37 protein-coding genes and 3 tRNA genes are annotated in these 40,437 nt (G+C 69.8%); 18 read left to right on the top strand and 22 right to left on the bottom strand.

Features of this window, described 5'->3' with window-relative positions; genetic code table 11:
- Positions 1–126 precede the first annotated feature (126 nt).
- From DJ73_RS08380 to DJ73_RS08355, 6 genes are all read left to right on the top strand, one after another.
- Positions 127–202 (top strand) — tRNA-Cys (locus DJ73_RS08380).
- A gap of 263 nt (positions 203–465) precedes the next feature.
- Positions 466–1,251 carry a cobalt-precorrin-7 (C(5))-methyltransferase gene (locus tag DJ73_RS08375; RefSeq protein ID WP_094526549.1) on the top strand — a complete coding sequence of 262 codons (786 nt, stop codon included), beginning with the start codon at positions 466–468 and terminating at the stop codon, positions 1,249–1,251.
- Between the two features lie 101 nt (positions 1,252–1,352).
- Positions 1,353–2,201: a hypothetical protein gene (locus DJ73_RS08370; protein ID WP_094557764.1), complete on the top strand. Its 849-nt coding sequence runs from the start codon at positions 1,353–1,355 to the stop codon at positions 2,199–2,201.
- Between the two features lie 136 nt (positions 2,202–2,337).
- On the top strand, positions 2,338–2,547 hold the full coding sequence (locus DJ73_RS08365; RefSeq protein ID WP_094522880.1) for a hypothetical protein: 210 nt from the start codon (positions 2,338–2,340) through the stop codon (positions 2,545–2,547).
- Positions 2,548–2,680: 133 nt separating this feature from the next.
- Positions 2,681–3,295 (top strand): VOC family protein, encoded by a 615-nt coding sequence (locus tag DJ73_RS08360; protein WP_094557761.1) that lies wholly within the window; start codon positions 2,681–2,683, stop codon positions 3,293–3,295.
- Positions 3,292–4,041, top strand: a complete 750-nt coding sequence (locus DJ73_RS08355) for an alpha/beta hydrolase (RefSeq protein ID WP_094522884.1) — start codon at positions 3,292–3,294, stop codon at positions 4,039–4,041. The genes DJ73_RS08360 and DJ73_RS08355 overlap by 4 nt, the downstream gene beginning before the upstream one ends.
- Before the next feature lie 58 nt (positions 4,042–4,099).
- On the opposite strand, the gene DJ73_RS08350 is transcribed toward DJ73_RS08355, so the two are convergent.
- Genes DJ73_RS08350 through DJ73_RS08335 form a run of 4 tightly spaced genes read right to left on the bottom strand, consistent with a single transcriptional unit; the run spans position 4,100 to position 12,027 of the window.
- Positions 4,100–6,163, bottom strand: a complete 2,064-nt coding sequence (locus DJ73_RS08350) for a SpoVR family protein (RefSeq protein ID WP_094526544.1) — start codon at positions 6,161–6,163, stop codon at positions 4,100–4,102.
- Entirely contained in the window at positions 6,160–7,536 is a 1,377-nt protein-coding gene (locus DJ73_RS08345; protein ID WP_094522888.1) for a DUF444 family protein, read from the bottom strand. The genes DJ73_RS08350 and DJ73_RS08345 overlap by 4 nt, the downstream gene beginning before the upstream one ends.
- A complete protein-coding gene (locus DJ73_RS08340; protein WP_094557760.1) occupies positions 7,527–9,950 on the bottom strand; it encodes a kinase anchor protein in 2,424 nt (807 codons plus the stop codon). The genes DJ73_RS08345 and DJ73_RS08340 overlap by 10 nt, the downstream gene beginning before the upstream one ends.
- Before the next feature lies 1 nt (position 9,951).
- Complete coding sequence (locus DJ73_RS08335) at positions 9,952–12,027, bottom strand: PrkA family serine protein kinase (RefSeq protein ID WP_094522892.1); 2,076 nt, start codon at positions 12,025–12,027, stop codon at positions 9,952–9,954.
- Positions 12,028–12,580: 553 nt separating this feature from the next.
- On the opposite strand from DJ73_RS08335, the gene DJ73_RS08330 reads away from it, so the two are divergent.
- Positions 12,581–13,303, top strand: coding sequence for a DUF1028 domain-containing protein (locus DJ73_RS08330; protein WP_094522894.1), 723 nt, complete (start codon positions 12,581–12,583; stop codon positions 13,301–13,303).
- Between the two features lie 26 nt (positions 13,304–13,329).
- Here the strand turns inward: DJ73_RS08330 and DJ73_RS08325 are convergent, their stop codons facing one another.
- Both DJ73_RS08325 and DJ73_RS08320 read right to left on the bottom strand, forming a co-directional pair.
- Positions 13,330–14,175: an endonuclease/exonuclease/phosphatase family protein gene (locus DJ73_RS08325; protein ID WP_094522896.1), complete on the bottom strand. Its 846-nt coding sequence runs from the start codon at positions 14,173–14,175 to the stop codon at positions 13,330–13,332.
- Between the two features lie 75 nt (positions 14,176–14,250).
- Complete coding sequence (locus tag DJ73_RS08320; RefSeq protein WP_094522898.1) at positions 14,251–14,733, bottom strand: RNA-binding protein; 483 nt, start codon at positions 14,731–14,733, stop codon at positions 14,251–14,253.
- A 238-nt stretch (positions 14,734–14,971) separates the two neighbouring features.
- On the opposite strand from DJ73_RS08320, the gene DJ73_RS08315 reads away from it, so the two are divergent.
- The 3 genes from DJ73_RS08315 to DJ73_RS08305 all read left to right on the top strand — a co-directional run bounded on the left by DJ73_RS08315 (position 14,972) and on the right by DJ73_RS08305 (position 16,456).
- Positions 14,972–15,571 (top strand): 2Fe-2S iron-sulfur cluster-binding protein, encoded by a 600-nt coding sequence (locus DJ73_RS08315; RefSeq protein WP_094522900.1) that lies wholly within the window; start codon positions 14,972–14,974, stop codon positions 15,569–15,571.
- A 107-nt stretch (positions 15,572–15,678) separates the two neighbouring features.
- Positions 15,679–16,002, top strand: coding sequence for a hypothetical protein (locus DJ73_RS08310; RefSeq protein WP_094522902.1), 324 nt, complete (start codon positions 15,679–15,681; stop codon positions 16,000–16,002).
- Positions 16,003–16,129: 127 nt separating this feature from the next.
- The gene (locus tag DJ73_RS08305) at positions 16,130–16,456 is read left to right on the top strand and encodes a NifU family protein (RefSeq protein WP_094522904.1); all 327 of its coding nucleotides are present in this window, start codon (positions 16,130–16,132) and stop codon (positions 16,454–16,456) included.
- Positions 16,457–16,491: 35 nt separating this feature from the next.
- Here DJ73_RS08305 and DJ73_RS08300 read toward each other — a convergent pair whose 3' ends face one another.
- The 3 genes from DJ73_RS08300 to DJ73_RS08290 all read right to left on the bottom strand — a co-directional run bounded on the left by DJ73_RS08300 (position 16,492) and on the right by DJ73_RS08290 (position 22,422).
- On the bottom strand, positions 16,492–20,382 hold the full coding sequence (locus DJ73_RS08300) for a glycoside hydrolase family 97 catalytic domain-containing protein (protein WP_176451104.1): 3,891 nt from the start codon (positions 20,380–20,382) through the stop codon (positions 16,492–16,494).
- A 142-nt stretch (positions 20,383–20,524) separates the two neighbouring features.
- A complete protein-coding gene (locus tag DJ73_RS08295; protein WP_094557758.1) occupies positions 20,525–21,979 on the bottom strand; it encodes a DUF402 domain-containing protein in 1,455 nt (484 codons plus the stop codon).
- Complete coding sequence (locus DJ73_RS08290) at positions 21,976–22,422, bottom strand: hypothetical protein (protein ID WP_094557757.1); 447 nt, start codon at positions 22,420–22,422, stop codon at positions 21,976–21,978. Before DJ73_RS08290 ends, DJ73_RS08295 begins: the two co-directional genes overlap by 4 nt.
- Positions 22,423–22,549: 127 nt before the next feature.
- On the opposite strand from DJ73_RS08290, the gene DJ73_RS08285 reads away from it, so the two are divergent.
- Positions 22,550–23,560, top strand: coding sequence for a PrsW family intramembrane metalloprotease (locus DJ73_RS08285; protein WP_094524084.1), 1,011 nt, complete (start codon positions 22,550–22,552; stop codon positions 23,558–23,560).
- Positions 23,561–23,582: 22 nt separating this feature from the next.
- Here the strand turns inward: DJ73_RS08285 and DJ73_RS08280 are convergent, their stop codons facing one another.
- From DJ73_RS08280 to DJ73_RS20595, 3 genes are all read right to left on the bottom strand, one after another.
- Complete coding sequence (locus tag DJ73_RS08280) at positions 23,583–24,563, bottom strand: ROK family protein (protein ID WP_094557756.1); 981 nt, start codon at positions 24,561–24,563, stop codon at positions 23,583–23,585.
- Between the two features lie 123 nt (positions 24,564–24,686).
- Positions 24,687–25,145, bottom strand: coding sequence for a universal stress protein (locus DJ73_RS08275; RefSeq protein WP_094524082.1), 459 nt, complete (start codon positions 25,143–25,145; stop codon positions 24,687–24,689).
- A gap of 66 nt (positions 25,146–25,211) precedes the next feature.
- On the bottom strand, positions 25,212–26,150 hold the full coding sequence (locus DJ73_RS20595; RefSeq protein ID WP_217900433.1) for a hypothetical protein: 939 nt from the start codon (positions 26,148–26,150) through the stop codon (positions 25,212–25,214).
- Between the two features lie 143 nt (positions 26,151–26,293).
- On the opposite strand from DJ73_RS20595, the gene DJ73_RS08265 reads away from it, so the two are divergent.
- Both DJ73_RS08265 and DJ73_RS08260 read left to right on the top strand, forming a co-directional pair.
- Complete coding sequence (locus tag DJ73_RS08265) at positions 26,294–28,627, top strand: hypothetical protein (protein WP_094524080.1); 2,334 nt, start codon at positions 26,294–26,296, stop codon at positions 28,625–28,627.
- 56 nt (positions 28,628–28,683) lie between these two features.
- Entirely contained in the window at positions 28,684–29,277 is a 594-nt protein-coding gene (locus DJ73_RS08260; RefSeq protein WP_094524079.1) for a histidine phosphatase family protein, read from the top strand.
- Between the two features lie 21 nt (positions 29,278–29,298).
- Here DJ73_RS08260 and DJ73_RS08255 read toward each other — a convergent pair whose 3' ends face one another.
- Both DJ73_RS08255 and DJ73_RS08250 read right to left on the bottom strand, forming a co-directional pair.
- Positions 29,299–29,682 (bottom strand): DUF5611 family protein, encoded by a 384-nt coding sequence (locus DJ73_RS08255; protein WP_094557755.1) that lies wholly within the window; start codon positions 29,680–29,682, stop codon positions 29,299–29,301.
- 80 nt (positions 29,683–29,762) lie between these two features.
- Positions 29,763–30,863 (bottom strand): hypothetical protein, encoded by a 1,101-nt coding sequence (locus DJ73_RS08250; RefSeq protein ID WP_094557754.1) that lies wholly within the window; start codon positions 30,861–30,863, stop codon positions 29,763–29,765.
- Positions 30,864–31,029: 166 nt separating this feature from the next.
- Between DJ73_RS08250 and DJ73_RS08245 the strand changes: the two genes are divergently transcribed.
- A complete protein-coding gene (locus tag DJ73_RS08245) occupies positions 31,030–31,344 on the top strand; it encodes a 2Fe-2S iron-sulfur cluster-binding protein (RefSeq protein ID WP_094524076.1) in 315 nt (104 codons plus the stop codon).
- Positions 31,345–31,545: 201 nt separating this feature from the next.
- Here the strand turns inward: DJ73_RS08245 and DJ73_RS08240 are convergent, their stop codons facing one another.
- Positions 31,546–31,740 (bottom strand): cold-shock protein, encoded by a 195-nt coding sequence (locus DJ73_RS08240; RefSeq protein ID WP_004048101.1) that lies wholly within the window; start codon positions 31,738–31,740, stop codon positions 31,546–31,548.
- A gap of 187 nt (positions 31,741–31,927) precedes the next feature.
- Between DJ73_RS08240 and DJ73_RS08235 the strand changes: the two genes are divergently transcribed.
- Together DJ73_RS08235 and DJ73_RS08230 are read left to right on the top strand one after the other, a co-directional pair.
- Positions 31,928–32,467: a hypothetical protein gene (locus DJ73_RS08235; RefSeq protein WP_176451103.1), complete on the top strand. Its 540-nt coding sequence runs from the start codon at positions 31,928–31,930 to the stop codon at positions 32,465–32,467.
- A 65-nt stretch (positions 32,468–32,532) separates the two neighbouring features.
- Complete coding sequence (locus DJ73_RS08230) at positions 32,533–32,883, top strand: zinc ribbon domain-containing protein (protein WP_394338323.1); 351 nt, start codon at positions 32,533–32,535, stop codon at positions 32,881–32,883.
- Here the strand turns inward: DJ73_RS08230 and DJ73_RS08225 are convergent.
- Both DJ73_RS08225 and DJ73_RS08220 read right to left on the bottom strand, forming a co-directional pair.
- Entirely contained in the window at positions 32,880–33,374 is a 495-nt protein-coding gene (locus DJ73_RS08225) for a DoxX family membrane protein (RefSeq protein ID WP_394338278.1), read from the bottom strand. The two genes, DJ73_RS08230 and DJ73_RS08225, sit on opposite strands and share 4 nt — an antisense overlap.
- 368 nt (positions 33,375–33,742) lie before the next feature.
- Positions 33,743–33,816: transfer RNA gene (locus tag DJ73_RS08220), tRNA-Phe, on the bottom strand.
- Between the two features lie 282 nt (positions 33,817–34,098).
- Between DJ73_RS08220 and DJ73_RS20250 the strand changes: the two genes are divergently transcribed.
- Positions 34,099–35,058, top strand: coding sequence for a hypothetical protein (locus DJ73_RS20250; RefSeq protein WP_094557752.1), 960 nt, complete (start codon positions 34,099–34,101; stop codon positions 35,056–35,058).
- Positions 35,059–35,111: 53 nt separating this feature from the next.
- Here the strand turns inward: DJ73_RS20250 and DJ73_RS08210 are convergent, their stop codons facing one another.
- Positions 35,112–36,260, bottom strand: coding sequence for a group I intron-associated PD-(D/E)XK endonuclease (locus DJ73_RS08210; protein ID WP_141212927.1), 1,149 nt, complete (start codon positions 36,258–36,260; stop codon positions 35,112–35,114).
- Between the two features lie 114 nt (positions 36,261–36,374).
- Between DJ73_RS08210 and DJ73_RS08205 the strand changes: the two genes are divergently transcribed.
- Positions 36,375–36,578, top strand: coding sequence for a hypothetical protein (locus DJ73_RS08205; protein WP_094557762.1), 204 nt, complete (start codon positions 36,375–36,377; stop codon positions 36,576–36,578).
- Positions 36,579–36,582: 4 nt separating this feature from the next.
- Here the strand turns inward: DJ73_RS08205 and DJ73_RS08200 are convergent.
- The 4 genes from DJ73_RS08200 to nucS all read right to left on the bottom strand — a co-directional run bounded on the left by DJ73_RS08200 (position 36,583) and on the right by nucS (position 40,324).
- A tRNA-Pro gene (locus tag DJ73_RS08200) sits at positions 36,583–36,653 on the bottom strand.
- A gap of 92 nt (positions 36,654–36,745) precedes the next feature.
- Complete coding sequence (locus DJ73_RS08195) at positions 36,746–38,800, bottom strand: DEAD/DEAH box helicase (RefSeq protein ID WP_094557750.1); 2,055 nt, start codon at positions 38,798–38,800, stop codon at positions 36,746–36,748.
- Between the two features lie 124 nt (positions 38,801–38,924).
- On the bottom strand, positions 38,925–39,455 hold the full coding sequence (locus DJ73_RS08190) for a 50S ribosomal protein L16 (protein ID WP_094524631.1): 531 nt from the start codon (positions 39,453–39,455) through the stop codon (positions 38,925–38,927).
- Positions 39,456–39,541: 86 nt separating this feature from the next.
- Positions 39,542–40,324 (bottom strand): endonuclease NucS, encoded by a 783-nt coding sequence (gene nucS / locus DJ73_RS08185; RefSeq protein ID WP_094557749.1) that lies wholly within the window; start codon positions 40,322–40,324, stop codon positions 39,542–39,544.
- Positions 40,325–40,437 lie beyond the last annotated feature (113 nt).

Here is a 40,437-nt window from a genome sequence, read left to right as displayed (position 1 = left end):
TTGCCCCACACGATTTTTTTGGAGACGCGTAGCGCGAGCGGTCGGCAGAGTTGACCGTGGTACGACCCCGGCAACCGCCGTGCGACCGCTAGGCTTAAACGCTCGACAGCGGTACTTCCGATTAGCGCCAAGGTGGCAGAGTCTGGTCAGACGCAGCGGCCTGCAGAGCCGCCCAACGCCGGTTCAAATCCGGCCCTTGGCTCTCATTTTTTCGTTGAGCGGTGGGTGCGGGCGGCCTCGTCGAGCGTCGTCCGCGGTGTGTCTCACGGCGAGCCGAAGCGCGGTCGCCAAAGCGGAGTGACGCCGGCTCCCGATCCGAACGTATAGGCGGATCGGTGACCTCCGGGCCGACGTGGACGCTCCGACACGTCTCAGACGCGTCGACGGCTCGGGGAAACGCGCGTGTACGCGGACTACCGGGAGGGGTATCGGACGCGGAGGCGCGGCGATCGAACGGGGTGTACCGTGAGCGACGACGCGTCGTACGACCTCGACGCCGGGCCGGATCCGGCGGACTACGCGGCGTCAACACCGGAACCCCCGTCCGAGACCGGTGGACGCGTGGTCCGTGCCGTCGGCATCGGCCCCGGGAGCCCGGAGTATCTCGTTCCACGGGCCGAGCGGGCGCTCCGGGAGGCCGATGTCGCCGTCGGCTTCGAGACCGTCGTCGACCTCGTTCGCGGTCGTACCGACGCCGACTGGTTGACGTGCGGTTACGCCGACGAGGCGGCCGCACTGGAGGCGTTCGCCGAGCGGGTGGCCGGCGGGGAGCGGGGAGTGGCGGTGCTGATGGGCGATCCGAACCACTCGGGGTACCAGTTCGTCGGCAAGGTCGAGCGCGCCCTCGACGAGGCGGCGGACGACTCCGTCGGTCTCCGCGTCGTTCCGGGGATCTCCTCACTTCAGGTCGCGGCGAGTCGGGCCCGGACGCCGGTGGAGGACGCGACGTTCGTCACGCTCCACAAGAGCGGCGGCCTCGACGACGACCTCGCTCGGCTTCGCCGAGACGCCGGCGATCGACATCTGCTCGTGCTCCCTCGTCCGTTCGACTGGATGCCCGGTGACATCGCTCGCGATCTACTCGACAACGGATGTGACCGATCCGACGGCGCGCTCGTCTGCGAGCGGCTCACCCGCGACGACGAGGCGATTACCCGGACGACCGTCGGCGAGCTCGCACGCCACGCCGGGGGTACCGACCGGTCGGACACGCCGTTCTCGGACCTGTCCGTGCTCGTCGTCCGCCGGTAACGTCGGGGCGGAGCGGTGGCGCGGTTCGACCGTTCCGATGGCTCGGCTTAGTAACCGTTATACACCGGGTGACCTATGCTGAAACCATGCAACGACGCGCTGTGGCCGTGTACGTCGCGCTCTTCGTGCTGATCGCGGGGGGAGCGGGAGTCCTCACTGCGACGGCCGATAGCCCCGAGATCGGCTTCGACAACCCCGATTTCGAGGTCTCGCAGAATGATCGGATCGAAGTGGACGGCGAGGAGTGGACCGTCGCCGAGATCACCGAGGTCGAGTCGGGCGGCGGCGGTGGTCACGGTGGCGGGGGCGGCGCTGAGACCTCGATCGTGGCGACGCTCGAGCGCAACGTCACGGCGGACCAGTCCGAGACCTGGGCGAACGAGTCGACGGTTCAACTCGACGACCGGGAGTGGCGCGTGGAGATCACGGGGGACGACCCCAACAGCTTCACGATCGTGGAGGTTCCCGATCGGCAGGCCATCCTCGAAAACGATCCGCAGGCCGACAACGAGACGGTCCAGCGTGACGACGGCGAGTACGTCGTCGTCACCGAGGACGGCGAGTCGACGCTCGTCCCGGCCGGAGAGTACTTCCCGGCCCCCGAGGAGCGGGCGTACGCCACGGGCGACTCCCTCGAGTACGGCGACCAGAGCGTGACCGTCGACAACGTCACGGCGGATCAAGCGGTGCTCGCCTGGGAGGCGACGGAGACCGAGAGCATCGAGATCGAGCAGCACTCGCGGGTCACGATCGGCGAGACGGAGTTCGTCGCGCACTTCGCCGACGCCTCGACGCTGCAGCTGTCGAGCGACATCGAGGGGTACGAGGCGCAGGTCGCTCAGATCGACCAGTTCCAGCAGTACAGCAGCGGACTGACGCGCGTGCTCGTCCTCGCGTTCCTCTCATCCCTGCTCCTGCTCGGCGCGGCGTTCATCCCCTCGCGGTACTGATCCGACCGCGCGCGACTTCGGCTCCGCTCTTCGTTTCGTTCTCGTCTCTCGCCTCGGGGACGCCGGTCGCTTCGCGTCTCCCGCGGAGCGAGACCGCGACCGACACGGTATCCGTCCCGCGCTCGTTATGCGGGATATGAGTTCCACCCGAGGGAAGGTGCGACAGCTCGCTCCGCACTGGGCCGCGATGTTCCTGCTGATGATCGCCGCGCTGTCGCTCGTCGAGCGAGTCGTCGGTCCGATCGGACTCCTGCCCTCGGTGGTACTTGTGGTCGCCGTCGCGGTCGGCTACCCGTCCGTCGTCAGGGCGCTCGGCGTCGCACCGCCGGTCTGGCGGCGTTCCTGACTCGCCTCGTCGTGGAAGTCGCCGGCGATCGCCGACCTCGCGGACTCCGGCGTCGTACCGCGATAACACTGATGTCAGTCGATCACCCGGGGGTCCCTTTCCTTTTTATACGTGTTCGTCGCCTACGACCGGTATGAGCGACGAAAGCGCGGCTCCGGTCACGACGGAGCTTCCGGACGCACCGTTCCACACCAGCGGCACCGACCACATCACGGTCTGGGGAAGCAACGAGGCCGACACGATCGCGTTCTACCGCGACCTGCTCGGGATGCCCCTCGTCCTCCGCCAGCCGAACCTCGACGACCCGTCGCAGACGCACCTGTTCTTCGACACCGGGGACGGCCGCATCCTGACGTTCTTCGTGAGCGACGACCGCCCCTCGGCCCGCGGTCAGCGCGCCGGTACGGGCGCGGTCCACCACCTCTGTTTCAGCGTCGAGCCCGACGAGTACGAGGATATCATGGCGGCGCTAGCGGAGGCCGGCAAGGGGTACAACGTGTTCGACCGCGGGATTTTCCACTCCATTTACACCCAAGACAACAACGGACTGGTCATCGAGCTCTCCGCCGACAAGTACGAGATCCCCGACGACCGCAAGGGCGAGGTGCTCGCGACCGCTCAGCGTCTCCGCGAGGAGGACGGCGCCGACTTCGCACATGACCGCCACATGAAGGGCGCCTTGGAGGAGCTCGGCCTGCCGGTGATAAAGCACGACCTGCCCGACGCGGACGCAGGCGTCGGCGTATGAGCGGTCGGACGCCGTACGCCGGCGACGACCCGCACGGCGACGAGGAGCTGGTGACGACCGGGACGCCGGTCAGTGAGGCCGACGCCGCCGTCGTCCTCGTTCACGGTCGCGGCGCGACCGCGCGGAGCATCGTCGGCTTCGGCGAGGAGGTCGCCGGCGACGGCGACGTCGCGCTGTCGCCGGCGGCGAAACCGCCGGCTGTCAGAGAGACCACCGGTCTCTCACTACTCGCCCCCCAGGCCGCCTCCAACACCTGGTACCCGAACTCCTTCCTCGCGCCCGTCGCGGACAACGAGCCCGGTCGGAGCTCCGGGCTCCGCGCCGTCGGCCGCGCGGTCGAGACGGCGACGGACGCGGGAGTCTCGCCCGAGCGCGTCCTCGTCGCCGGGTTCTCGCAGGGCGCCTGCCTCGCGAGCGAGTTCGTCGCGCGGAACCCGACCCGGTACGGCGGGCTCGCGGTGCTGAGCGGCGGGCTGATCGGCGAGTCGGTCGACGTCGACGACTACGTCTCCCACGCCGCGGCCGCGGTCGACGGGGACGCCGCCCAGTCGCTCGGCGGGACCCCGGCGTTCCTCGGTTGCAGCGATGTCGACCCGCACATCCCGGAGGCGCGCGTCCACGAGACGACCGCGGTGTTGGAGGCGCTCGGCGCCGACGTCGACGAACGGATCTACGAGGGGATGGGCCACGGGATCAACGAGGACGAGACGGACGCCGTCGCCGCGCTGGTCTCGTCGCTGTCGTGAGGCCGGGATCGCCGCTGTCGTGCGGCCGAACGCGTCGCGTCGCGGGACGCGCCGCCCCTCACGCCAGCCAGTCGTCCGGCTTGGTGTCGTAGTCGACCTCACCGGCTTCGATTCGCTCGCGGATCTCCGGGTCGAGGTCGTGTTCGGTCACCTCGCCGCCGTCGTACTGGAAGCGCACGCCGATCTCCTCGCCCTCCGGCTCGGTGCCCCGGCGCTTCGCCCGGCGTATCGCCTCGTCGGAGTACTCGACGCGTATCGTCGCGAGGTTCACCGGGCGACCCCACAGTTCGAAGACGCGCTTCAACGTCTCTTTCGCGGACTCCTCGTCGAGCGCGACCCCGTTGAACCGGTGGCCGAGCAGGAGCTCGCCCCGGTTCCGGAAGTTACCGTCGAGTACGACGACCGTCGGCTTCCCGAAGTTCGTGAACTGCAGGAGGAGCTTCCGGCGGACGTCGTCCGCGTCGACGCTGGCGACGCGGTGCTCCTCGGCCGCCCGGCTGTACTCGTACGTGAAGTAGTTCCCCTCGCGGACGAACTCGTCGGTGAGGAACGCGTCGATGAACGTCACGTCGTTGTGGCTCTCCCGCACCTCCAGCATCCGGTCCCAGCCGGCGGTCCGGTCGACGTCGGCGAGCGCCTCGTCGACGGTCGCGTACCGGTCGACCTCGAACATGTACCGGGCGCGCTCCGCCAGCGTCTCCCGCGAGACGTTGCGCAGCGCGCCGCGGTGCTCCGGCCGCGAGAGGACGTAGTGTCGCTCGGCGAGCCCCTCGCGAGTGAGGAGCTTCCACGGGTACCGCTCGATGTCCGGGCCGGTTCCGGGACCGACCTCGCCGTCGTCGGTCCGGGCGGAGATCGCCCGGTCGACTGCCTCGGCGTCGACCCGCGGGTCGCCGTCGGCGGCGAGGTCGGCCAGTTCGTCGAGCGTCGCGGGTCCGGCGCCGGCGATCGCGGGGTGAGGTTCGAGCGCCTCGGCGACCTCGTCGAGGTCGATCCGCGAGTGGAAGTTCTCCGGCGTCACCCCCTCGACCCGGAGCAGTCTGTCGATCACGTCGCGACGAGCGGTCCGCAGCTCGACGTGGGTCCACAGCTCGAAGCCGAGCTTGTAGGGGTTGAGTCCGGGCGAGCCGAGCACCCGCGCCATGTGGTCCGCGTAGGTGAGGAACTCGTCGGGGCCGGCGAACCCCTCGCCGCCCATCATGACGGACTCCCAGTAGGTCGCCCATCCCTCGTTCATCACCTTCGTCGACTTCTGTCCCGCGAAGTAGTACGCCTCTTCGCGGATCGCGTCGATGACGGTCGTCTCCCACGGATCGCGGTCGACCGCCTTCCCGCTCTCGGAGTCGTACCGCTTCCCGTAGTCGCGAAGGAACGCGAGCACGTCCGGGCGCGGCTCCTCCGGCTCGACGCCCTCGCCGTGTGTCTCAAGCCACTCGTCGTCGAACACGTCGCGGCGCACCTCCTCGGAGAGGTCCAGCTCCGCGATCTGCTCTTCGACCGCCGCGAGCGGGTCGTCGTCGGGGTCGTTCACGTCCTCGGCGACTCCCGGGTCCTCGACCGACCGGGCGGCGTCGACCGGGCTGTGCTGGTCGATCGTGTCCTCGAGCGCGCTCACGGCGTCGACGAGGCGCTCGACCTCGTCGCGGTCGACGTCTGGCCGGTCGGCGATCGCGGCGATCCGGTCCGCGTTGCGCTCCAGCCGCGCCGCGGCGTTCGGCCCGCCCTCGCCGCGGTCGGCGTACAGCCCGAACCAGCCGTTGTTCGCGAAGAAGTCGGCGTGGGCCTCGACGTGCGTGATGACGGCCTTCTGGTCGGCGATCGAGTTCGACTCCTGGAGGAACGCGTGGCTCGGGTCGTCGTTGTTGACGATCTCGAACGCCTTCCCGAGCCCGTGGCGGTCCTTCTTGCGCTGTCGCTCGTAGTTCATCCCCCAGCGCCAGTGCGGGTAGCGCCGCTGGAAGCCGCCGTAGGCGATCAGCTCGTTCATCTCGTCGTGGCCGACCACCCAGTACCGGACCGGGTACGGCTCCAACCCGAGGCGCTCCGCGAGCTCGCGGGCCTCCGCGGCGGGCTCGTCGAGGGACGCCGCCTCCCGTTTCGCCTCGACGCGCTCGTCTCTCATCGGCGCTCACCCCCTCGGCCGGCGGTCGCGCCGCGGTCGCCCGTCGCGTCGTCAGACGACTCGGTGCTGAGGATCTCGTAGATGGCGTCGGTGACGTCGGCCGGTTCCGACACGCGAGCGACCGCGACGTTGTCGGTGTCGCCGAGGGCGCTCTCCACCTCGTCGGCGTGGCGCGCGTTCGGCGCGGCGCCGCCGGGCTGAGTCTCCACGTACGCGTGGAGGTTGGCGTCGATCGACTCCATCAGCGGGATCACCGAGTCGGTCGTGTCGCTGCCGGAGTTCTCCGAGTCGCCGGCCGCGAAGACGTAGCGGTTCCACTCGCTGTACGGGTACTCCTTTAAGATCTCCGCGACGAGCTCGTAGGCGCTGGAGATCCGGGTGCCGCCGCCGGACTGGATCCCGAAGAACTCATCGCGGTCGACCTCCCAGGCCTCCGCGTCGTGGACCACGTACCGGAACTCCGCGGCGTCGTACTTCCCCGTCAGGTACCAGTCCATCGGGGTGAACACGCGCTCGACCAGCTCGCGTTTCGTCTCGCGCATCGAGCCGGAGGCGTCCCGCACGTTGACGACGACGACGTTGCGCTCGCGCTTCTCGACCACCTCCGGGTGCCGGAACCGCTCGTCCTCCCGGCGGAAGGGGACGCTGTCGAGCCCATCCCGACGGATCCGGTGGCCCACGGGTTCGCGATCGATCTCGTCGTCGAGCGCGTCGAAGCTCTCCCAGCGGTCGAGCGCCGTCACGGGCTCGCCGCGCTCCTCGGCGAGGGTCGCCGCGGCGTCGGCGATCCACGCCCGCGACACGGGGATCCCCTTGTCGCGCGCCCAGGCGAAGGCGTCGTCCACGTCGGCGCCGGCGACGCGGAGCCCCTCGCGGACGTACTCCTCGTCGAAGTCGGTCGCGAGGTGGCGCTTCAACCCGCGCTTGAAGAACTCGTCGACGTCGAGGGTGCCGCGCGGGCCGGCGCGCGCGGTGTCGGTGAAGTCGCCCTCCACCTCCTCGACGACGCGCTTCCCCTTCGGCTCGAGGTCGAGCCCGAGCTCCTCGTCGAGCTCGCGCGCGAACTCCTCGGGGTCCATCTCGTAGTACTCGTGCTCGCCGCCCTCCTCACCGGGGTCGCCCTCCTCGTCGCCGTCGTCCGGGTCGGGGTCGACCGGCTGGCCGGGCTGCGGCTGGCCGTCTCCGCCCTGCCCGACGCCGCCGGCCTCCCGCCTGTCGTACTCGAACTCCGGGAGGTCGACGATCTTCACCGGGATCTTGACCCGGTCGGGCCCGGAGCGCCCGAGGTTGCCGTGGCTGATGAACTGCGCGAGGTCCTCGCGGCGCTGTTCGCCGACCTCGCGGAAGCGCTCGCGGTCGTCGGTCAGTCCCACGTGGCACCACCTCCGTTCCCGTCGCCGCGGTCGCGGCCGCTCCGGCGGTTCGCATCGTCCCCGCCGTCCGCGGCGAGGTCGGCCCACTCGTCGCGCGCGTCGCGCATCACCGCCCGGCTGGTCAGCTCGGCCGACGCGGGGCTGTACCCGCAGTCGACGAGCCGCTCGATCGTCGCCGCCTTCACGCGCTCCGTCTCGGTGTCGGCCGGCGGATCGGCCCACTCGGCCGGGTCGAGCTCCGGGAAGCGCCGCTTCACGTCGGCCAGGTCGTTCGCGTCCAGCACCTCCCGCAGCTCGGGGATCTCGCCGAGCTCGACGTCGTCGACGCTGAACTCGTCGCCGCGGTTCCGCCACGCGTAGCGGGTGAGCGCCCGGATCACGCGCTGCCTGCGGAACTCGGCGACATCCCGGGTCGGGTCGGTGCCGTAGTAGTCGTCCTCGTCGAACCGCCCGAGCGTCTCCGTCTCGAACACCTTCATCGCGAGGGCGTCGGGCTCCTCGGGACCCCGCTCCGTCTCCACCGGCTCGTCGGCGTCCCAGGCGTACACGTGCTCCACGTACTCCGCGACAGTCTCCTCCGAGACGGTCGCCTCCGCCAGCGCGGCGTCGACCACGTCCTCGCGCTGGTGCTCGCGGACGCGCTCGACGACCGGCGTCTTCCGGCTCTCGAACTCCGCGACCTCCGACCGGGAGAACAGCGGCGCCGCCGAGAGCCCGTCGGCCATCGCGTCGAGCACGTCCGTCGGCGTGACGACGCGCTCGACCGGCAGCTCCGGGTGGCTCCGGTCGGCGTCCGCCCCCAGCAGGTCGGCGACGATGTCGCGGGTGTACGTCACCGGGATCCCGTTTCGGCCGTCGCCCCCGCCGAAGTCGACGTCGTCGATCGTCAGCTGTTCGCCGTCGCCGTCGCCCGCCTCCCGTCGGATGTCTCCGGTCTCGTACAGCTCCGCCTTTTCGATCAGTCCGAAGTCGGGCGGGAGGTCCTCCGTATCGAGGCGGGTGGCGACCGCGTACAGCGCCGCCGCCCCGACCGCGTGGGGGGCGAGCTCGCGCTCGGTGACGGTCCCGTCGTCGTCGCGGACGTCGATCGTCAGCGCCGCGGCCCCGGGCTCGTCCGCCGGATCGCGAGCGGGATCGCCGCGTCCGTCCCGCTCCGACTCCTCTACTCCGTCGACGGTCGGCACGCCTCGCACTCCCCCGACCTCGCGGCGCAGCAGCTCCGCCTCCAGCCGCCGGTTCGTCAGGTAGCGGAACTCGTGGCGGGTGAGCCGACGCTTCAGCGCCTTCAGGGGGTCGGCGCCCTCGCGGTCGGCGTGGCGGTCGAGCTCGGCGTCGAGGTCCGGGTTCGAGATGACGATAAGCTGGGTGTCCAGGTCCATCCCGATCCCCTTGTCGAGTTTCACGCGACGCTCGTCGGGGACGTTGAGCAGCCGCCGGAGCAGGTCGGCGTGCTGGCTGGCGTCCTCGACGACCGTGGCGACGCCGTTCCCCTGCGAGAGCACGCCGTCGTAGCTGAACGCCTGCGGGTTCTTGCGCCCGCGCGAGTCGAGCTCGCGGAGCATGCCGCCCATCCACGAGCCGACGAGCCGCTCTTTCGGCGTCCCGTCGTCCTCGGCGTGGAGCACCCCGATCCCCTCGCCGACGTCGACGACGTAGCTCGTCACGCGGAGGTGGTCGCGGTCGGTGATAGCCGAGAACAGGTCCCGGCGCCCCTCGTCGCGGTACGCCGACTCCAGGTGGTCGTACGCCTCGCGGCTGAACGGGTCGAGGTCGACGTCGGCCGCGATCGGGTAGGCGTCCTCGTCGACGGCCTCGGCGATCGACTCGCGGACGTCCTCCGGGAACACGGAGAGCGGGTGCGCCTGCACCGGGCTGCGGTACCACGCGGCGGTGTCGCCGCCGTCGCCGTACGAGAGCCCGCTCCCGCCGCCGATTCCGCTCCCCGCGCCGGTGATGTTCCACTCCACGGTGTAGCGACGCCCGGCCTCCGTCTTCGAGAACTCTCGGAGCCCGTTCACGAGACAGCGCTTGAACTCCGACTTCCCGGTCGCGGTGGGGCCGTCGATCCAGACGATGGTCTCGTCGTTGCCGCGGCCCGCCGCGGCGGCCCGGAGGTCGTCGACGAACGCGTTGAGCGCGGCGGTGTTGCCGAGGACGGCGTGCTCGCCGTCGTTGAACGGGTCGTCGAAGAAGCGGTACCGCTCCAGTCGCTCGCCGCGCTCGCGGACCTCGCGGGTGCCCTCGGACTCGATCGCCGCGAGGACGTAGCGAGCCCCGGAGGCGGCGGCGACGGGGTTCTCCAAAACTCGGTCGACGTACTCGTCGAGGCTCATCGGCGGGTCGTACGCGCCTCGCAGGGTCTCGTCGGCCGCCCGGACGAACCCCTCGCCGTCGGATCGGTCGCGGTCGTTCATCTCATCCCCCGCCGTCCTCGATCTCCGAGCGGGCGACGGCGGCGCCCGCGTACTCTAACACTTCCGCCGCGCCGTCCTCGGAGTAGCCCCGGTCGACGAGTGCGTCGACCCAGGCGCTGCGCTCCTCGTCGTCGAGGTCGGTCGCCGAGACCAGCGCGGAGAAGTTGATGTTGTGCTTCTTGTCCTCCCATAGCTTGCGCTCCAGGGCGCGCCGGAGGCGGTCGTTCTCCTGCGGGTCGAAGCCGCGCCCCTCGCGGGCCCGCCGGGACACCCAGTTCGACACCTCCTGCCGGAAGTCGTCCTTCCGGTCCGAGGGGACGTCGAGCTGCTCTTCGACCGCCCGCATGAACGTCTCGTCGGGCTCCGTCTCCCGGCCGGTGAGCTCGTCGTCGACGGTGGCGTCGTCGATGTACGCCATCACGTGGTCCATGTACTTCTCGCCCTGTCGGCGGAGCTCGTCGACGTCGTACGCCAGCGCGTGCCGGACGTCCTCGATGGCGCGCTCGCGGTACTCCTCGCGGACGGTCTCGAGGAGGCGCTCGTAGCGGTCGAGGTCCTCGGCCGCGATGGAGCCGTGGCCGCCGAGGTTCGCCTCGAAGTGGTCGAAGACGGACAGCGGCGAGAGGTAGCCGCGGTCGCGGTGGGTGGCGTCCATGATCGCCTCGGCGATCTCGTCGCCGATGAACCGGGCGGAGACGCCGTCCATCCCCTCGCTCACGTCGGCCTCCTCGGCGGCGTCCTCGCGGAGCTTCCGTCCGTCGATCTCCTCGTCCTCCAGCTCGCCGTTGTACACCTTCGCCTTGTCGAGGAGGCTCACCGTCTCGTCGGTGGGCTCCTCTAACCGGGTGAGCACGCCGAAGAGGCCGGCCATTTCCAGCGCGTGCGGCTCGACGTGGACGTTCGGCACGTCGGCGTTGGCGAGCATCTTCTCGTAGATCTTCGCCTCGCTGTCGTACTCCAGCACGTACGGGTAGTCGATCCGCTTGGTGCGGTCGTTGAACGCCTCCATCTTCTCGTCGCCCGTCTTCTCGCGGTACTCCGGCATGTTCGTCCGGCCGACGATCACTTGGTCGATGTCGATCCGCGGGTTGTTCTTCGGCTTGATCGTCGACTCCTGGGAGGCGTGCAGGAAGTCGTAGAGGAACTCCCGCTGCAGCTTGAGCAGCTCCTCGCCGGAGAACAGCCCGCGGTTGGCGTTACAGAACGCCCCGGCGTAGTCGAACGCGCGCGGGTCGGACTCGCCGTAGACGGCCAGCTTCGCGTAGTTGACGTCGCCGGTGAGCTCCGTCTCGTCCTGGTTCTTCTTGTCTTTCGGCTCGAACGTCTCGATGCACTCCCGGCGGTTCTCGTCGGCGACGAGCCGGACGACCTCGACGTGCTCGTCGAGCACGCGCTGGAGGTCGTCGTCGTAGTGCGCGAGCAGCTCGTTCAGGTAGAACTCCGATGCCGGATCCGGGTGCTGGTCGTTCCGGAGGGTGTACGGAGCGTCGAGCCGCTCGTTGAGGTCCTCGATCACCGCCTCGCGCTGCGGGCGCGGGAGGAGCACGAGCGGGTCTTGGTTCATCGGCGAGCGCACCGTGTCGTCGCCCGGATCCTGGTCGTCGATCACCGAGCAGAGGTCGACCCATTGGAAGGTGTACATCCGGCCGGCCTCCTCGTGGGTGTACGCCTCGAAGTACCGGCGCGTGAGGTAGTCGAAGTGGGACTTCCCGGAGCCGACCGGGCCCAAGAGGAGCTTGATCCGCTTCTCGGGGCCGAGCCCCCGAGCGCCGGACTTCACCTTGTTGACGAACTCGTGGATCGCCTCGTGGACCTCGCGACCGTAGAAGACGTTCTCGCCGTCGTGGAGCGGGTCGTCGGCGGCGAGCGAGTACTCGACCACGCCGCGTTCCTCGTCGTACCGCGTACCGTAGTGGTCGAACATGTCGGCGACGCGCTGGTGCGCGTTCCGCGCGATGCGCGGCTCTTCGTACAGCGCGTCGAGGTACCAGTCGAACGAGCGGGGTTCCCGAAGGTCGTCCGGGACGTTCGTCCGGTACTCCTCGCTGAGCCGTTCGAGCGTGTGTCGTTCTGACATTGTATCACGTTTCTCGGACGGGCGAGGACCTCGCGGCCGGACCGGGAGTCCGGGTTCGGCCGGCGGTCGCGACCCGGCCGTCGGGCCGGATCCGCCGCGCGGACGCGCGGCTCTCCGTGCCGGAACGACGGCTCGTCGAGCCGCGAACGCCGCTGTCGTCGAGGGGGACCCGCCGCGGGTCACCGTTTCGCCCGTAACCGAGGCTATATGTATGGGAGGGATTCACACTCATAAGTGTGTCGGCGGTTCACACGTGACACGCGCCCGGGGACCCGCCCGCGGCTTGCGGTTTTCGCGTCCGTGAGGCGGCCGGAATCGGCACGCAGCGGACATAAAACGGGGGTGTGGACGATCGGAGGCTGAAAGCGGTCGCGACTGGAGGTCGAACCGAGTCCGCCGTCGGAGACCGGTTGCGGCCCGACCGACGTCCGAACCGGTTCGGTCTGGTACCGGTTCGGCCTGATACCGGTTCGGCCTGGTACCGGTTCGGCCGGGAACCGGAAACGTCGCCCCCGGTGCGCAGTCTTTTGCCGGTCGCCGCCTCACGCCCGGTGTGACGTTCAGTATCTGCGTTCGCGAGCGGTACACCGACGACGACGGCGACGACCAGGTCCGCTACGGCGTGGCGGTGACCACCCGACTGCCGGGGGTCGGCACGCTGTGTCCGTTCGCGTCCGCGGACGGCGCGGTGGCGACGCAGTCGCTCGTCAACGTCGAGCTCGGCCGGAAGGGGATCGAGTACCTCGGCGACGGGCTCGCCGTCGACGACGCCTTGGAGGCCCTGTTGAACGCCGACGAGGGGAAACCGGAGCGTCAGCTCCACGGCGTCGACGCCGACGGGACCTTCGCGTTCTCCGGCGACGAGTGCCGCGACTGGTACGGGCACGTCGAGGGGGAGAACTACACCGTCGCCGGCAACCTCCTCACGGGCGAGGACGTGGTCGACGACACCGCGGCCGCATATGAGTCCGACGCCCACGGCGACGCCCCGCTCGCGGAGCGGCTGATCGACGCGCTCGCGGCGGGCCACGCGGCCGGCGGCGACAAGCGGGAGGACTTAGAGGTCCAGTCCGCGGCGCTCCTCGTCAGTAACACCGAGGAGGCGGTCGACGACCCGTACTACAACGACCTCCGCGTCGACGCGAGCGAGACGCCGGTGGCCGACCTCCGCGAGACGTACGAGACGGCGAAGCGCGGCTACGAGACGGTCTTGGAGAAGTACGCCGACGAGATGGACGAGGGCGACGCCGACGGCGACGGAGACGGCGACGAGTAGCCCTCGCGAGAGGCGCTCTCCGCCCCCTACAGCGACAGCCGCGTCAGAATCGGCAGGTGGTCCGAGGGGTACCGACCGCGGTCGTCGCGGTCGGCGAGCGTGGCGAACGCCGCGACGTCGAACGCCGGCGAAACGAGCGCGTGGTCGATCCGACGACCGTCTATCAGCCGCGCGAAGTCGGTGAGGCTCGTCTCCGGGCCGTGTCGGAGGTCGGCGACCGCGGCGGCGTCGCGGAGCGCGGGCGGGTCGTCGCTCGGGGTCTCATGGCCTCGGGAGTCCGCCTTCGGGTCGTCGCCGAGAAGTATCCGATGCGGGTCGGACCCCGGCGTGCAGTTGAGGTCGCCGACGAGAACGGTCGGGCTCGATCCGCCGGGTTCGTCGGCGGCTCGCTCGCCCATCTCGGGGAGTCGCTCGCGGAGCAGCCGCGCCGACTCGCGCCGCGCCTCCGCGCTCACGTGGTCGAAGTGCGTGTTGACGACGAGCGGTTCCGCGGTCCCGTCGACGGCGCGGACCCGCGCCCACGTCGCGATCCGCGGGTGGGCGGCGCCCCAGTCGGTGGACGGCCCGCTCGGCGTCTCGGAGAGCCAGAATGTGCCGTCGGCGACGACTTCCCAGCGGTCGGACCGGACCGCTATCGGACACCCCTCGCCCTCGCCGCTCGCCGACCGCCCCCGTCCGACGAACTCGTAGCTCGGGAGCCGATCGCGGAGGTCCCGCCGCTGCTCCGGAAGCGGCTCCTGAAACGCGGCGACGTCCGGGCGGTGGAAGCGGACGAGTCGCGCGACTGCGTCGCGGCGGTCGTGCCAGGCGTCGTGGTGGTCGCCGCGGTTGGCGTAGCGGACGTTGTAGCTCAGTACCCGAATCGCGGTCATAGTCGGGAGAATCGTGGGCGAGGCGATTAAAAGGGAGGGAACGCGACGCCGCTCGGTCCGCCGACCGAACCGCGCCTACGCCGAGAACTCGTACAGCTCGTCGCCGACGTGGTGGATCGACTCGACGACCTTCCCGCTGTCCCCGACCATCTCGTCGCCGTCGACCATCGCGCGGCCGACCGCGAGCACCTTCTCGTGCGTCTCCTCGGCGATCACGACGAGGTCGCCCTCGCGGATCTCCGAGTCGGCCTCGACGATGCCGGGTCGCATGACGTCCGCGCCGTCGGAGACGAACGAAATCGCGCCCGCGTCGACCGTGACGATCCCGGTCTTCGGCTCGTAGTCGTTCGCGCCCCGGACGGTGAGGAACGGCTCGTCGTCGTCGACGTAGAAGACGGCCGGCTCGCCGTCGACCAGGACGAGTTCGTAGTTCGCGTCCACGAACTCGACGAACTCGAACGTGTCCCCGTCGATGTCGACGCCGAGGTGGTCGGCGACCGCCTCGCGGATCGCCGCGATGTCGTCGCTCCGGAGGTGGTGCCGCGATTTCACTTTCATGGGCGTCCCGTCGACCGCTCGGCCGATAAATGGTCCGCTCCGCGGCGTGAGTGGGGGCGTACCCCCGCTCAGCGTCCCGCAATCTTCCCGGGCGCGCCGCGGATCTCCCGCCGAGCGCGGTGATATTCACCGCGCGCGCCGCGATCCCCCCGCCGGTCATGCCGATCCCCGCCCTCGGGGCTCTCATGCGGTTGGACCGATCAAAACGGCCTTAAGCAACCTCTTCATATCAGTTCGTATGCTCAACCCGCTCATCGCGAACGTCGCGAACACGCCCGCGATCGTTCTCGGGGTGATCGCGACGCTGACCGTCGTCCTCGTCACCAGCCTGAAGGGGACGGGGTGGGACCCCACGACCGACATCTCGGACGAGATACTCGAACGCCGCGCGTCCGCGGTCCCCGAGACGGACTTCCCGGAGCCCGGTAACCGCGCCGTCGGCGGCGGCGGTGGCGGCGGCGCCATCCCCGCGGGCGGCGCCGAGGGCGAGGAGGGCGAACTGGAGGACGGCAGCGCCGTCAGCGCCGGCCCCGCCGACGTAGAGGAGGTCGAGCAGTTCGAGGTCGAGTTCGTCAAGCAGGGGGAGACGGTCGAGCTCTCGAACGACCAGCCCATCTTGGACCAGGGCGAAGACGAGGGGTGGGACCTCCCGTACGCCTGCCGACAGGGCCAGTGCGTCTCCTGTGCCGGGCACATCACCGACGGCCCCTCGGAGGACTTCGTCGAGCACGACAACCAGCAGATGCTCGAGGAGGCCGAGATCGACGACGGCTACACCCTGACCTGCGTGGCGTACCCCCGCGACTCCTTCAGCATCGAGACGGGCGAGGCACCGTAGTCCGTCCGGCGGACCGCGATCGCCGTCCCAGATCGAGCACACGCGTTTTCTCCCTCTTCTCCGCCCGCTCGCGACACCCTTTTTCCCGTCTCGGCCGAACGACTGGTATGGCAGTCACCACGGTCCTCGGCGGCGGCGCCGCGCTCCTCGTCGCGGCCGCGGCCGCGCTCGTCTACCGCGACGCCGCGCGCGTCGGGGTGGACCTCGGCTCGCCGCCGCTGTGGGCCGGCCTCCTCGTCGTCACCTCCGGTGCCGCCCTGACCACCTTCCTGCTCGTCCCCGACGCGCCCCTCCCGGGGGTGCTCGTCTTGGCCGCGCTCGGGCCGCTCCTCTATCTCCTCGAACGCGACGACTCCATGCACGGCGACGATCCCGCCGACCCGACCCGCCTCCCGAGCGAGTCGGAGCGCGCGGACGACTCCGAGGAGTGACTGCGGCGTAACTGGGAACGGTTTCGATATCCCTTCCCGAGGGATCGACGGTGACACAGTTCGTTTCGTCGGTTCGAACCGCTCGGAAACCGCAAGCTTCCATAGGCTCGGGTGTTAACTCTCGCCAATGAGCGACGAGAGCCTCGCGGACCGAGTCGAAGAGTGGATGGTCGGACAGATGCCGATCATCCAGATGCACGGCGGAACGAGCGTCGTGCGCGAGGCGGACCCCGAGAGCGGCGAGGTCGTCGTCGAACTCGGCGGCACCTGCTCCGGCTGCGGCATCTCGAACATCACGGCCGACAACATCCGCCGCGACCTGATCATGGACTTCGACGAGGTGGACAACGTGACGGTGCGGACCGCTTCCTCCGGCGATCAGGGCGCCTCCACCGTCGAGGGCGGTCGCGGCGGCGAGCTGAAACACGAGACCGAGTCCGCGAACCACTTCTGAAACGGATCGGTCCGCGGCTCTCTCCGTTCGCTACCTCACAGCGACGTGAACGGCAGCGTCGCGAGCGAGTCGGGACCGTAGTCGAGCGCGTCGGCTTGGGACGTTCCCTCCGGCGTCGCCAGGTCGATCACTCGCGGCGCGTTGTCGACTGCGCCGTCGCGCGCGCCGCCGAAGACGAACGCCTCGGGATCAATCGACACCGCTCGCAAGCTTCCTCGGTCTTCTGACCCGACGATCGGCAGCACCTCCCAGTCCGAGAGGTCGGCGCCGCCGACCACCGACTTCGGTATCGAGACCACTGCCGTGTTCGACTCGAAGCTGGCGAACACCTCCGGCGTGCCGAGGCCCTGTCCGTCGGCGTCGGTGATCCCTCTGCCGAAGCCGCTCGCGTCGACCCGGTACTGCCACGGATCGGCGAACTGAGCCGTGAGGTCGAGGTCGCCGAGCGCACTCGTTCGTCCGCCGTTCGCCTCGGGATCGCGGAGGTATACGAGGAAGTAATGCGGCGAGAAGTCGCCGCCGAACGTGTCGTACAGATTCTCGACCTCAAAGGCGAACCGGTACTCGTCCTCCGTCTCCAAGACGCGGAACGAACGCAGGTCAAACGCGCCCTCCTCGAAATCATCGCCGGTGGGATAGACGTACTCGCCGGGCCCGTTGTCGTCGCCCTGCGGATCGCTGATCTCGGCGACGATATCGCCGGGTGCGACGGTGACGCTCCCCGATGCCAGCTCGTCCCCACCGTCCGGCTCTCGGACGACGATATCGAACGTGCCGATCCGCGAGATCCGGAAGCCGATCTCGACCGTCTCGTCCGTCGCGTTCGGCGGGAGCCGGACGTTGCCGAGCGCCTCCACCTCGTCGTCGACGAGTATCTCGACGTTCGTCCCGCCGACGAAGCCGGCGTCGTTGGAGCCGGTCGCGGTGATGAACGCTTCGTTGAGGTCGGCCTCGTCCGCGATATCGACGGTCAAGTCCTGCTCCGGCCGCTCGTACTCGGGGAGCCGGTTGATCTCGGCTCCCCGCGCCGGGCGTAGCCTGACGGCCGTTCCGCCGCTCGGGGCCGTCGACGCGAGCAGCGTCGTCTCGGGGTCGACGACCGCCTCGTCGATCCGGACGCCCGTCGGGTCGGCGTCGACGCCGGCACCGAGCGCGTCGGAGTGGATCTCGGCGACGTACTTCGGACCGCTTCGACCGTTGCCGTTCCCGCGTCCGTTGCCGTTCTCGCGGCCGGGCGCCTCGCCCGACTTCCCGGGAGCGAGGAACTCCAGCGGGACGTCCACGGCTCGGCCGTCGCCGTTCGTCATGACGCCGACGTACCACTCCTCGTCCGCCCGGCGCGCGATCGCGAGGTAGTCCCCGATCGCGGAGCCGACGACGCGGGTCTCGTCCCAGCCGGCCGCCGGGACCGACTCGATGAACCCGAACTCCGGTTCGGCGTCGAAGTTCTCCGCGTCGGGGGTGTACCCCTCGTACTCGGCCGGAATCGGGGAGGAGGCCCCCGGCTCGGTGACCGCGACGGCGTTGAGGTTGAAGCCGCCCACGTCGCCGGTGAACCCCTCTTCCCCCTCGGCGTAGTCGAGCTCGATCGCGATCTCGTTGTCGCCCGCGTCGAGCTCGACTTCGGTCGCGAACAGGTCCCAGTCGTCCCAGTAGTCGGTGAAGTCGGGCTCGATCGTCTCGGTCTCCCCGTTGACGCGCAGAGTCGCCCGCGGCGCGCCGGCGTCGACGACGCGTCCCGCGTTCTCCTCGGGCGCGCTCGCGTACCGGAGGCGGAGGTCGTACGTCCCGGCCGCGGGGACGTCGCTGACCGTGAACGAGACCGACGACCCGCTCGGGGCGCGGTTCGGGTCGACGGCGACGAAGTTGGTCCCGAACGCGTTCCGCCACGAGTCGTCGGTGACGAGGCCGTCGATAGCGCCGGCGGCGGCCTGGAGCGCCTCGCCGACCGCGAACGTCTCGTCGACGTACCCCTCGATCCGGTCGGCGGCCATCTGGAGCCCGCTGAGGTACGTCGGGTACATCGCGAGCTGCTTCGCGCGGGTGGTCTGGATCTGGTCGCCGCGGTCGTCGCCGAAGGTGAGATCGAAGATGCCCGGCTGGAAGCTCACCGGACCGGCGAGGTTCCGCGTGAACGGGAGCGTGACGTGGTGATCGCGGCCGACGTTCGAGCCGAGCTGGCCGAAGCCGTCGTACTCTTGGGCCTTGACGACCTCGCGGTTCGCCACGTTCGGGTAGGTGCGGATCTCGCCGGTCGGCTTGATCCCCTCGTGGATCTCCAGCAGCTGGCGGCCCGCGGCGGCCTCGCGGATCACCAGCCGGTGATGGTTCACCGCGAGCTGGTTGTGCTGGTTGTGCGTCGGCTCGGAGCCGTCGCCGTCGATGCCGAGCCCCGGGTCGGAGACGTAGCCGTTCTTGATCGAGTTGATGCCGACCTCGTCGTACCCCGCGAAGACGTCCTCGTCGAGGATCGCCCCCTCGTAGTTCGGGAGGTTCCCGGCGGTCTCGTTGTGGATCGTCATCTCGACGGGCTCCGGAAGCGACGCGCCGAAGTCGGTCACCTCCCGCACGTCGAAGTCCGGGTACGAGTCGTCGACGCCGAACCCGAAGCCGGAGCCGTCGCCCGGATAGGTGCTCCATCCCTCGTTCCATCCCTCGACGAGCACGCTGTCGATCCCGTTCTCGCTCGCGAACCGCATGTACCGCTTCATCCGCTCGGTCCGGGCGCCGTGCGTGTAGGCGGCCGGGTTCCCGCCCCCGGCCGCGATCGCCTCGTCGGTCCTGTACTCCCAGTTGGCCGACCCGGCGATCATCGTCCACCAGATGCCGACGTACTTGCGCGGCTCGATCCAGTCGGTGTCGGGCTCCCCGCCGGCGGTCGGGAGCGCCGACTCGTCGAGCGGGTCGGAGAGCAGGGGGACGAGCTGCGACTCGATCAGTCCGCCCGGTCGCTCGACGACCTGCATCGTCCGCCAGGGCGTCGCCGCGGGCAGTTCGAGCGAGGCCTTCGTCCCGTCGGGGAGGGGCGTCAGCGCCGTGGCGAACTCGGTCCCCCCGTCGTCGTCGCGGGGCGCGAGCGTCGCCGCGGCGTAGTCGTTGAGGTTCGCCTCGTGGACGCTCAGGTAGGCGTCGCCGGCGTCGACGGTCAGGGGCGTGTGCGCGCCGGTCCGGATCGGCGTCCCGGTCGGCCGCGTCTCGCGGGTCCCGCCCGGAATCTCCGAGAGCGGCGTCTCGGCGTACTCCTGCTCGAACCGCGGGTTCGTCACCTCGTTTCGGATCCACCACGCGTCGTAGTCGTCCGCGAACGCGACGCCGGTGTTCTCCGACTCGACCACCGCCCGCTCGGCGTTGCTCGCGAATCCCTCGCCGAGGACGACCCGGAGCCCGAGCCCGTCGTCGAAGACGCGGACCTGCAGGGTGGCGGCTCGGCCGTCCACCGCCCCGTCCGCGCCGGGGCCGTTGCCGCCCTCCGCGTCCCCGTCCGTGAGCCCGATGTGCAGGGCGTTGTACTCCGCGGATACCTCCTCGAACGCGCCCCACACCGGCTCCCACCGCTCGGTGGCCGCCTCGCGCTCGGTGCCCGTGACGGTCAGGGGGACGGCTCCCCCGTCGGCCGCGCTCGACGCGCCGAACGAGGCCTGATTCCGGAAGTCGAACCCGAGCGGCGACGGCTCGACGTACGTCGTCCCGCCGCGAGCGACCTCGTAGGTCGGGACGCCGTCGGCGACGTCGACGGTCACCGCGATCGATCCGTCCGGCGACTCGACCGTCTGGACCGGTCCGTCGGCGTCGTTCGCGACCGCCTCGGCGTCCGCGGCGGGCACCTCTCGCGAGTACGCGGCCGCGGCCACCAGCGCCCCCACGCCGCCGAGAAATCCGCGACGGCTCGTCTTTCCAAATTTGTGCTGTGATTCTTTTTCGCGCATTGTGATCTCGCCATGAACGCGATGTTTGTTAATGATATTGTAACGAACGAGAGGTGTTTCATCCGTACGCATTCGAGTAAAAAATACGCGAACCAACGCGTTCGGACCCGGCGTCGAGTCGAGGGCGGCGACGGCTCGTCGGCTACAGGGCGTTCTCTAACGCGGACGCGACGCTCCGCGCCTTCTCCGCCAGCGGCTCCGGCACGTCACCGGCCGCCTCCGCCTCCCGCAGCTCGTCGTCGTCGACGCGCTCGACCCGACCGCCCGGGTGCTTCACCACGTCGACGTGGAGGTCAACGTAGCGGGCGGCGTCGGGGAACACCTCGACCGGGGTGCAGACGTTGACGTAGGTGCCGCGAACCGTCCCGTCGCGCCCGCGGTACGTGGTCGGGTACCACCACCGGCCCTCCTTCAGGCTCGTCTCGGCGACGTCGCCCGCCTCGCGAGGGGTGCCGAGCCCGTCGTAGCTGCCGCCCCCGGTCATCTCGCGCTCGACCGCGACCGACCCGTCGGCGTCGACTCCGGTCACCGTCGCCTCGCCGAGGGTGATCAGCCTCCCGTCCGGCTTCCCGTGTTCGAGCCGGAGTGCGTCGCCCTCGCTCGGACCGAACGCGTCGGTCACGACGCCGAACGGGAACTCGGCGTCCGGGTCCGGATCGCAGAGCGCCTCCGCGAGGTCGACGCCGGCCGAGGCGTCGGCCGACCCCGCCTTCACCCGGTGGTGTCCCGGCATCGTCGACGTCGCCTCGCGGCGCCGGTCGTCGAGCGCGAACCGGCTCTCGCGGCCGAACCACACCCAGACGCCCGCGTTCGGCAACGCGATCGGCTCGTCGCGGAGGAGGCCGGGGTCGTCGAGGACGCCGATCCCGCCGGCGGCGTCGACCGCCTCGTCGAGCCCCTCCGCGGCCGCGACGGCGCGCTCCAGCCCGGCCTCCAGCGTCTCCGTCCCCGCGTCGACCGCGGGGGGCTTCCAGACGGCCCGCCAGCCGTCCGGCGGCTCCAGTCCGAGGAGGTCGAGCATCCCCGAGAGCTCCCGCGCGGCCTCGTCGTTCCGGACGTCGACCCTGGTGCCCGACCCCGGTTCGAGCGCGACGAGCCCGCCGCCGGCGCGCAGCGAGCCGTCCAGCCCCGGACGGCGGTCCGTCCACGGCGCCGCGGACTCGTCGACCCGCACCCGGACCGGGTCGCCGGTCTCGACGCGGTCGTCGACGCTCCCGTACGGGAGGTACCCCTCGGCGGTGGCGTCGTCGCCGCCGCCGACCCGGAGCCGCACCACCGCCCCGCCGCCGAGCGTCTCGGTGACCTCGCCGTCGAGGACGGTCCCGGGCGGCGTCGGGTCGGTCCACGCGAGCGCGTCGCGTCCGACGCCCGCCAGCCGCTCCCGGAGCCCGGCCACGGTCTCGGGATCGCCGCGGACGCCGACGCCCTGTCGGTCTCCCGTCGTCTCGATCCGGACGTCCGGCGGCGCGTCCCCGAAGTCCGCGTCGAATCGCCGCCGGATCGGCGGCGACGCGTCGACGACCTCGTGGCCCGCGTCGAGCAGGAGTCGCGTCAGCGCGGTGGCGTAGACGCCCCGGACGCGGACGGCCGCGGTCACAGCTCCTCCGGGTCGCGGGCGAACCGGACCCGATCGTGGACCGTCTCGCCGAGCGAGAGCTCGACGAGGACGGGGCGCTCGCCGCCCTCGTCGGCGGCGTCCTCGTTGCCGTCGCCGCCCTCGCCGTCCCCGTCCGCCTCCGCCGTCCGCAACACCCGCCCGCCCTCGACCGGCGCGCCCCACCCGTCGAGCGAGAGGTAGCCGCGGAGGTCGCTCCCGTGGGTGAACAGGTCGACGTCCGCGGTCGGGTGCTCCTGCCGGTCGGCGGTGCTGTGGGCCAGTTCCATGTCCGAGTAGTACGGGCAGTCGGCGGCGAAGAACGCCCGCAGGCGGTCGGCGTCCTCGGCGACCAGCCCGGCGACGCGGTCGGAGGCGTCCGCGATCGCGTCCGCGTCGAGCCCCGCCTCGCGGAGCGCTCGCTGCGTCCGTCGGTCGAAGTGCATACCGGCCCTTCGGGCGCCGCGGTTTCAACTCCATCGGCTCGGCGCGGGGCGGGTCCCGCCGGAGGACGACTCCCGATCGGCCGCGGTCCGGCCACGGCTTAAGTCATCCCGGGCCGAACCAGGGCGTATGCCATCCCGGTCGGACCCGGTCCAGTCGCGCGCCGACGACGACCGCGACCTCTACGATGTCGCCACGTGGGAGGAGCGCACCTCTCTCGACGGGCTCTCGGTCGCGCTGTACTGGCTCATCACCCGCTCCGCGAAGGCGCTCGTCGTGTTCGTCGCGCTTCTGGGGCTCCTCGCCATCCTCGGGTCGTTCGGCCTCGGGCTGGTCTTCGACCCCGCCGTCGCCATGCTCGTCGGGCTCTCGGCGATCCCGGCGTTCGGGCTCGCCGCGTACGTGTACGTCTCCGACGTCACGACCGCGGAGCCGCTCTCCCTGCTCGTGGCGACGTTCCTGCTGTCTATCCTGACGGCGACGTTCGCCGCGGTGCTCAACAGCTACGCGCAGCCGCTCTTCTCCCCGCTCGGCTTCCCCGGGATCGTCCTCTTCTTCTTCGTCATCGTCGGTCCCGTCGAGGAGACGGTGAAGCTGCTCGCCGTCCGGCTGTACGCGTACACTGACGACCGGTTCGACGCCGTCGTCGACGGCGCGGTGTACGGGGCGATCGCCGGCCTCGGCTTCGTCGTCATCGAGAACCTCGTGTACATCGCCCGGACGGTCGAGATGTCGGAGCTGACGCTGGGGCTCGCCGTCCTCGGCGCGGGCGACGGGATCACGGCGCTGCGAGCGCTCGCGGGGCCGGGCCACGTCGTCTACTCGGCGTTCGCGGGGTACTACCTCGGGCTCGCGAAGTTCAACCCCGAGAACCGCGGCCCGATCGTGGTGAAGGGGCTCGTCATCGCGGCCGCGATCCACGGGCTGTACAACACCCTCGTCGGCCCGGTGACCTCGGTGATCCCCGCGCTCACTCCCATCCCGCGGCTCCCGGCGCTGTTCCTCTTCGTCCTCCTGTTCCAGGGCGCGTTCGGCTACGTCCTCCTCCGGAAGATCTGGCGCTACCGGGACGCGTACGTGGAGACGCGCGACGCGGTCGGCCCGGACGTCGAACCGGAGCTCACGGAGTTCGAGGATTGACGACGGCCGTTTTTAAAACAGATCACTCCGGCGGCGACTCCACGCGCGACCGGTCGCCCGTGCCGCCGGTGAGCGCGCTCGCGAGCGCCCCCTTCACGACGACCTCGTCGCCGAGGTCGGTGAGCTTGACCTCCGGGACGTTGATGAACACCATGTCGGAGAGCTTCTCTCGGATCGGGTCGAGCACCCGGTCCGGGTTGTTGAGCGCGACCGCGCCGCCCACGCTCACGACGAGCGGGGCGTACGCGTGGATCACGTTGGCGACGCCCATGGCGTTCCAGTGGGCCACCTGGTCGATCACGTGGTCGGCGAAGACGTCCTCGCCCGCCGCCTCGAACACGTCGACCGCGGAGAAGTCCGGGTCCTCGACGGGGAGCGACGTCTCGATCGGGTCCTCGGCGTGGAGTTCGCGGGCGTACTTCGGGATGTTGTTTCCGGAGCAGTACCCCTCCCAGTGCCCGTCGAGCCCGCACCCGCAGGTCATGAACCCGTGCGGATCGACGGTCATGTGGCCCACCTCGCCGGCGTTCCCGTCCCACCCCGAGAGCACGTTGCCGTCGACGGCGACCCCGGCGCCGATCCCCGAGGAGATCGTGAGGTACACCATGTCGTCCGGGTTGCGCTCGGCGTGGAACCGCTCGCCGATGACGCCGGCGACGGTGTCGTTGTGGAGGTGGACCTCGTCGGTGCCGAGGAGCTGCGAGACGGGCCCGACGAGCGGGATGCGCTCGACCGTGTCCGGGAGGTTCGCCGGCCCCTGGACGACCCCGGCCGCCAGGTCGAGGGGGCCGATCGAGCCGATCCCGGCCGCGACGACCTCGGTCGGGTCGATCTCGGCGGCCGCGCACGCCCCCCGGACGACGCTCAGCACGGCCTCGGTCACGGCGATCCCGTTCGGACCGCGAGGGGTCCCCTGCGCGTCCGATCCGAGGACCGTCGCGGTGCCGTCGCCGACGACCGCCCGGACGTTCGTCGCCCCCAGGTCGACGCCCACGTAATACATCGGCTAGAACGGCGGACCGGTGTCACTTAAGCGGGACGCTTCCCGAGGCGGTTCGTCCCGTTCGGCGCGCGGTGAGGGCGGCGAGGTGTCGCCCTGACCGGCGCGCGGAGACGGGTCGGTCACTCAGGCGGCGACTTCCCGCACGAAGGTCACCGGGCACGGCGCCGAGAGGATGACCTCCTGAGCGACGCTGCCGAAGACGGCCTTCCCGGTCGGCGACCGGCGCCGCCCGCCGACCACCACGCGGTCGGCCTTGACGGCCGAGGCCGCCTCGACGACCTCGTCGGCGTGATCGCCGACCGCGCCGCGGATCGTGTACGAGACGCCGGCCTCGTCGAGCGCCTTCGCGAGCGCACGCGTCGTGGTGTGCCGCTCCGCGACCGCGTTCGGCGTCGACCCCTCGCTCGTCGGGTTGACCCCGAGCTTCGACCGGACTCCGTCGAACTCCTCGTCCGAGAACACGTGGGTCAACACGATTTCCGCCCCCGCGGGCTCGGCGACCGCGATGGCCTCCTTCGCGAGCTGCTCTGTTTGTTCCTCGTCTTCGGTTCCGACCGCTAGTAGCACCGTTTCTATGCTCATACCTCCCTTTCGCCGCCCGCCCGGATAAAGCTGTCGAAGTTTTAACTCAGTTCTGAATTAATTTTCTTACGATCGATCCTTACGTTTCTCCCTTGCCTCCGCGTCGTCCTCAGCCGGCGTTCCGGCCGCGTCCGCCTCGGGCGGCTCCGGTTCGCCCGGCGGATCGACGAACAACGGTTCGCCGGTCGGGCGGCCGTAGTCGACGATCCAGTACCGACCGCGGTACGCGCCGACGTTCTCCGGCTTGAGCTCGTCGAAGTGAAAGCGGTCGCGGTGCGGCGCCAGCGCCCTCCGAACGCGGTCGAGCGCCTCCTCGCGGACCGGCTCCTCTGGGGGGACCTCCGCCCGCGGCATGACGATCCAGTCGCCGTCGGGGTCGCCGTCGAGGACGGGCAGGAACGGGTGCGACTCGACCGCCGACCAGATCCGTCGCTCTCGTCGGTTCTGCGGGCGCCCGTCGCCCATCTCCGCCGAGGGACCGTACCGCGCCAGCTTCGCGACGAGCGGATCCCCGTGGGTCGGCTCCGGAGTTCCGTCGGTCGGCTTCGGAGTTCCGTCGGTCGGCTTCGGAGTTCCGTCGGTCGGCTTCGGAGTTCCGTCGGTCGGCTTCGGAGTTCCGTCGGTCGGCTTGGCATCCCCGTCGGACGTCCTCGGGTCCCCGCCGATCGATCCGGGAATCCCGACGGCGACGCGACCCGTGCCGACCCCGACGACGTCCGCCGTCGACGTCGCCCCCGACGCGGTCGCCTCCGCCGCCGCTCCCGCCTCGCGGAGCCGCTCCAGCTCCGCGGTCAGTTCGTCGAGCGCCTCGCGCTCGCCCGGCGCGAGCTCGTGGAAGTACGTGCGCGCCTCCCCCGCCGGCCACGACCACGTCCGGCCCGCGTACTCCCACTCCGTCTCCTCGACGGCGACTCGCTCGAGCGCGTTCCGGCGGGCCGCTCGCAGGCGACGGGCCGCGGTCGACAGCCGGTCGGCGACCGCCGGCGGGATCGGGTCCTGTCGCATTCGGTCACAGTACCCGGTCCGCGGTCAATAGGTTGTCGTCCACGAGACTCCGCCGCGCCTCGCCACGACCGCGCCGCCTCGGCGCCGCCTCGGCGCCGCATCGGCTGCCGAGCGTTTATGTATCGCCTCCGACTCCTTCGCCTATGCCCCGGTGTACCTTCGACGCCGACGAGGTCTCCGTCCCCGGCGACCTCGCCGACGACTGGCGCTGCCCGCGAACGGCCGTCGAGGGAGGCGATCACTGCGCGTTCCACGACCCCGACGCGCTCTCGAACGGGGACGCCGCCGGCGAGCTGCTCGAATCCCTCTCTGCGACGCCCGAGGCCGACCTGTTCGCGATTGACCTCGGCGAGCGGCGCTTCGCCCGCGAGCGGAAGCGGTTCGTCGGAGCCCGCCTCTCGGCGCTCGACCTCTCCGACGAGCTGATCGAGCGCGGCGACACACACCCGCTCGACCTCCGCGGCGCTCGAATCGGTGCGCTCGACTGTCACGACGCGCGGATCGAGGCGGACTTCGACCTCGGTGGGTCGCGGATCGGGACCGTCGACGCGACCGACTGCGTCGTCGACGGCGACTGCTCGCTTCGCGAGTCCGCGCTCGGCCCGGCGACGCACCCCGACGCGCGGGTCGACCCGGACGCCGACGGCCTGTGGATCGGGGCCGTCGACGCGGCGGAGCGACCCACCGACGGCGGCCCCCCGGTCGGTGACGCCGCCTCCACACCGGTGCGGTTCGACGACGCGCGCGTCGGCGGGCGCCTCGTGCTCACCGACGCGGTCGTGAACGGCGACGTCGAGGCGACGGAGTGCGTCGTCGACGGCCGGTTCGAGTTCAAGCGCGGCGCGGTCGAGGGGCGGCTCTACTGCCCGGGACTCACGCTCCGGGGTGAGCGCCACCACGCGAACACCTCCGAGCTCACGCTCCGACTCACCGAGGTGCGCTCGCACGTCGTGCTCGAACACCTCCGGAGCCGGGGGGCGCTCCTGCTGAACGACCTCCACGTCGGGGGCGACCTCCGGCTCGACGCCGTCGACCTCGACGACTCGCTCTGGCTCGGCGCCGTCGATGACGAGTCGACGACGCTCGGCCCCGCGATCGTCGCCGGGAACCTCTCGGTCCGGAACGGCCGGATCGGCGGCGACGCCGACCTCGCGGAGGCGCGGACGGGCACCCTTCCCGGTCCGGTCGTCGACGGCTGCCTCGACCTCTCGGGCACGACCGTCGCGGGCGCGTTGACCTGCACGCCGCGGCTTGCCGACACGACGTTCCCGGTTGCGCGGCTGCGCCGTGTGACCGTCGGCGCCGGCTCGCTCTCGCAGCCGACAGCGAGCGGTCCCGTCGGGTACGACCTCCGGAACGCCACGCTCGGCGACGTCCGACTCGGGACGAACGGCGGGTCCACCGACCGCCTCCACCTCGTCGAGACGACGTTCGACGGCTTCGTCTTCGGACGGAACCGCGACGCCTTCGAGGCGGCCGACTGGCGGATCCACGAGGTCCCGGAGACCGTCGACGGCGACGGCACCGGCTACCGCGGGCTCGCGACGGCCACCGTCGCCGCCGACGCGATGGCGCTCGCGGACGACCTCCTCGCGGCGGCCGCGACGTTCGAGGGGTTCCGGGACGCCCTCTCAGCCGCCGATCCGGTCGACGCGGTCGCGACCCTCGTCGGGGCCCGTGTCGACTTCGCCGCGATCGCCGGAGAGGCCGAGTCGTCCCGCGAATCCGCCCTCCCGGAACCGTTCGACGACCGAGAGAGCGACCGGGTGGGCCTCGTTCGCGGCCTCGCGGCGGTCGCCTCGGACGGCGGGGACGCGGTGAGCCCCGCGCCGACCGCCGTCGTCGCCCTCCGCGACCCCGACGTCCGCGCCGCGCTCGGCCGGGTCGACCCCGACGCATACCCCGCGCACGACCCGGGGAAGGCGGCCGCGCGCGGCGAGTTACAGAGCGCGATCGCCCCGGTGATCGCCGACGTCGACGCGGAGGTCCCCGACGCCGAGACGCTGGTCACCACCTACGTGCTCGCGCGCAACGGCGCGAACCGCGTCGGCGACACGAACGCGGCCTCTCGGTTCTTCCGGAACGAGATGCTCCAGCGTCGACGGGTCCACCGGAAAGAGGCCCGCGCCCGCGGGCCGCCACGGAAGCGCCTCGCCGCCGCGTCCGATTACGTCTCGAACGCGCTGTTCGACCTCAGCTCCGGCTACGGCGAACGCCCCGGCCGAGTGCTCACCTTCTCCGGGAGCGTCGTGTTCGTCTTCGCGGGGGCGTTCGCCGTGCTGCTCCCCGAACCTCCGTACGGGGGCGTCCTCGGGTACGGGCTGTTGAGCTTGGAGTCGTTCGTCGCGCTGATCCTCGGCGGCGGCACGGAGCAGTCCGACTTGGCCGTCCGGCTCGCCGCCACCCTGGAGGGGTTCGTCGGCGCGTTCCTCATCGCGCTGTTCGTCTTCGCGCTGACGCGGTCGCTCGAACGCTGACTGGGACGCGGCTCCGACGACGAAAGGCCCTTGATACGAGACGCCGAGAGTGAACCGTGAGCACGCTGTTCGTCAGACACGGGACGACCGAGTGGAACGAGGCGGGTCGGATCCAGGGGTGGGCGCCCGTCGGGCTCTCCGACGCCGGACGCGAGGAGGCCGCGGCGGTCGCCGACGCCCTCGTTGAGCGCCACGCGGTCGACGCGGTCGTCGCCTCGGACCTCGCGCGGACCGTGGCGACCGCCGAGCCGATCGCCGCGGCGGCCGGGGTCGAACTCGAGACCGACCCGCGGCTCCGCGAGCGCGACTTCGGCGTGTTTCAAGGCCTCTCTTCCGGCTCCTTCTTCGAGCGCTTCCCCGCGTTCGACCTGCTGGAGAACGGACGGGCCGCGGCCGAGCGCGAGCCGGAGAGCGGCGAGAGCTGGCTCTCCGTCCGCGACCGCGTTCTCGACGCGGTCGCGGATCTGCGCGCCCGCGAGGGGACCGTCGTCGCCGTCACGCACGTGAACCCGATCCGGCTCGTCGTCGGCGAGCGCAGAGACCTCTCGGTGGTGCGGTCGCTCACGGAGCTGTCGGCCGACAACTGCTCGGTCACCGAGATCGACGACGCGGGCGCGCTCGTCGGCACGAACGACCGATCGTATAAATAGCGGCGGGGGCCCGGGCTCGACTCAGTAGTCGGGCGCGTCGTCCTCGACCTCGCGCTTCAGCGAGTCGCGGCGGGACTTCGCGTCGCGGCCAGTCGCCTCCAGCAGGAACTCGTTTTTCGCGTCGACCGCGTCGGCGGCGGCGTCGGCGTTCCCCTCGGCGATGACGTCCTCGGCGGGCCGCTCCTCGAAGTGGACCGCGAGCTTGTCCTTCTTTCCACCGTACTCGGCGGCACCGGCCACGATTCGTTCGAAAACGGGATTGTCGGGGTCTTCGACCACGTACAGCTCGTGGTCCTGCCACTCCTCTGTGTCGGAGACCTCGCCGAAGTAGTCCTCGATGGAGCCCTTCAGGTCGGGCATGCGATCGTCCAGATGCTCGCCGCGGCGCATCTTGTACTCCTTCATGCCGCGACCGTTCGACAGGGGGGCGTAAACCAGTTTCGTCACGGGGTGTTCAGGCCGTTACGAGACCCCTCCGGCGCCGATCAGATCGGCCGCTCGGTGACGTAGCCGCGCTTGCACTCGGGGCAGATGTCGCCCGCGCGCATGGAGTTGCCGTCGGCGTCCCGGGTCATCCCGCACTCGGGGCAGTGGTACTCCGTCGTCGTCTCCGAGGTCGACGTCGAGAGGTCCGGGGTCTCCGCGCGGGTGATCCCCGTTCCGGCGTCGACCGGCTCCGCCTCCTCGCCCCGCGGTTCGATCGTGCCGCCGACCTCGTCCGCGTCGCGCTCCGACGCCTCGACGTACTCCGCGTCTCCGTCTCCGTCCGCCGACTCGGCCGCCTCGGGGGTGAGACCGCCCCCGAACTCCACGCCGCCGGCGTCGCCGTCGCCGACCTCCGCGCTGAACCCCTCGTCCTCCCCGCGCTGTTCGGGCCACGCCGTCGTCGACGGCTCCGGCTCGTCCGCCTCGTCGACCTCCGGCCACGCCCCGCGCTCGCGGTCGGCCGCCGGCTCGTCCGCCTCGTCGAGGATCACGCCGTCGTCGGTCGCCGCGTCCCGCTCGTCGCCCTCCGTCGACTCCGCGGTCTCGACCTCGGGGTACTCCGCGTACTCGTCGCCGCCCCCCAGCGAGCCCGCCTCGTCGTCCGGGCCCGATTCGAGGAGCTCCGCGTCCTCGTCGTCCGCGGGCGCGTCTCCCTCGTCGTCCGCGTCCGCGGCACCGTCTTCGGGTCTGTCGTCGGCCGCCGCGGCCGGTCCGTCGTCGATGATCACGGCGTCGTCGACGTCGTCGGTCGCGTCGACCGTCGGGCCCGCCTCGCCCGCCCCGTCGTCCGTCGCCGCGGCGTCCATCGAGACGGCGTCCGTTCCGACGACGTCCGGCCCGACGCCGCCCGTCGCGCCGCGGTCGTCGTCGACGCCCGGGGTCGCCCCGGCCCCCGCCGTTTCGGCGCCCGCGACGGCCTCGTCGGTCAGTTGCTCCATCGTCGTGACCTCGGTGTTCTCGCTCACGACCTGCGTCTCACCGCAGCGAGCGCAGGTCTTCACCTCGGTGACGGTCGTGACGACCTCGTTCCCGTCCTCCTCGCGCTCGCGCCGTAGTTCGGGCTCGTCGAAGTCGTGCCCGAGCAGACACCTGAGTCCCATTATGTCCGTCCTGCGGTGCCGAGGGTAAAAAACGCCCCGTCCGGCGTCTGACGCCCGGCGTACGCCCGTCTCGTCGGGCGGCCGTTTCGAACCGCGGTCCCGCGCGGGACGCTATCCCCGACCGCAGTACATAGACTCTTTGTGGATCGGTCGCGTACCTTCGGACATGCCGACCGTATCCTATCAGGGAGAGGAGATCGAGTGCGAGAAAGGCGCCGTGTTACGCGACGTGCTGAAGGAGGCCGGACTCTCCGTGTACAACGGCAAGATGAAACAGCTCAACTGCCGGGGCGCGGGGTCGTGCGGGTCCTGTGCGGTCCAGGTCGACGGCGAGGTGAGCGAACCCGGCAAGAAGGAGAAGGCCCGCCTCTGGTTCCCGCCGCACCACCCGAGCCACGACGTCCGACTCGCCTGTCAGACGAAGGTCGAGGGAGACGTTGAGGTGACGAAGGGCCGCGGGCTCTTCGGGCAGCACATCTGAGTCGGCCGTCTCCGGCCGTTGTACGCCGATACTTCGACGCCACCGCTCGCCGTCACCGGCCGAACCGATCGGCGGCGGCGACGCTCGGTGTCGTGATAAGTACCCGCGTCGGACGTGAGTCCGGAGCGGGCAAAAGTCTCGTTGTCGCGTGTCAGAGCCGTGTTCGGCGTCAGCCGGACCGACCCGCCTTATCGGATCGGCTTACTGCCGAACGACGTTGGACGCGCGCGGCCCCTTGGGCGAGGACTCGATGTCGAACTCGAGCTCCTGGCCCTCTTCGAGGTCCGGCCCTTCGACGTCTTCCATGTGGAAGAACACGTCGTCGTCAGCGTCGTCAGTCTCAATAAATCCGTAGCCGCCAGTGTCGTTGAAGAAATCAACCTTTCCGGTCGCCATTGCATCCTAGCGGACGCCCCGTTCGGGCATAAGGATTGCGAGTGTACAGTTACCACGGGTGAAGCCGAACAATTGTTGTCGTTGTGGGCTATTTTTGAGGCGATCGGTGCCCGCGCTCTGGGACTTATCGCGTCACACCGACCGATCCGTCGGTTATCCGGATCCGGCCGCCGGCGGAGGGACGTTTATGTTCGCCCGCCGCGATCGGCGTGTCGTGTTTCGATCGCTCAGGGAGAACGGACCGGCGTTGCTCGTCCCCGCCGCTTGGACCGTCGTCGCCGCGACGGCGCTCGACGTCGTCTCGACGCGCGCCCTGTTCGTCGCCCACGTCGTCATGAGCGTCCTGCTCGTCGCGTTCGTGATCGCCTCGTGGCGCGACATGGCGAGCGGCGTGCTCCGGGCGTGGAAGCTCGTGATCCTCGCCGGCACGCCCGCGACGCTCGCTGGCCTCGCGGGATTCCTCGCGCTCGGCGGCACCGGGACCTCCCCGACCGCCCTGTTGGCCGTCTCGCTGTACGGGTGGGCGCTCCTCCCCGCGGTCGGGTTCGCGTACACCGGTCGCCGCGTCGAGGCCGGCGCGCGGATTTACGACACCGGCGTCGCCTGCTGCGTCGCCGGCGCGGTCGCGGTCGCGGCCGCGCCCTCGGCGACGTGGACCGCGGTCGGGATCGCGATCGTCGGACTCGGACAGACCGCCGGCATCCTCGACGCCACGCTGCGGTACTGACCCGTCGCCATCGCGGCCGCCGCGGCCACCGCGACCTTGTCACATGAGATCACCCCACAATATCTATGTCTCCGGCCCGTAGGGTCCGCGTGATCGACCTCGGCCCGGTGTACCTCGCGGTCGTGGGGACGCTGCTGCTCGTCGCGTTAGGGCTCGGGTTCCGCGTGCTCCGCGGGATCGTCCGCGAGGGGCGCGACCGCCGGGCCCGTCGGCGGGCCGGCGAGATGGAGAAGTACACGGAAGACGAGGAGTACGGTCGGCGGCCGTCGGCCGGTTCGGAGGGCGACCGCGCGGCGGTCGAGGAGCGAGACGACTCGAACGGACCGGCCGCGACCTGCCCGAACTGCGGCGCGGCCAACGAGTCGGGATTCGACTACTGCCGTCGCTGTACGACGCCGCTTCGACCCGGGCCCTAGCCCGTCGGCTCCGTCGCCCCTCCCGCCTCGACCTCTGCGTCGCCCTCGGGCTCCGACTCCGGGAGCGCGTGCCACCACGCCCACAGCACTAGCACGGCCTGAAACGGGAGTCTCGCCCACGCGGCCGCCCGCGAGACCCCGGCGAACCGGTCGGGAACGAGATCGGCCGCGACGTCGTCGGTCGCCATGTAGACGTTCGCCGGGAAGACGGCGACCAGCAGCGCGACGATCCCCCACGCCGACGCCCGCCGCGTCCGGTCGAACTGCAGTCCGATCCCGAGGGCGAGCTCCGCGATCCCGGAGCAGTAGACGAGCGCTCGCGGTCGCGGGAACTCGGGCGGGACGGCCCGGGCGAACGAGTCCGGCGCGAGGAAGTGGGTCATACCCGCGACGGCGTATATCGTTCCCATCACGCGGCGGAGGCGGCGCTTCCGTCTCGCGAGCGGGCCGGTGCGGTCGTCGGTGCCGTCGGCGTCGACGTCGTCTCTCACCCGAGCGGATACCGACGGGCGACTAATGAGCGTTCCCCCGGCTTCGACCGATCCGTTTTCCCGACGGTTCGCCCTCCTCACGGGTTTGGAACATGCCGCCTCCCCGATTTGAACACCGGAAGACATCGCTCCGCTCGTCTTCCGAGCCCCCGCTCGCTGCGCTCGCGGGGACGGAGGACAGCTCGATCTTTAGTCGGCGCTTCCGAACTTAGTTCCCACAAAAACAATGCCGCCTCCCCGATTTGAACTCGCCGAGACGCTCGCCCTCGCCCCGCTCGGGCTCGCGACTCGTCTGCTCAAATCGGGTCGGGAACATTTTCACTGCTCACGGTTCAGTCGCTTCGCTCCCTCACGAGTTCGCAGGAAAATGCCGCCTCCCCGATTTGAACGGGGGACAGCTCGATCTTCAGTCGAGTGCTCTCCCAGTCTGAGCTAAGGCGGCTCGCACTCGGACCAACGCCGATTCGAGACAAAAGGATTTCGAAAGGCGGCGGTCCGATCGCCCCGCCGCCTCGGAGCGCGCGACTCGGCCCGCTCCAGAGCGCGCCGACATCGAGCCGAGGCTCCTCGCGCCGACCGCGAACGCCTCCTTCAATCCTCTCGCGGTTGCGTTCGCTTACTTCAAACCACCGTCCGTTGACGCGATAAAACCGCGGCAATCAACTTTAATTCGGGCCTAATATTCTCGGTTTTTACACCCGCCCCGGACCAACGCCGAACTGCGATGAGCCGACACACTCGACGTTCGGTCGTGAAGCTCGCAGGCGCATCGATCGCGGCCGCTGCTGTCCCCGCCGTCGCGTCGGCCGAGGAGACCTCGACCTCCGACTGGACCGTCGCCGAGACGCCGGTCGACGGGACCCTCCACGACGTCCGGTACACGGCGACGAACCCGCACGCGGTCGGCGCGGGCGGCGTCCTGATCGAGCGGACGGCGGCCGGCTGGGAGACGGTGTTCCGCGGCGGGCCCACGGGCAACGGCAACGGGCTGTACGGCGCCGCCGTCACCGACGACGGCGAGCGGCTCTGGTTCGTCGGCAACAGCGGCGCCGTCGGCGAGTACGACGTGACGACCGAGAACCTGATCGACCGGTCCAAGCCGACGGGCGCCTCCAACCAGTTCAACTCCGTCGCCGTCACGGGTCCCGCGGGCGACGCGGACGTGTACGTCGTCGACGACTCCGGGCTGGTGTACTACAGCTTCGACAACGGCGAGGAGGGTACCTGGAACCACCTCACGCCCGGTTCCGGCTCCGGGATCCCCGCCGTCGAGTGCTACGGCGCCCGCGCGGGAACCCTGATCGACACGAACGGCACGGTGTTCGGCACCGACGACGGCCCGACGTGGGAGGCGTTCGGCATAGAGAACGCCGACACGACCTTCGCCGGCCTCGACGCCGACGCCCCCGACGACGCGACCGTGGTCGGCGGCGGCGGATCCCTCTACGTCTACGACGGCGTCGAGTGGCGGTCGGACCGGATCGCAGAGGCCGGTCTCAAAGACGTGGTCACGAGCGACGCCGGCGGCGTCGCGGTCGGCGGAAGCGGCACCGTCGTCGGGCGCGATGACGGCGCCTGGGGCGTCGTCGACACGCCCTCCGGACAGAACCTCCGCGCCGTCGCGGCGTTCGACGGCGCCCGCGACTACGCCGTCGGCGCCAGCGGAACGGTGCTGGAGCGGTAAGGGTTCCTCTCGGTGACTCGACTCTCAGAAGGGTCACCGAACCATGTGTCTGTCTATACTGGCCACATCTTTTCTAACAGGTAATCCTCTGCAAAATTGATCCGACTATCCTCTTTTTCGGGCGGATCTATTCGCAGAGAGACAGAATCCCCGAACGAATCATCTGACACGAGATACCACTCTTCTTTTTCAGGATTCTTGAGCGAATAATAATCGGCATTATCGCCGCTCGCGTTGAACCGGAGTAGCCCGTTCTCGATCCACGCTGGTTCGACGCAGATTCGGAAGTCCAACTGCTTACTGTGGACCTCTGCCGTCTTTTTATCGCTGCACTCCACGCGGCTGTACGACACTTGCCCCTCTCGCAGTCTACTGATGAACTGGGACAGCTCCGGCGTCGGATCCGTCTGCGAAGTCCCGACGACTACTGGTGGCCAGTTGTTCCCGAACTCGTACTCATCTACTGGATTCGATCTGGTCCCTCGCGTATTCTCGCTGTCTACCCGGAAAGAGATTGATTCATTAAACTCATCAGTATGTACAGACAGCAAATCGTCCAAGCCATCGCAGTATACGAGAAGGTACTCTGCGGAATTACTCGGCGTGAACCGGACCCGGCCATTCACGATCCATCCGGTTTCGACTCCGATCCGATGTGTTTCACCGTCTGTGTCCACGAACAACAGATTCCGGCTGTCCTCTCTGATCGGATCAATATACACCGAACCCTCTACGCTCTCAAGCGCATCGATAGCTGCAGAGACCGCTGAGTCACCCTCGTTGTGGCCGTCGGGTGGCCACTGGTGATCGAGCCGATAGTCATCAGCCCAATTGATCTGACTGGTCTTTCGAGTAGGCGTGTCGATGCGCAAGTGCATCGAGGTACCAACTTCCTCTGAATCGATAAAATAGGTCTCCTCTGTTTCGTCGCAGTATACGAGAAAGCAGTCGACATCGTCGCCGTACTCCTTGTACACATGCCCGGACGAATTCGTGTGTTGACTTACTCCTTTGAATCGAATTACCCCGTCTTTCAATCGCCCCGTTTTGATCTGTCCGCGCAGCAGACCGCCGTCTGGTTTTTCCAAGATAACGTCGTATCTTTCGTTGTCGCCTACCGGCGTTGATACGCTAATATTGCGCTTCTTCAGTTCCGTAATGACGATTTCTTCGGTGAGATCGCCTTGCCTGTGTGATTCCATATCTGCCGTGATTCGGTATCTCTTTTGAAAGTCATGGCACTTACATTTGTGTATTTGCAAACTATGCCGATCGAACAGCGCCAAACAATTACCAGATTGGTGCGTAAACTGAGTGTGGCCCGAACACGCGCTCTCCTCACCGAAACCGAACGCGAACATCTCAGATCGGAGACGGCCGGCTCGAACCAGTATCAAGCTGTGTCTCGAATTCGGAACCGAATACACGAAGAACTCCAGACCGATCTAGCGGTTCTCGAAAAACACCATCCAGAGCTGTATAAGGAGCTTGCGCAGATCGTCTGTGACGGCGAAGAGTAGTAGATGGGGCCGCTGAGAGTCGAACTCAGGTCCACTGCACCCAAGGCAGCGAGGATACCACTACCCCACGGCCCCGTACCTGCACATACCCGCATCGGCCGGTAAAGCGTTTCGTTGCGCGGTCAAGGCTGTTCTCAACCGCGGCCGCCCCGCGACGGCCTGCCGCTTCACTCCTCGTCGTCGCGCAGTTCGAGGTCGGCGACGATCTGGTAGGGGTCGGTCCCCTTCCGGATCGCGTCGAGGATGAAGAACGCCTCGTCGGGCGCGAGGAAGTGCCTCGTGACGCCGCGGCCCAGCGGCGTCGGATCGAAGCCGTCGATGAACTCCCACTCCAGCAGCTTCCCGATCGCGTGTTTCGTCGGCACCTCGCCGATCATCCGGTCGTTGAGCCGCTTGGCCTTCTTGCCGGCGACGACGACGTTCGCCAGCGTCTCCTCGACGGCGGCGGCCTCGTCGTAGTGGGTCGCCACGTCCTCCATCTCCCCTTTCAGCAGGGTGAACGCGACCTCGTCTTCGGTGCGGTCCATGGAGTTGTGGTAGACGCCGTCGGGCTCGACGAGGAGGTAGACGCGCCCGCGGTCGTGGTAGTCCGGCCGCCCGGCGCGCCCGAGCATCTGGGAGAACTCCTGGACGGAGAGCCACTCGATCCCCATCGCCAGCGAGTCGAAGATCACCTGCGAGGCGGGGAAGTCGACGCCGGCGGCCAGCGCCGCGGTGGTGACGACCGCCGAGAGGTCCTGGTTCCCGAACTGGCGTTCGACCTGCTTCCGGCGTTTGTAGTCGAGGCCGGCGTGGTACGGCGCGGAGTCGTATCGGAGCTTCCGGCTGATCTCGTGGCAGCGCCGCCGGGAGTTCGTGAAGACGATCGTCTGTCCGCGGTACCCCTTCGACGACTTCGTGTCGAACTCCCGCTTCACGAGCTTGTCGGCGATCTGCGCCTTCTCACGGCTGTCCGCGAAGGTGACGTGCCGCTCGATGGGAACGGGGCGCTCCTCGTACTCGATGAGGGTCGCCCGGAGCTTCTCGGCGAGCCACTCCGGGTTCCCGACCGTCGCGGAGAGGTAGACGAACTGCGTGCCGCCGTATCCCGAGTGCGTCTCCATCCGATTCTCGCTGTAGTACTTCAGCCGGGAGATGAGGCCGTCGAGCCGGTGGCCGCGCTCGCCCTCCTTCAGCGTGTGGACCTCGTCGATGACGACGGTGCCGACGTCGCCGAGGTCCTTCCCCGTCCGGAGCGCGTGGTCGATCCCCTCGTAGGTGCCGACGATCACGTCGGCGTTCGGGTCGAAGCGGTTGCCGTCGTCGTTCACCCGGGAGGAGCCGACGCGGATCGAGACGTTGAGCCGGTCGCCGTAGCGGTCCCTGAAGTCCTCGTGCTTCTGGTTGGCGAGCGCGACGAGCGGGACTAAAAAGAGGAGCTTCCCCTCCCCCTTCAGCGCTCGGTCGATCCCGGTCAGCTCGCCGACCAGCGTCTTCCCCGTCGCGGTCGCGCTCACGACGAGCTGGTCGTCCCCCTCGAGGAGGCCGTTTCGGACGGAGAGGCTCTGGACCGGGAGCAGCTCCTCGAACCGGCCTTGGAGGTGCGCGGAGAGGTCCGAGTGGAGATCGAGGTCCTCGGTGCGCACGGGACTCACGTCGTCGACGTTGGCGGAGACCTCGTCGTACTTGGTGAGGTCGGGGTCGAGCCCGCCCTGCAGGAGGTTGACGATCCGATCGAGGTCGCCGGACTCGTAGAGTAGCTCCTCCAACCGCTCCTCGGCGGCGCCCGTGAACTCGCCTTTATACGAGAGCTCCCGTTCGAGCTCTCTGCGGGCGCAGTCGCGGCAGATCAGCTCGTCGTTGTGTTCGACCGCGGTCTCGCTCGTGATCGGTCCGTATCGCCCGTCGTTCGCGCAGCGACGGCAGGTCCGGACGGCCATCGCCTCCAGCTGGTAGCCGTCGAGCATCGCCTCCAGCCGCGCTCGGTTCTCCGGCGACGTCTGCTCGGAGATACGGATCCGGTCGGCCGCGCGGGCGAGGTCGACGAACTCGTCCGGACGGCGGGGGTGGTCCTCGCCGTCGCGGATCACGCGGAACTTCCCCGGGCGCGGGCCCGCGGAGGTCTCCTTGAGTTCGAGCCGCCCGCGGAGCACCCTGTTCCCGTCCCGGTTCGCGACGACGGTGTAGTCGCTCCGCGCCTCGTGGAGGAACAGCGTCTCGACCTCGGCCAACTGCTGTGACACTGGCCGTCGATACGCGAGGAAGGTATTTCAGGAGTTCGGCTCGCCGTGCGGCGGCTCTCGCGTCACCGCGTCCGGCCGCACGGCTCGGGGCGTGAGAACCGCGCTTCGAAAAAGGCCGGCGGGGTTACGAGACGAGGAGCTTCTCGCCGCGGTCGACCGTGATCCGGCACGGGGGCGAGAGCTTGTTGTACGCGCGCCGGAACGCCTCCTTCACGACGGACGCCTGCTCGACGTCGCAGTAGGCGGTGAAGACGATGTCGTCCGCGTTCAGGCGGGCGGCCGTCCCGACCGGCTTGCCGAACGCCTGCCGCATCCCGTCGGAGACGCGGTCCGCGCCGGCGCCGGTCGCCTGCTTGTTCTCCCGGATGACTTGGTGGGGAAACTTGCGGAGGGTCATCTTGTAGTTGCCCTCGCCGAGCTCCTTGATCAGGTGACGGTTCGCCGAGAGGCGCGCGCTCTCGAGCGAGCCGTGGCGGATCTGGAGCTCCTCCTCGACGCGGAGGCTGATCTGGACGGGGTAGTCGTCCGGCTCAGCGGAGAGGTCGCCCATGTTGTGCTGAGCGATCTTCGATCCGGGGATCCCGGTGATGTATTCGCGGCGGGTGTACGACGGCTTGTCGATCGTCCGATACATAGAGGCGGGTTTGTCAGACATGGCTACTTGCCCGATGTAGCCCGCGCTGCGGCGATAAACCCTTCGATACCGCGGCGTCGTCGGTTCGTTTCACGGCGCTCGCCGCCTCACTCCTCGGGCGTCGGTTCGAGCGCGACGTGATCGAACCCCCGGTCCGCCAGCCGCTCGGCGGCCCGGTCCGTGACCGAGGGCGCGACGAGGACTCCACGGACGAGGGTCCCGCCGTCGCCGTCGCCGAGCGCGTCGCCGTCGCCGAGCGCGTCGCCGTCGGCGTCCGCCGCCCCCAACTCCTCGCGGAGCGCCCGCACGTACCGCGCGAGCTGGCCGACAGCGTCCGGGCCGACCCGCCGGCGCTTCAGCTCGACGACGACCGGGTTGCCGTCGCCGTCGACGCCGAACACGTCCATCGGGCCGGCGCTGGAGGGGCGCTCGGTCGCCTTCGGCTCGAACCCCGGTTCGACGAGTTCGGGGCGCTCCAGGATCCGGGTCCGGAGGTCCTCCTCGCTGCCGTGGAGCGCGAGGTCGCGCCCGCCGGTGACCGCCATCGCGGAGAGCTGGTGGACCCGGTCGAAGCGGACCGTGAGCGTCTCGTCGGGGTTGGTGCGCGTCGAACGCACCCGGAGCCGCCCCTCGCGGACCGCGGCGTGGTGCTCGGATCCCGGGGGCTGCCAGTTCACGGGCTGGTGTCCCTCGTCGGTGTGCACGAGAGCGGCCCCGTCGGGCTTCAACACGAGCAGGCGGTCGCCGGCGCCGAGGTCGGACGCGGCGCGGCCCTCGTAACTGACCGTGCAGCGCCCGAAGACGCTGATCAGGTCGCCGCGCTCGAAGGCGTCCTCCAACTCCCAGAGGGCCTCGCGGTGGCTCGGGTCGTGGACGCTCGTGACTGTCACTACTACTCGTACGTGGTTGTCGCTCAAAAAGGAAGCGCGGTCGACTGTTTATAAATGATCGGGGATGGATCGGCGGAGAACGCCTCCAAAGCCCCAGCCGCGAAGGCGGGCGC

It is taken from the genome of Halorubrum sp. Ea1 (assembly GCF_002252965.1).
GTDB lineage: Archaea > Halobacteriota > Halobacteria > Halobacteriales > Haloferacaceae > Halorubrum.
This window is presented reverse-complemented; position numbering and strand designations above follow the sequence as displayed.

What these genes read in the sequence shown, in the direction of transcription:
- DJ73_RS08335 (WP_094522892.1), bottom strand. Translation starts at nt 12,027, where the DNA reads ATGTCAGAACGACACACGCTCGAACGGCTCAGCGAGGAGTACCGGACG.
- DJ73_RS08190 (WP_094524631.1), bottom strand. Translation starts at nt 39,455, where the DNA reads ATGTCTGACAAACCCGCCTCTATGTATCGGACGATCGACAAGCCGTCG.
- DJ73_RS08300 (WP_176451104.1), bottom strand. Translation starts at nt 20,382, where the DNA reads ATGCGCGAAAAAGAATCACAGCACAAATTTGGAAAGACGAGCCGTCGC.
- DJ73_RS08350 (WP_094526544.1), bottom strand. Translation starts at nt 6,163, where the DNA reads ATGAGAGACGAGCGCGTCGAGGCGAAACGGGAGGCGGCGTCCCTCGAC.
- DJ73_RS08265 (WP_094524080.1), top strand. Translation starts at nt 26,294, where the DNA reads ATGCCCCGGTGTACCTTCGACGCCGACGAGGTCTCCGTCCCCGGCGAC.
- DJ73_RS08250 (WP_094557754.1), bottom strand. Translation starts at nt 30,863, where the DNA reads ATGGGACTCAGGTGTCTGCTCGGGCACGACTTCGACGAGCCCGAACTA.
- DJ73_RS20250 (WP_094557752.1), top strand. Translation starts at nt 34,099, where the DNA reads ATGAGCCGACACACTCGACGTTCGGTCGTGAAGCTCGCAGGCGCATCG.
- DJ73_RS08280 (WP_094557756.1), bottom strand. Translation starts at nt 24,563, where the DNA reads ATGTATTACGTGGGCGTCGACCTGGGGGCGACGAACGTCCGGGCGGTC.
- DJ73_RS08320 (WP_094522898.1), bottom strand. Translation starts at nt 14,733, where the DNA reads ATGAAAGTGAAATCGCGGCACCACCTCCGGAGCGACGACATCGCGGCG.
- DJ73_RS20595 (WP_217900433.1), bottom strand. Translation starts at nt 26,150, where the DNA reads ATGCGACAGGACCCGATCCCGCCGGCGGTCGCCGACCGGCTGTCGACC.
- DJ73_RS08310 (WP_094522902.1), top strand. Translation starts at nt 15,679, where the DNA reads ATGGCAGTCACCACGGTCCTCGGCGGCGGCGCCGCGCTCCTCGTCGCG.
- DJ73_RS08355 (WP_094522884.1), top strand. Translation starts at nt 3,292, where the DNA reads ATGAGCGGTCGGACGCCGTACGCCGGCGACGACCCGCACGGCGACGAG.
- DJ73_RS08315 (WP_094522900.1), top strand. Translation starts at nt 14,972, where the DNA reads ATGCTCAACCCGCTCATCGCGAACGTCGCGAACACGCCCGCGATCGTT.
- DJ73_RS08305 (WP_094522904.1), top strand. Translation starts at nt 16,130, where the DNA reads ATGAGCGACGAGAGCCTCGCGGACCGAGTCGAAGAGTGGATGGTCGGA.
- DJ73_RS08360 (WP_094557761.1), top strand. Translation starts at nt 2,681, where the DNA reads ATGAGCGACGAAAGCGCGGCTCCGGTCACGACGGAGCTTCCGGACGCA.
- DJ73_RS08245 (WP_094524076.1), top strand. Translation starts at nt 31,030, where the DNA reads ATGCCGACCGTATCCTATCAGGGAGAGGAGATCGAGTGCGAGAAAGGC.
- DJ73_RS08255 (WP_094557755.1), bottom strand. Translation starts at nt 29,682, where the DNA reads ATGAAGGAGTACAAGATGCGCCGCGGCGAGCATCTGGACGATCGCATG.
- DJ73_RS08230 (WP_394338323.1), top strand. Translation starts at nt 32,533, where the DNA reads ATGTCTCCGGCCCGTAGGGTCCGCGTGATCGACCTCGGCCCGGTGTAC.
- DJ73_RS08325 (WP_094522896.1), bottom strand. Translation starts at nt 14,175, where the DNA reads ATGACCGCGATTCGGGTACTGAGCTACAACGTCCGCTACGCCAACCGC.
- DJ73_RS08285 (WP_094524084.1), top strand. Translation starts at nt 22,550, where the DNA reads ATGCCATCCCGGTCGGACCCGGTCCAGTCGCGCGCCGACGACGACCGC.
- DJ73_RS08365 (WP_094522880.1), top strand. Translation starts at nt 2,338, where the DNA reads ATGAGTTCCACCCGAGGGAAGGTGCGACAGCTCGCTCCGCACTGGGCC.
- DJ73_RS08275 (WP_094524082.1), bottom strand. Translation starts at nt 25,145, where the DNA reads ATGAGCATAGAAACGGTGCTACTAGCGGTCGGAACCGAAGACGAGGAA.
- DJ73_RS08340 (WP_094557760.1), bottom strand. Translation starts at nt 9,950, where the DNA reads ATGAACGACCGCGACCGATCCGACGGCGAGGGGTTCGTCCGGGCGGCC.
- DJ73_RS08290 (WP_094557757.1), bottom strand. Translation starts at nt 22,422, where the DNA reads ATGCACTTCGACCGACGGACGCAGCGAGCGCTCCGCGAGGCGGGGCTC.
- DJ73_RS08210 (WP_141212927.1), bottom strand. Translation starts at nt 36,260, where the DNA reads ATGGAATCACACAGGCAAGGCGATCTCACCGAAGAAATCGTCATTACG.
- DJ73_RS08240 (WP_004048101.1), bottom strand. Translation starts at nt 31,740, where the DNA reads ATGGCGACCGGAAAGGTTGATTTCTTCAACGACACTGGCGGCTACGGA.
- DJ73_RS08235 (WP_176451103.1), top strand. Translation starts at nt 31,928, where the DNA reads ATGTTCGCCCGCCGCGATCGGCGTGTCGTGTTTCGATCGCTCAGGGAG.